The organism is Arthrobacter sp. MDB1-55 (assembly GCF_059092925.1).
Genome location: NZ_JBNHID010000001.1, coordinates 450,077 through 506,498, shown reverse-complemented (window position 1 = coordinate 506,498; position 56,422 = coordinate 450,077). Strand labels below are relative to the sequence as shown.

General features: G+C 64.9%; 52 protein-coding genes and 1 pseudogene (2 of these 53 cut by a window edge). 19 read left to right on the top strand and 34 right to left on the bottom strand.

Translation table 11 applies throughout. The annotated features are described in order from the left end of the window. A protein-coding gene (locus AC5RU3_RS02495) for a pirin family protein (protein WP_493964790.1) crosses the window boundary here: on the top strand, positions 1 to 611 show its 3' portion. Its footprint begins 358 nt before the window's first position; only the last 611 of its 969 coding nucleotides appear in the window; its start codon lies off the left edge, out of view; its stop codon occupies positions 609 to 611. Between the two features lie 15 nt (positions 612 to 626). Here the strand turns inward: AC5RU3_RS02495 and AC5RU3_RS02490 are convergent, their stop codons facing one another. Beyond that, a complete protein-coding gene (locus AC5RU3_RS02490) occupies positions 627 to 1,583 on the bottom strand; it encodes an N-acetylglucosamine kinase (protein WP_493964789.1) in 957 nt (318 codons plus the stop codon). 78 nt (positions 1,584 to 1,661) lie between these two features. On the opposite strand from AC5RU3_RS02490, the gene AC5RU3_RS02485 reads away from it, so the two are divergent. Further along, positions 1,662 to 2,150 carry an Lrp/AsnC family transcriptional regulator gene (locus AC5RU3_RS02485; protein WP_309071481.1) on the top strand — a complete coding sequence of 163 codons (489 nt, stop codon included), beginning with the start codon at positions 1,662 to 1,664 and terminating at the stop codon, positions 2,148 to 2,150. On the opposite strand, the gene AC5RU3_RS02480 is transcribed toward AC5RU3_RS02485, so the two are convergent. The 3 genes from AC5RU3_RS02480 to AC5RU3_RS02470 form a co-directional block, all read right to left on the bottom strand. Beyond that, the gene (locus AC5RU3_RS02480; protein WP_309071482.1) at positions 2,147 to 2,341 is read right to left on the bottom strand and encodes a hypothetical protein; all 195 of its coding nucleotides are present in this window, start codon (positions 2,339 to 2,341) and stop codon (positions 2,147 to 2,149) included. The genes AC5RU3_RS02485 and AC5RU3_RS02480 overlap by 4 nt on opposite strands. Further along, positions 2,338 to 2,964: an ArsR/SmtB family transcription factor gene (locus tag AC5RU3_RS02475; RefSeq protein WP_493964788.1), complete on the bottom strand. Its 627-nt coding sequence runs from the start codon at positions 2,962 to 2,964 to the stop codon at positions 2,338 to 2,340. The genes AC5RU3_RS02480 and AC5RU3_RS02475 overlap by 4 nt, the downstream gene beginning before the upstream one ends. 63 nt (positions 2,965 to 3,027) lie before the next feature. Further along, the gene (locus tag AC5RU3_RS02470; RefSeq protein ID WP_493964787.1) at positions 3,028 to 4,278 is read right to left on the bottom strand and encodes an MFS transporter; all 1,251 of its coding nucleotides are present in this window, start codon (positions 4,276 to 4,278) and stop codon (positions 3,028 to 3,030) included. 148 nt (positions 4,279 to 4,426) lie between these two features. On the opposite strand from AC5RU3_RS02470, the gene AC5RU3_RS02465 reads away from it, so the two are divergent. The 4 genes from AC5RU3_RS02465 (at position 4,427) to AC5RU3_RS02450 (ending at position 7,799) form a co-directional block, all read left to right on the top strand. Next, positions 4,427 to 4,909: an Lrp/AsnC family transcriptional regulator gene (locus tag AC5RU3_RS02465; protein WP_309071485.1), complete on the top strand. Its 483-nt coding sequence runs from the start codon at positions 4,427 to 4,429 to the stop codon at positions 4,907 to 4,909. Between the two features lie 79 nt (positions 4,910 to 4,988). Then, the gene (locus AC5RU3_RS02460) at positions 4,989 to 5,438 is read left to right on the top strand and encodes a hypothetical protein (protein ID WP_458115406.1); all 450 of its coding nucleotides are present in this window, start codon (positions 4,989 to 4,991) and stop codon (positions 5,436 to 5,438) included. Continuing rightward, a complete protein-coding gene (locus AC5RU3_RS02455) occupies positions 5,431 to 7,131 on the top strand; it encodes a sensor histidine kinase (RefSeq protein WP_493964786.1) in 1,701 nt (566 codons plus the stop codon). Before AC5RU3_RS02460 ends, AC5RU3_RS02455 begins: the two co-directional genes overlap by 8 nt. Further along, positions 7,128 to 7,799, top strand: a complete 672-nt coding sequence (locus AC5RU3_RS02450) for a response regulator transcription factor (protein ID WP_309071488.1) — start codon at positions 7,128 to 7,130, stop codon at positions 7,797 to 7,799. The genes AC5RU3_RS02455 and AC5RU3_RS02450 overlap by 4 nt, the downstream gene beginning before the upstream one ends. 202 nt (positions 7,800 to 8,001) lie before the next feature. Here the strand turns inward: AC5RU3_RS02450 and AC5RU3_RS02445 are convergent, their stop codons facing one another. From AC5RU3_RS02445 to galU, 4 genes are all read right to left on the bottom strand, one after another. Then, positions 8,002 to 9,210, bottom strand: a complete 1,209-nt coding sequence (locus AC5RU3_RS02445; protein ID WP_493964785.1) for a phosphotransferase — start codon at positions 9,208 to 9,210, stop codon at positions 8,002 to 8,004. A 19-nt stretch (positions 9,211 to 9,229) separates the two neighbouring features. Further along, the gene (locus tag AC5RU3_RS02440; protein WP_493964784.1) at positions 9,230 to 9,967 is read right to left on the bottom strand and encodes a hypothetical protein; all 738 of its coding nucleotides are present in this window, start codon (positions 9,965 to 9,967) and stop codon (positions 9,230 to 9,232) included. Positions 9,968 to 10,216: 249 nt separating this feature from the next. Next, complete coding sequence (locus AC5RU3_RS02435) at positions 10,217 to 10,840, bottom strand: GNAT family N-acetyltransferase (protein WP_309124356.1); 624 nt, start codon at positions 10,838 to 10,840, stop codon at positions 10,217 to 10,219. 8 nt (positions 10,841 to 10,848) lie between these two features. Then, on the bottom strand, positions 10,849 to 11,751 hold the full coding sequence (galU, locus tag AC5RU3_RS02430) for a UTP--glucose-1-phosphate uridylyltransferase GalU (protein WP_309071492.1): 903 nt from the start codon (positions 11,749 to 11,751) through the stop codon (positions 10,849 to 10,851). Between the two features lie 72 nt (positions 11,752 to 11,823). Here galU and AC5RU3_RS02425 point away from each other — a divergent pair, with 72 nt between their 5' ends. From AC5RU3_RS02425 to cpaB, 3 genes are all read left to right on the top strand, one after another. Further along, on the top strand, positions 11,824 to 12,492 hold the full coding sequence (locus AC5RU3_RS02425) for a 5-formyltetrahydrofolate cyclo-ligase (protein ID WP_493964783.1): 669 nt from the start codon (positions 11,824 to 11,826) through the stop codon (positions 12,490 to 12,492). A gap of 117 nt (positions 12,493 to 12,609) precedes the next feature. Beyond that, positions 12,610 to 12,915 carry an FmdB family zinc ribbon protein gene (locus tag AC5RU3_RS02420; RefSeq protein WP_309071494.1) on the top strand — a complete coding sequence of 102 codons (306 nt, stop codon included), beginning with the start codon at positions 12,610 to 12,612 and terminating at the stop codon, positions 12,913 to 12,915. Positions 12,916 to 13,049: 134 nt separating this feature from the next. Next, complete coding sequence (gene cpaB / locus AC5RU3_RS02415; RefSeq protein ID WP_493964782.1) at positions 13,050 to 13,730, top strand: Flp pilus assembly protein CpaB; 681 nt, start codon at positions 13,050 to 13,052, stop codon at positions 13,728 to 13,730. Here cpaB and AC5RU3_RS02410 read toward each other — a convergent pair. From AC5RU3_RS02410 to AC5RU3_RS02395, 4 genes are all read right to left on the bottom strand, one after another. Beyond that, positions 13,727 to 17,815, bottom strand: coding sequence for a DUF4011 domain-containing protein (locus AC5RU3_RS02410; RefSeq protein ID WP_493964781.1), 4,089 nt, complete (start codon positions 17,813 to 17,815; stop codon positions 13,727 to 13,729). The two genes, cpaB and AC5RU3_RS02410, sit on opposite strands and share 4 nt — an antisense overlap. Positions 17,816 to 17,925: 110 nt before the next feature. Then, on the bottom strand, positions 17,926 to 19,512 hold the full coding sequence (guaA, locus tag AC5RU3_RS02405; RefSeq protein WP_309071538.1) for a glutamine-hydrolyzing GMP synthase: 1,587 nt from the start codon (positions 19,510 to 19,512) through the stop codon (positions 17,926 to 17,928). Between the two features lie 45 nt (positions 19,513 to 19,557). Beyond that, positions 19,558 to 20,022 (bottom strand): DUF3817 domain-containing protein, encoded by a 465-nt coding sequence (locus tag AC5RU3_RS02400; RefSeq protein ID WP_309071539.1) that lies wholly within the window; start codon positions 20,020 to 20,022, stop codon positions 19,558 to 19,560. Next, complete coding sequence (locus AC5RU3_RS02395) at positions 20,019 to 20,852, bottom strand: SURF1 family protein (protein ID WP_309071540.1); 834 nt, start codon at positions 20,850 to 20,852, stop codon at positions 20,019 to 20,021. The genes AC5RU3_RS02400 and AC5RU3_RS02395 overlap by 4 nt, the downstream gene beginning before the upstream one ends. 129 nt (positions 20,853 to 20,981) lie before the next feature. Here AC5RU3_RS02395 and AC5RU3_RS02390 point away from each other — a divergent pair, with 129 nt between their 5' ends. Both AC5RU3_RS02390 and AC5RU3_RS02385 read left to right on the top strand, forming a co-directional pair. Beyond that, positions 20,982 to 22,700 (top strand): ABC transporter transmembrane domain-containing protein, encoded by a 1,719-nt coding sequence (locus AC5RU3_RS02390; protein WP_493964780.1) that lies wholly within the window; start codon positions 20,982 to 20,984, stop codon positions 22,698 to 22,700. A gap of 19 nt (positions 22,701 to 22,719) precedes the next feature. After that, the gene (locus tag AC5RU3_RS02385) at positions 22,720 to 24,480 is read left to right on the top strand and encodes an ABC transporter ATP-binding protein (RefSeq protein WP_493965141.1); all 1,761 of its coding nucleotides are present in this window, start codon (positions 22,720 to 22,722) and stop codon (positions 24,478 to 24,480) included. Positions 24,481 to 24,499: 19 nt separating this feature from the next. On the opposite strand, the gene AC5RU3_RS02380 is transcribed toward AC5RU3_RS02385, so the two are convergent. The 3 genes from AC5RU3_RS02380 to AC5RU3_RS02370 form a co-directional block, all read right to left on the bottom strand. After that, positions 24,500 to 24,985, bottom strand: a complete 486-nt coding sequence (locus AC5RU3_RS02380) for a PTS sugar transporter subunit IIA (RefSeq protein ID WP_309071542.1) — start codon at positions 24,983 to 24,985, stop codon at positions 24,500 to 24,502. An 87-nt stretch (positions 24,986 to 25,072) separates the two neighbouring features. Beyond that, a complete protein-coding gene (locus AC5RU3_RS02375) occupies positions 25,073 to 26,797 on the bottom strand; it encodes a glycerol-3-phosphate dehydrogenase/oxidase (protein ID WP_309071543.1) in 1,725 nt (574 codons plus the stop codon). A 50-nt stretch (positions 26,798 to 26,847) separates the two neighbouring features. Continuing rightward, on the bottom strand, positions 26,848 to 27,987 hold the full coding sequence (locus AC5RU3_RS02370; RefSeq protein ID WP_493964779.1) for a GuaB3 family IMP dehydrogenase-related protein: 1,140 nt from the start codon (positions 27,985 to 27,987) through the stop codon (positions 26,848 to 26,850). A 70-nt stretch (positions 27,988 to 28,057) separates the two neighbouring features. Between AC5RU3_RS02370 and AC5RU3_RS02365 the strand changes: the two genes are divergently transcribed. The 3 genes from AC5RU3_RS02365 to AC5RU3_RS02355 all read left to right on the top strand — a co-directional run bounded on the left by AC5RU3_RS02365 (position 28,058) and on the right by AC5RU3_RS02355 (position 30,273). Continuing rightward, positions 28,058 to 28,933, top strand: coding sequence for a WXG100 family type VII secretion target (locus AC5RU3_RS02365; protein WP_309071545.1), 876 nt, complete (start codon positions 28,058 to 28,060; stop codon positions 28,931 to 28,933). A 51-nt stretch (positions 28,934 to 28,984) separates the two neighbouring features. Next, positions 28,985 to 29,656 carry a hypothetical protein gene (locus AC5RU3_RS02360; RefSeq protein WP_493964778.1) on the top strand — a complete coding sequence of 224 codons (672 nt, stop codon included), beginning with the start codon at positions 28,985 to 28,987 and terminating at the stop codon, positions 29,654 to 29,656. 83 nt (positions 29,657 to 29,739) lie between these two features. After that, positions 29,740 to 30,273: a hypothetical protein gene (locus AC5RU3_RS02355; RefSeq protein WP_493964777.1), complete on the top strand. Its 534-nt coding sequence runs from the start codon at positions 29,740 to 29,742 to the stop codon at positions 30,271 to 30,273. A 106-nt stretch (positions 30,274 to 30,379) separates the two neighbouring features. Here the strand turns inward: AC5RU3_RS02355 and guaB are convergent, their stop codons facing one another. The 5 genes and pseudogenes from guaB to AC5RU3_RS02330 form a co-directional block, all read right to left on the bottom strand. Then, the gene (gene guaB, locus AC5RU3_RS02350; protein ID WP_309124278.1) at positions 30,380 to 31,897 is read right to left on the bottom strand and encodes an IMP dehydrogenase; all 1,518 of its coding nucleotides are present in this window, start codon (positions 31,895 to 31,897) and stop codon (positions 30,380 to 30,382) included. Positions 31,898 to 32,194: 297 nt separating this feature from the next. Further along, positions 32,195 to 33,808, bottom strand: a complete 1,614-nt coding sequence (gene groL / locus AC5RU3_RS02345; RefSeq protein ID WP_309071549.1) for a chaperonin GroEL — start codon at positions 33,806 to 33,808, stop codon at positions 32,195 to 32,197. An 89-nt stretch (positions 33,809 to 33,897) separates the two neighbouring features. After that, positions 33,898 to 34,194: a co-chaperone GroES gene (groES, locus tag AC5RU3_RS02340; RefSeq protein WP_309071550.1), complete on the bottom strand. Its 297-nt coding sequence runs from the start codon at positions 34,192 to 34,194 to the stop codon at positions 33,898 to 33,900. A gap of 341 nt (positions 34,195 to 34,535) precedes the next feature. Next, the gene (locus AC5RU3_RS02335) at positions 34,536 to 35,942 is read right to left on the bottom strand and encodes an HNH endonuclease signature motif containing protein (protein ID WP_309071551.1); all 1,407 of its coding nucleotides are present in this window, start codon (positions 35,940 to 35,942) and stop codon (positions 34,536 to 34,538) included. 130 nt (positions 35,943 to 36,072) lie between these two features. Continuing rightward, positions 36,073 to 36,272 (bottom strand): annotated as a pseudogene (locus AC5RU3_RS02330) (hypothetical protein); the annotation flags it as partial. A gap of 79 nt (positions 36,273 to 36,351) precedes the next feature. Here AC5RU3_RS02330 and AC5RU3_RS02325 point away from each other — a divergent pair. Further along, on the top strand, positions 36,352 to 37,563 hold the full coding sequence (locus AC5RU3_RS02325; protein ID WP_309072536.1) for a class I SAM-dependent methyltransferase: 1,212 nt from the start codon (positions 36,352 to 36,354) through the stop codon (positions 37,561 to 37,563). Between the two features lie 3 nt (positions 37,564 to 37,566). Here the strand turns inward: AC5RU3_RS02325 and AC5RU3_RS02320 are convergent, their stop codons facing one another. Together AC5RU3_RS02320 and AC5RU3_RS02315 are read right to left on the bottom strand one after the other, a co-directional pair. Beyond that, positions 37,567 to 38,388 carry a shikimate 5-dehydrogenase gene (locus tag AC5RU3_RS02320; RefSeq protein WP_309072535.1) on the bottom strand — a complete coding sequence of 274 codons (822 nt, stop codon included), beginning with the start codon at positions 38,386 to 38,388 and terminating at the stop codon, positions 37,567 to 37,569. A gap of 4 nt (positions 38,389 to 38,392) precedes the next feature. Beyond that, entirely contained in the window at positions 38,393 to 38,911 is a 519-nt protein-coding gene (locus tag AC5RU3_RS02315) for a DUF421 domain-containing protein (protein WP_493964776.1), read from the bottom strand. 222 nt (positions 38,912 to 39,133) lie between these two features. Here AC5RU3_RS02315 and AC5RU3_RS02310 point away from each other — a divergent pair, with 222 nt between their 5' ends. Further along, complete coding sequence (locus AC5RU3_RS02310; RefSeq protein ID WP_493964775.1) at positions 39,134 to 40,288, top strand: glutamate--cysteine ligase; 1,155 nt, start codon at positions 39,134 to 39,136, stop codon at positions 40,286 to 40,288. Positions 40,289 to 40,353: 65 nt separating this feature from the next. Here AC5RU3_RS02310 and AC5RU3_RS02305 read toward each other — a convergent pair whose 3' ends face one another. Beyond that, complete coding sequence (locus tag AC5RU3_RS02305; RefSeq protein WP_493964774.1) at positions 40,354 to 40,920, bottom strand: maleylpyruvate isomerase family mycothiol-dependent enzyme; 567 nt, start codon at positions 40,918 to 40,920, stop codon at positions 40,354 to 40,356. A 51-nt stretch (positions 40,921 to 40,971) separates the two neighbouring features. Here AC5RU3_RS02305 and AC5RU3_RS02300 point away from each other — a divergent pair, with 51 nt between their 5' ends. Continuing rightward, positions 40,972 to 41,793, top strand: a complete 822-nt coding sequence (locus tag AC5RU3_RS02300) for a helix-turn-helix domain-containing protein (RefSeq protein WP_493964773.1) — start codon at positions 40,972 to 40,974, stop codon at positions 41,791 to 41,793. Here AC5RU3_RS02300 and tsaD read toward each other — a convergent pair. Genes tsaD through alr form a run of 5 tightly spaced genes read right to left on the bottom strand, consistent with a single transcriptional unit; the run spans position 41,790 to position 45,667 of the window. Then, positions 41,790 to 42,869, bottom strand: coding sequence for a tRNA (adenosine(37)-N6)-threonylcarbamoyltransferase complex transferase subunit TsaD (gene tsaD / locus AC5RU3_RS02295; RefSeq protein WP_493964772.1), 1,080 nt, complete (start codon positions 42,867 to 42,869; stop codon positions 41,790 to 41,792). The two genes, AC5RU3_RS02300 and tsaD, sit on opposite strands and share 4 nt — an antisense overlap. After that, positions 42,856 to 43,338 carry a ribosomal protein S18-alanine N-acetyltransferase gene (gene rimI / locus AC5RU3_RS02290; protein ID WP_493964771.1) on the bottom strand — a complete coding sequence of 161 codons (483 nt, stop codon included), beginning with the start codon at positions 43,336 to 43,338 and terminating at the stop codon, positions 42,856 to 42,858. Before rimI ends, tsaD begins: the two co-directional genes overlap by 14 nt. Then, positions 43,335 to 43,988: a tRNA (adenosine(37)-N6)-threonylcarbamoyltransferase complex dimerization subunit type 1 TsaB gene (tsaB, locus tag AC5RU3_RS02285; RefSeq protein ID WP_493964770.1), complete on the bottom strand. Its 654-nt coding sequence runs from the start codon at positions 43,986 to 43,988 to the stop codon at positions 43,335 to 43,337. The genes rimI and tsaB overlap by 4 nt, the downstream gene beginning before the upstream one ends. Then, positions 43,989 to 44,507, bottom strand: a complete 519-nt coding sequence (gene tsaE / locus AC5RU3_RS02280) for a tRNA (adenosine(37)-N6)-threonylcarbamoyltransferase complex ATPase subunit type 1 TsaE (RefSeq protein WP_493964769.1) — start codon at positions 44,505 to 44,507, stop codon at positions 43,989 to 43,991. Next, entirely contained in the window at positions 44,504 to 45,667 is a 1,164-nt protein-coding gene (alr, locus tag AC5RU3_RS02275; RefSeq protein WP_493964768.1) for an alanine racemase, read from the bottom strand. Before alr ends, tsaE begins: the two co-directional genes overlap by 4 nt. 100 nt (positions 45,668 to 45,767) lie before the next feature. Between alr and AC5RU3_RS02270 the strand changes: the two genes are divergently transcribed. Beyond that, the gene (locus tag AC5RU3_RS02270; RefSeq protein ID WP_493964767.1) at positions 45,768 to 46,565 is read left to right on the top strand and encodes an SDR family oxidoreductase; all 798 of its coding nucleotides are present in this window, start codon (positions 45,768 to 45,770) and stop codon (positions 46,563 to 46,565) included. A gap of 19 nt (positions 46,566 to 46,584) precedes the next feature. Here AC5RU3_RS02270 and AC5RU3_RS02265 read toward each other — a convergent pair whose 3' ends face one another. Continuing rightward, positions 46,585 to 47,670, bottom strand: coding sequence for a carbohydrate kinase family protein (locus tag AC5RU3_RS02265; protein WP_493964766.1), 1,086 nt, complete (start codon positions 47,668 to 47,670; stop codon positions 46,585 to 46,587). Between the two features lie 74 nt (positions 47,671 to 47,744). Between AC5RU3_RS02265 and AC5RU3_RS02260 the strand changes: the two genes are divergently transcribed. Continuing rightward, entirely contained in the window at positions 47,745 to 49,091 is a 1,347-nt protein-coding gene (locus tag AC5RU3_RS02260; protein WP_493964765.1) for a family 4 glycosyl hydrolase, read from the top strand. A gap of 51 nt (positions 49,092 to 49,142) precedes the next feature. Here the strand turns inward: AC5RU3_RS02260 and mgrA are convergent, their stop codons facing one another. The 5 genes in view from mgrA to glgX are tightly spaced (at most 44 nt apart) and all read right to left on the bottom strand, a layout consistent with a single transcriptional unit that may run on beyond the window. Then, positions 49,143 to 50,189, bottom strand: a complete 1,047-nt coding sequence (gene mgrA, locus AC5RU3_RS02255; RefSeq protein WP_309072539.1) for an L-glyceraldehyde 3-phosphate reductase — start codon at positions 50,187 to 50,189, stop codon at positions 49,143 to 49,145. 9 nt (positions 50,190 to 50,198) lie between these two features. Then, a complete protein-coding gene (locus tag AC5RU3_RS02250) occupies positions 50,199 to 51,749 on the bottom strand; it encodes an FAD-dependent monooxygenase (protein ID WP_493964764.1) in 1,551 nt (516 codons plus the stop codon). Positions 51,750 to 51,764: 15 nt separating this feature from the next. Then, entirely contained in the window at positions 51,765 to 53,519 is a 1,755-nt protein-coding gene (gene treZ, locus AC5RU3_RS02245) for a malto-oligosyltrehalose trehalohydrolase (RefSeq protein ID WP_493964763.1), read from the bottom strand. Further along, entirely contained in the window at positions 53,516 to 55,846 is a 2,331-nt protein-coding gene (gene treY / locus AC5RU3_RS02240; protein ID WP_493964762.1) for a malto-oligosyltrehalose synthase, read from the bottom strand. The genes treZ and treY overlap by 4 nt, the downstream gene beginning before the upstream one ends. A gap of 44 nt (positions 55,847 to 55,890) precedes the next feature. Beyond that, on the bottom strand, positions 55,891 to 56,422 hold the end of the coding sequence (gene glgX, locus AC5RU3_RS02235) for a glycogen debranching protein GlgX (protein ID WP_493964761.1). 1,655 nt of this gene lie beyond the right edge of the window; only the last 532 of its 2,187 coding nucleotides appear in the window; the start codon falls outside the window, past its right edge; its stop codon occupies positions 55,891 to 55,893.

The following is a 56,422-nucleotide window of genomic DNA, read 5'->3' as shown; positions in this document are numbered from 1 at the left end:
AGTTCAGCCCGGAGGGCGGAACCCTGTCCGGACTCCAGCTCTGGGTAGCGCTGCCGGCGTCTGCGGCCTCCGCTCCGCCGTCGTTCGAGCGGCACACCGACCTGCCGGTCATCTCAGGCCCGGGCTTCCGCGGCGTTGTCCTCGTGGGTTCCCTTGCCGGGGTCTCGAGCCCGGCTACGGTTTACTCCCCCCTCGTGGGGGCGGAGCTGACGTCACACGACGGCGGCGGGATTGAACTGCCGCTCCAGGAGACCTTCGAGCACGCCATCCTTGTCCTGGAAGGCACCCTCACCGTTGACGGGGAGCCTGTGGGTCCCGGACCGCTGGCGTACCTGGGAACCGGCCGGTCGGTCCTGCGCGCGGACGCCTCGAGCGGTGCGCGGTGGGTGCTGCTTGGAGGCGAGCCCTTCACGGAGGAGCTGCTGATGTGGTGGAACTTCGTGGGCCGGAGCCACGAGGAGATCGCCCAGGCACGCGAGGACTGGGAGAACGGGCACCCGCGCTTCGGCACCGTACACGGGCACGGCCGGGAGCGCATACCCGCCCCCGCCCTTCCCGGCGTCAGACTGACACCACGACGACGGCGCCCGCAGGCTCCAGGTCACACCTGAGCGGGTGCCGAGCAGCTAGACAGCACCGCTGCGCAACAGGAAGTCAACGCCGTACACCGGATCCCTGTCGAGGAAGCGCACCTCGTCAAAACCCTCCGCTGCGAGCGCTGCTGTGAGGAGATTCTGCAGCGCCTGCTGGTGCACGGCGAGGCCGCCCCCGATGACAACCGGACCACGGATCGCAAGCACGGAGCCGACGTCGGTGATGAGACCGCAGAGGTGGCGTACGCCGTCGTCGACAATGCCCTGGGCGACGCGGTCTCCTGCCGTGGCAGCGTCAAACACGAGATGCGCCTGCCCTGCCCAATGCCGCCGGCCGGATTCCCTGTGGAACAGGGCGATGAGCTCCTCGGGACTCTGGACCCCATTGGCTTGAAGTACGGCCTCGCCCAGGACGCCGAGCGGTTCGACCCTGTTGTAGCGCCGGAGGGTGGCGCGCACCGCTTCCCTGCCGACCCAGTAACCGCTTCCCTCGTCGCCGAGCAAGTAGCCCCAGCCACCGGATCGTGCCTGCCTTCCCTCAGCATCCAGACCCCACGCTACGGATCCCGTGCCTGCGATCACCGCAATGCCGGTGGCGGCGTTGCCGGCGGCGAGGATCAGGCGGGTGTCGTGAACCACGTCAATGTGTGCGTCCGGCACCTGCTCGGCGATCAGTGCGCGCAGTGCAGCGGCGTCTGACTCGGTGTCCACACCTCCGGACCCTGCAACCACACGCCGGACGTTACAGCCGAGCGCTGCGAAGATCTCAGCGAGGCTGCCGGCTGCTTCCGCCTGGGTGACGTTCTGGACATTGGCGCTGCCGCTCTTCGCCTCAGCGGAAACCTTCCCTCCGCTCCATCGGACCCCGTGAGTCTTCGTGCCTCCGATGTCCAAACCAACGACGTCGTTCACGCCGATTCCAACGGCACCGCCGCCCTGTCCGGCGGCGGGGCCAGTGAACAATGTTTCTGGGAACGGTTTGTCCGGCATGGGCACAAGGTTACGCACCCGCCGGTAGGCTGGAGGAATTCCCGCAGGTACCACCACAGGCGAGTCAGGAGCACCCGCATGGCGAAGAGTGGCAGACCGGACGGCTTGGATCCGGTGGACCGTCGCATCGTTCAGGAACTGCTGGCGGACGCTCGGATCACCAACGCCCAGCTCGCCGAGAAGGTGGGAGTTGCACCCTCCACTGCGTTGCTGAGGACCCGCCAGCTCACCGAACGCGGTGTCATCTCCGGGTACCACGCCGAGCTGAATCTGGCGGCGATCGGACGTTCAGTGCAGGCCCTGATCTCCGTGCAGCTGAAGGGGCACAACCGCGAGGAAATCGACAGGTTCACGTCCCGTGTGCCGGCCTTGCCGGAAGTGGTTGCAACCTTCCACGTGTCCGGTTCGGTTGACTACCTGATCCATCTCGCTGTTCCCGATACGGAGTCGCTCCGGGACTGGGTGCTGGACTACCTCACCACTGACCCGGTGGTAGGGCACACCGAAACCACTCTGGTTTTCAATCGTATGGACGGCAACGCGGGCCTGCTTCCGGTTCCGGACTAGATCCACAGCCCAGAGTGACGGATGGCCATTCCATCCCGAACCCGATCCTCATATTCGGAGTGGTCCGCGACTGTGTTTTCCCGGGAGGCGAGATGCTCACCCGTGCTGACCAGCCAGCGGCCGACACGTATGAGCATGGCATCAAAGCCGGAGGGTTGAACGGTTGGGCAGAGTCCGGTGAGCGTAGTCATGGCGTGTGCTCTTTTCGCGAGGATGCTTCAGGGAACTGGCCCTGGATAATCGGAAAGGTGTTGAGGTGAATTTGTACCGCTTTGGCATCCGGCGAAGGATTGCTGTCCGGGCGGTATTTCTCGAAGAGGTTGCGAGCAAGGCTCATCAGCTCTTCGGACAACTCGGCGAGCTGCGCCGCAGTGAGGCGTGCGTTCATCGTTGAGATGACTGAAGCGTCCAGCCACTCCTCGGGCAGCACCATCGGCCCGCGTTCCATATAGTCCCCGAGGAGAGCAGCCCGGTTGTGGCTGAACTCGCGATTGACGATGGCTGCGATGTCCCGGGCGCCGGGATCCTTTGCCAGCTCACTCGAGAAAAGGTTGAGAGCGCCAGGGGGCCGCTCCCACCAGCGTTCACGCGCTGATCCCCGGCCCTCCACTTCACGGACGAGCTCATGTTTGGCCAACTGCCGCAGGTGGTAGCTGGTCGAACCGCTCGACTCCCCAAGGCGGGAGGCGAGTGCGCTGGCCGTCTGCGGACCGAACTGGGACAACGCCTCGAGGAGCTGCATCCTGAGCGGGTGCGAGAGAGCTTTGAGGGCGTTGACGTCGACCGTGCGGTCGTTCGGCTTTGCTGACTCCATAGAAGGAGCGTACTCGTGCAAAGATTTATTTGCAACACTTTGTTTGCAAAGGAATATTTGCGGTTACGGGCGGCTCCGGCGGGCGCTGCTCCAGAGGAAGACGGCGACACAAAGACAGGCTGCAGCAACGCCCGCTGCAAAGAACGCAACCGCGCCGGATAAGCCCATGGCGTCTGCTGCCAGGCCAAGGCCCAACACCGGCACAGCGCTCCCCAGGTAGGTGATGACGTAGACGGTGCTGATGATCTGCGCGTGCTGGGAACCTTCGACCTGCTGTGCCACCGCATTGAAGACGGTCCGGAAGGCCACTCCTTGCCCCACACCGGCGAGGACCATCGCGGAGATCAGGAGCGGGACACTGGCCAGACTGCCGGCGATGGGAATGAGCGCAACTCCTGCGGCCATCACCAACAACCCCAGCACGCCCGCCTTCGCCGCGTCTGACGTGCCCTGCCGGAACAACTGGCTGGCTGCTGATGCCGCCAATACCAGGCCGGCGACCACGCCCAGCGAAGGCCTGCCAAGGTTCCCAGCGATACCGGCGAGGTAGGTGGGCATCAGGCTCAGCGAGAAGCCGAAAACGGCGAAACTGAGGAACCCGACGCATGCGGCCGACCAGAACGCGCTGCGTGCGGTCCGGGAAACCACTGGAAGACGTGGCTTCAGGGCGGACAGAGGCCTTTCCGGCAGTGCCGCCTTGATGGGCGGCCGGGCTTCGAGGAGTACGAGGGGAATCAGGAGCGACCCAAGGAAGAGCGCATAGATGCCGAACGGCAGGCGCGTGGGTTCAGGCAGCAGAGACAGTAATCCGCCGATCATCGGTCCAGCTGCCACTCCCCCTGCCGACGCGACTAGCGTGAACCGAGACGCCCATTCAGGGCGATGCGGCAACAGATCGCGCAGCGCGGCTGAACTTGCTCCGGTAGCGCAGGCCACCGCTGCTCCCTGAAGGCAACGGCCGAGGACAAGCATCGGAAGAGTGGTCGCACTGCCGAAGACGGCGGCTCCGAGTACTCCGGTGAGTACGGCGAGGACCAACGCCGCGCGCCGTCCGATGTGATCTGACCAGTGGCCGACCAACAATAGGCCCGCGACCAGGACAAGCACATACGCAGCGAATGCCGCCGTCATGTCGAAGGCACTGAGGCCAAGGTTGGCCCGAATGAGCGGATAGAGCGGCGTCGCGAGGTTTGCACCTACCAGCAGGGTGGCCATCACGACGACGGCGAGCGCCAGCCGCGTGCGGGTGGAGGCATTCCAGCGCGGGGACTGGGCCAGCGCAGGGCGCATCCGCAATTCACTGATGACGCTCATGCTCACCTTCCGTCTTTCCTACCATTACTACTCTTGATGGTGACGGTTGGAGGTTGGGCTGGAAGCTCGATCGGGCATACTCTGATCATCGTGCTCAAAAGTTGCGGGAGAACCGGCTCCCTGATGGGCTGAACGAGGAGTTGGCCGCATGTTGGACAAGACAGACATCCGGCTCCTGCGTGAACTGGTTCGCGACCCGCGCTCGCAGGTCAGCCAGCTCAGCGAGACGCTCGGTATGGCACGCAACACGGCGCAGGCACGCATGCAGAGGCTCTTCAGGTCCGGCATCCTGCGGCGGAGCGGGCGGGAACTGGACCTGGCGCGCCTGGAATACGACGTCGTCGCCTTCGTGACGATTGAGGTTAACCACCGGGAACTGGACGGTGTCATCTCAGCGTTGCGAACCTTGGAACAAGTGCTGGAAGTCCACGAGATTTCCGGCCGCGGTGATGTATGGTGCAGGGTTGCTGCCCGGGATACGCATCAATTGCAGTCCGCCCTCCGGTCGATACTGCGCATCAAGGGCGTGATCCGCACAGAAACCGTACTGGCGCTGCACGAACACATCCCGTATCGCGTCGAACCGTTGCTGGATCGCTTGTTGGCGGAGAAATCGCAGGAGAAGCAGTAGTCGGGGCGCATGGAAGGCCTCATAAGAAGTGTCAACCGGTTCTCATCCGCATCTCATGATGTGTGGGGATACTTGTTGCATGAAACGGTCGCAACTGCACACCTGGCTCATCACGGCGGCCAGTGCGGGCGCCGTCGTTGCGGTGGGTGTGGCGATGGTGGGCGCGCTTCGCAGTCCCGCGCCGCAAATTCTCGGCCCGGTCGTGGGGGTAAGCGTCACCCAGTCTCCGGCGCCGCCCGGCACCCTCTCTCCCACCCCCTCACCGACCGCGTCCAGCTCGCCGACCCCTTCCCCTTCGCCGTCCCGCGTGCCTTCATCGCCGGCACCTGAGCCCACTCCTGAGCCCACTCCTGATGCCACGATCAGTGCGACCGCGCCGCCGGCAGCTGAACCGCCCCCCGCCGTTGTTCCGGCGCCGCCGCCCGTGATTTTGGAGGACGACCGCGGCCGCGGCCGCGGGGGCGATGACGAGGCAGGCGACGACGTTGAATTCGAGGACGAGGACGAAGGGGACTTCGACGATGACTAAGCCCGATGCCCCTGCGACTCAGGCCGAACCAACGCCGACGGACGGCCCGGAGGCCTCGCCCTCGCGCGAAGGCACGCCGCCTACCCAGCCCATCCAGAGGGACCGCTTGATGTCCGCGGAGCCGACCATCCTGGTCAAGGTCCCGCAGGGTGCGAAAGAGTCATCCGAGGTTGACACGGAAGCCGGCGGGCGGCCGAGCGTGTGGGCGCAACTTCGAAAGTCGGTTCGCGGGTACTCGTCGGTGCGAGCCCGCGTTCTCATGGCCATGCTGGTGCTGAGCGCCCTTGGTCTTCTGCTCGCGGGAGCAACGGCCTTCGCCCTTCAGCGGAACGATCTTAACCGGGATATGGATGATTCGCTGGAGCGCAGTTTCCAGGAGTTTCAGACCCTGCTCGCTACCGGCATCGACCCGGACACACTGCAGCCGTTCGTGGAGGCGAACCAGTTGGTCTACCTCGTCATGGAGCGGACCCTCACCCAACCGAACGAGGGAATGATGGCAGTCCGGAACGGGCAGGTGATCTTCTACGCGAACGCGGAAGTTGAAGTCCGGCTCGAAGATGACCCTGAGCTGGTCGACTACGTCACCAATGAGGCGCCTCAGGATTCCGTGACCATACAGTCCAAGCGCACCGCCTTCACAAACTATCGGGTCTTGGTGGCACCGGTGATGCTCGCCAATGACACCGATCCCACCTTCTTCGTCCTGGGGTTCGATGCCGAGGCGGAGCACCAGCAACTGAATGGAACATTCGGCACCTACGCGTTGATCAGCTTCGCCACGCTGGTGCTGATTGGAGTGGTCGGCTTCCTCCTGGTGGGGAAGCTGCTCGATCCAATCAGAAGAGTCAGGACGACGGCGAAACGCATCACGGAAACGGACCTCTCCCAGCGGATCGAGGTGACAGGCAACGACGACCTCTCCGACCTCACGCGCACCGTGAATGCAATGCTCGACCGTTTGGAGGGGTCCTTCACATCCCAGCGCCGGCTGCTCGACGACGTCGGACACGAGCTGCGTACACCGATCACCATCGTGCAGGGGCACCTGGAGTTGCAGGATTCGCAGGATCCACGCGACGTCGAGGCTGCTCGCGACATTGCCCTGGATGAGCTCGACAGGATGCGCCTACTGGTGGATGACCTGGTGACCCTGGCAGGAATTGCGGGCCCCGATTTCGTGCGTCCGGAACCGGTGAATCTCGGCAGGCTGACCGACGACGTGATGGACAAGGCCCGCACCCTCGGGGCCCGACGATGGATCATCGATGCACGTGCGGAAGCTATTGCCGTGCTGGACGCCCGCCGCATCACGCAGGCCTGGCTGCAGTTGGCCGCCAATTCAGTGAAGTTCACCGAGGCGGGAACAACCATTGCGCTCGGCTCCCGGAAGGACCACGACTGTATCCGCCTCTGGGTACGCGACGAAGGCTCAGGAATCGCCAGGGAGGACCAGAAGCGGATTTTTGAACGCTTCGAGCGCGGACGCAGCGGTAAACGCACCGAAGGAGCAGGACTCGGCCTGACGATAGTCAGCGCGATCACCGAGGCTCACAGCGGCGAGGTGGAACTCAGATCAGCCCCTGGGAAGGGCGCCACGTTCACCATGGTCATCCCTCTCCTGCCCGTACCCTCCCCCACCACACCTTCCGCTGTGCCTTCCCTTCCGACCGAACGAGGAGAACGGCCATGAGCCAGATCCTGATTGTCGAAGACGAAGACCGCATCAGCTCCTTCATTGCGAAAGGGCTGCGCTCCGCCGGGTATGTTCCGACAGTCGCGGACAACGGACGGGACGGGTATCAGCTCGCCCAAACCGGAGACTTCGAGCTGATTGTGCTGGATCTCGGGCTGCCCGACCAGGACGGCTTCACCGTCCTTCGGCGGTTACGGGAGTCAAAAAATACGACACCGGTCATCATCCTGTCTGCACGCAGCTCGGTGGACGACACAGTAGCGGGCCTGGAGGGCGGAGCGGACGACTACATGTCCAAGCCCTTCAGATTCGAGGAGCTGCTCGCGAGGGTGAGGCTGCGGCTCCGCCAGGAAGCTCCATCCGCTGACACCTCCGTGCTCTCCTACAAGGACCTCCAACTGGATCTCCGGTCCCGCAGGGCTCTTGTCAACGGGAAAGAAGTGGATCTCTCCGCGCGGGAATTCGCGCTCGCCGAGGCCTTCCTGCGTAATCCCGGCCAGGTCCTCAGCAGGGAACAACTGCTCTCACGCGTATGGGGCTACGACTTCGACCCGGGCTCCAACGTGGTCGACGTTTATGTGCGCTACCTGCGGAACAAGCTGGGTGCCGAGCGATTCGCCACGGTGAGGGGTATGGGGTACCGCCTGGTTGCGGACGATTCCTGATACCGCCACCCCATAGGTTCGTCGGGTTCGTCCGGTTCGTTGGGTTTGGACGTGGTCGGACCCGGGTGCGGTTGGGGGAACGCACCCGGGTCCTTGGGAGGTGGCCTGCAGAACAACCTGTTGTCTGCGAGGGCCACGGGTCTGGTACTCCAAGCATGGCGCCCCACTGTGAGAACTTGAGGAGAGCCCGATGAGAAAACTCTCACGAAGCCGGAGAAGTCCCATCCGGCTTCAGAAAGTCCTCGGCCACGCGCAGTCTGCCCAACGCGTCGGCCCTCCACGTGCCGCTGACGGCGTCCTGCCCTGGCCTTCGCGCACCAGCGATCAGGGTTAGTGCCACTCCTGCCGCCCGTGCCCGAAGCGCGAACGGGTTCGTTACCTCTTCAAAGGCCTGCTGGAACCGAACCAACGCCGCAGGCACTTCGGTGTAGCGCGCGTCCACGCACGGCAGAACGGCAAGATGCGCCAGGAAACACGCCAGATCGTCCACAAGGTGGCCAGGGCCTACGCTGTCGAGATCGAGTACGCCCGTGACAGAGCCGTCCCGCACCAGGAGGTTTCCCTCGTAGAAATCCCCGTGGGTGGGTACCACAGGACCTGATGGAGCGGCACGGATCATCTCCTCCACCCGGGAGGCAAGGACGAGGATCCGCTCGTTTTCTGCGGGAAGCACTACTGCTGCAGCGCGCGCGTAATCCTGGACGCGGGCAGACCAGGGCGGCCGCTCGGGAAGGTTTCTCGCCGTAGGCGGGAGCTGTGCGAGCAGGCCGACCAGCGCCCGGGGATCAAGCTCCGATGCGCCGTTCACCATGAGGCGTTGAGCCAGCGGAACACCCGGCACCGGCAGGGTCACGACAACATCGTGTGCAGGCGAGTCGACGGGCGGAGGAACAGGGATGCCCGCGTTGTGAAGCAGCTCGTGGCGGTGGCGAAGTAGGGCGGCACGGCCGTGTTGCACGACTTTGAGGAAACGGAGCTCCCCCGCAGCCTCGGCGCGCAGGACGGCCCGCCTCATGGGTCGGTACCCAAGAGTCGTGAGAGCGGCGGCGGGAACCCCGAAGAGATCACGGCCGACGGAAGGCGCATCACACGCCCACGGCAGATCCGGCAGAAGCGGATCATTGGGATGACTCCACACCAGGAGCGGGATGGAGCCTGGCCCCTCCAGCCGGACTGAACGACGGAAGTCACCCTCGATGTTCCGCGTGCTGACGCACAGAAACCCGTCGAAGGGCCCGTCCGCGCCATCGCATCGGACAGCATAGATACCCGTAATACCCGCGGCCGGCCGGTGATGCAGCCCCCTCAGCGACCACGCCTCCAAGGTACCCAGCAGGGCACCTGCCGCTGCAGAAAGGGCCGGCTCGATGGCCGGCCCTTCCAACAATTCACGTTCGTCGGTCTCGGACACTGAACGCCGAGTCCGGCAGTTACGCCCGACGACGCTGGAGGACTTCGTCCAGGTTCATCCGGGGAGCTGGGGACACAGAAGTTTCCACCTTTGGAGCCACGGCAGCGTTCTTGATCGGGGTCTTTGCCTGCGGCTTCGGTGCCTCCGGCAGATCCAGCGGTGCCGGATCTTCCCGATCAGCCTTCGGAGCCTCGACATAGGTGGGCTTCGGAACTTCGACCGGCTGCCAGGGCATGCCCGTGCCGGCCGGCTTCTCGCCCGCTTCAGCTGCCACTGCCAGGGCCGCGGCCCGCAACTCGGCTGCCGTGAACTGAACGGGCGCAGGAGCCGACGCCTGAACGTCGTCGTTCTTGTCCTCAGCTTCCGCGGATTCCTCCGCATTGAACAGCGTGGTGGGCCGGTGAACTACCGGTGCATCGGATTCCTCCTGGCGCACGATGCGTTCCGGAGCGCCAGCGTCCGGCTGCGGCGTACGACGGCGGCCCCTCACCGCCAGCGTGCGAAGCGTCACAACGCTCGCGATGGCGAGCACGAGAGCGAACACGGGAACCACCGAAGCGACCAGCTCCACGACGGCAAGCACAGAGGTGACCAAAGCAATTACCAGCGCCGTCGCTCCAACCAGTGCAATGGCGACTCGATCCCAGCGGATCCTGAAATTGGCGGCCGATCCTCCGACCCGGGATGACCCGCCTGCCTTCCCTGCGGTCGATGGCCCTGTCACGGACTCTGAATCGTCGGCGGCGGACCTGGTCATGACGCTCCTTTGCAACACGGCGTCCCCGGTTGTCGTGGCTGAGAATGCGGAATGTACGGGGCCGGCCACGGGGAAAGGCTGCCGGCTTCGCAGCAAATATGGAGCAACCCAAATGAGCCAGAGCCCGACGATCGCCGCCAGTACAACTGAGCTGTTCAGAGAGAAGTCCACCTACAAAACGTTAGGAGCAGATGTCTCGTGGGTCCCTCATTGACCGCGGTGTGTCCGACGGTAAATCGAATAGTTTGGCTACAGCCGCGGCGCGGTTTCCTGCCACCGACGCAACAGGCCGCCGGGGGTCTCCTCCGCAGTCAACGCGAAAGAGCGATGGTCCGCCCACGAGCCGGCGATATGGAGGTACGACTTCCGGATTCCCTCGTCTCGGAAGCCGAGCTTTTGTACTACCCGCAGGCTCGCGGCATTCTCCGGCCGGATGTTGATTTCCATGCGGTGCAAGCCCAGTTGCCAGAAACAGTAGTCCGTCACCAGGGCGACCGCGGTGGGAGCAATTCCCCTGCCCGCCCGGTCCTTGTCCACCCAGTAGCCAAGAGTGGCGGTCAGCGCCGAACCCCATACCATTCCTGAAACGGTGAGCTGGCCGACCATCTCCGGCCGGCCGCCGCCCTCGGGCCTCTCCGCTATGACAAACGGCATGGCCGAGGCGGCCCGCACCTGGGCATTCAGTGCACGGACCATCTCATGGTACGTGGGCAGATAACCGCCCGGAGCGGGGTTGGAGGCTTCCCACGGCGAAAGCCACTCGAGGTTACGCTGGCGAACCCTCGTCCACTCGCTCTTGTCGCGATGACGGAGCGGACGAAGAACAATGTTGCCGGCTTCCAGGGTGACCGGCCAGGCGAACCGACCCCACATTTCCGTGCTTAGCCGTCCATGGAGTCAGTGAACTCCTGCAGCCACTTCCTCAGGTCCGGGCCGAGGTCTTCGCGCTCGGAAGCGAGAGTTACTACTGCCTTGAGGTAGCTCAGCTTGTCTCCCGTGTCATACCGACGTCCGCGGAAGACGACGCCGAAGACGCCCGAGCCTTCCCCGTCGGCGGCCGCAAGGGTCTGCAGCGCGTCGGTCAGCTGGATTTCGCCGCCGCGGCCCGGCCCCGTCTCTTCGAGTACTTCGAAGACCCGGGGATGCAGGACGTAACGCCCAATGACTGCAAGGTTGGACGGCGCCTCAGCAACCGACGGCTTCTCGACGAGCTTGTTGACCCTGACGTAGCCCTCCCCTTCCAGTGAGGAGACGTCCGCGCAGCCGTAGGCGCTGATCTGATCCGGATCGACCTCGATAAGAGCGATGACAGAGCCGCCGGTTTTGGCCTGGACGTCGATCATCGTTTCGAGGAGTTCATCCCGTTCGTCGATGAGGTCATCACCGAGGAGAACCGCAAACGGTTCGGCTCCAACATGAAGCCTGGCGCGAAGGACCGCGTGGCCGAGACCCTTGGGATCGCCCTGGCGAAGGTAATGGATATCGCCCAGTTCGGAAGCCCGGCGAACCGACGCAAGCTTTTCGAGATCGCCCTTGTCCTCGAGAGTCTGCTCAATGAAGGGCACGCGGTCGAAGTGGTCTTCAAGTGCCCTCTTGTTGCGTCCGGTGATCATCAGAATGTCATTGATGCCGGCGTCGACAGCTTCTTCTACTACGTATTGGATAGCCGGCCGGTCCACGACCGGAAGCATTTCTTTCGGCATGGCCTTGGTTGCAGGCAGGAATCTGGTCCCCAGGCCAGCAGCAGGAATGACGGCCTTGTTCACTCTTGGTCGCTCAGTCATGCATCAACACTACATAATCGACCGCTCAATGGATGCACGTGCGACGCAGCGGAGTCCCTGTACAGTGCCAGCATGGATCCGTCTGCGCCATCGTCAATACCCCAAGCGAGTTCTTCGGCCCTCAAGGAGGAATTACGGCGCGCGCTGCGGGAGCGGCGTCGTCGTCTGCGGGGTGAGGAGCAGCAGGCCGCGGCAGCGGCGCTGGCTGGTCAGGTGCTCGACTGGCTGCGCACCGGACCGTCTGCGGTGAATTCCACAGAAAGTTCCGCAGAAAGCAGTGTCATTGCCGCCTACCTGTCAACACCGCCGGAACCCGGCACCGAGGTGCTGCTTCCTGCCCTGGTCGAGGCAGGTTACGACGTCGTGGTGCCCGTGTGTGAACCCCGGTACCAGTTGAGCTGGGTGCGGTGGAGGCCCGGAGTCCAGCTAGCCAAGAGCCCCCGGGCGCCGCTCTGGGAACCTGTCGGAGAACGCTCCCATTTCGAGGCCCTGTTGCCGTTCCGGCTGGTGCTTGTTCCTGGCCTTGCCATGGACGAAGGAGGAAACAGGATCGGTCAGGGGGGTGGGTATTACGACCGTTTCCTGGCGCAACTCATGCTTGAACAGCCTGAGGTGCAACAACTCGGGTACTTGTACGACGAGGAGATCCTGCCCGCCGGAAGCGTTGAAGCCACTCCGCTCGACATGCCGCTGCCGGGTGCCTTCACTCCCGCTCGCCTGTACCACTCTTCCCCGCGCTGATAGGCATCATGACACTGGGCAGTGTAGAATTGGCACTCGGACGGGTTGAGTGCCAAGTTCTGATCGGCTACGGCACCGGCACGGCCCACAAACAGCTTTCCCACAGGAGGATTGTCCATGCCTACATACGCTTACGCTTGCAGGGACTGCGGCCACGCCTTCGATGTCCAACAGTCATTCTCGGATGATTCGCTGACGGTCTGCCCCGAGTGCGAGGGCCGGTTGCGCAAGAAGTTCAACAGCGTCGGCGTCGTCTTCAAGGGCTCGGGTTTCTACCGCACCGACTCGCGATCGACCTCCTCGTCGGTTGAAACCGGAGCGTCACCGAAGCCGTCCTCGACGCAGTCCACTGCGGACAGCTCGTCTGCTTCCTCCGGGACCAAGACTGGAACGAGTACGCCCGCAGCAGCGGCTCCAGCCTAAGCCGCCCGGATCCGAAAAACTCCTCCGCCTCGGGAAGACCGGTTGTCCTGCACAGCCTGTTCTCCCGGGGCGGTTTTTCCACATGAGGCCGGTATGTGCGGCGCCGGATCCAGGGCATTCCTAGCGTTGGATTCATGAATAAGCCAGCTCCCGCCATCAAACCTCTGCAAAGCCGATTTCGCGCCTTCATCTTTCGGAAACGGCGTCTTCTTGCTGCCGCCGCACTGTGTGCGGCGGCAGGAGTGGCCGTGGAAGCGCTGCTGCCCCACGAACCGGCAACGATGGAGGTAGTCGCTGCGTCAACGGACCTGCCGGTGGGCACGGTGCTTACCGAGGACCAGCTCGCTCTTGTCAGGGTGCCCGAAGCGGCCGTCCCGGAGCACTCCTTCACAGCACGTGAGCTCGTTGCCGGCCAGCAACTGGCAACCCCGGTCTACGCCGGCGACGTGCTGGCCCAGAATTTCCTTGTGGGCGCAGGCCTCCTTGCCGGGAGCCCGAAAGGTACCGTTGCTGTCCCTCTCCGACCCGCTGATGCCTCCACGGTGCAGTTGCTCTCGCCGGGCCAGCGAGTGGATGTGGTCCACAGTACCGGTAACGGGTTCGAGACATCCGCAAAGAACACTGTGCTGGCGCGCGGGCTTCCTGTGCTCTGGACATCGGATGAGCCCGGCGCCGGTCCGTTCGCACCGCCCTCGGGGTCTGAGGACGGCCTTGTGGTTGTCGCGGCGAATCCAGACGAGGCAGCAGCACTGGCCGGTGCATCAAGCACCGGCCAGGTTCACCTTGTTCTCACTGCGGAGGGCGACGCGAGCTAGCTCCAGTGCGGAGGCTTCTGCTCCTTCAACCACTCCTCGTGGTTGCCGTCATCGTCATTCCACGATCGGGGGTCATCCTCAGCCGCGCGCTGTGGCAGAACGTCACCGTGCGGGGCAGTGCTGGTGGTGGCTTCGGAACTCGGTTGCGCTACTGCGGCAGGAGCCTTCGCGGCGTCCGAAGCATCCTCCGACGTGTCGTTCGGTTCACGGTCGGCAGTTTTGTCTTCCCCGATGGCCTGATCAGCAGTCCGATCTTCCCCGGCGGCCTGCTCCTGCTCGGCTCCGTTGTCCATGGCGTCTCCGTTTCCTGCCGGCGTCTCCTGAACTGCCCGGAGTGGATTCTGACGGACAGGCCCTTCCAGACCAAGATATCCCGAGATTCGTTCAGCACACCCTTCCGGATCAGTGAAGACTTCAATGGTCCACAACGGCATGTAGCGCCAGCCCATCCGTTCCAGAAGCTGCGGACGGATCCGGCTTCGCTCCCGTACCGTCATGCCACGATAGCGGTCCGAGCCGTCCGACTCGATGGCGACGGGTTGAACGAACACGTCCTCGCCGTTGCCCGCGCCACCCGTTGATGCGGCAACGATGTCGAGCACGCCGTCGTAATTGCTGTGCACAGCTGCCCCACGGTGACGGAGTCGCTCCACGAGATCCGCCACCAACGGATCCTCGTTGGCCGATTCCTGCTGGCCGCTGGCGGCAGAAGGAGCATCCGTGGACAGTTCCCGGCGCAGGAGCTCGTAGAAGTCGAGGGCGCCATGGCCCAAGCGCTCAGGATCGAGGTCCTCGGGGCGGAAGCAGGTAAGCACGTGCAACCGGTGCCGGGCACGAGTCATCGCCGCCACGAACTTCCCCCGGCCATCCGGAGCAGAAAGCGGTCCGAAATTATGCAGCGCGCGCCCGTGCGGCGTCCGCCCAAACCCCAACGAGAAGATGACGGCGTCCCTGGTGAGGCCGGCGGCGCGGTCGATCGGGACGACCCGGAAGGACTCGTTGCCGGGTTTGAAGAAATCAGCAGCCCACGGCGCATCTGCCATCGACAGCCGCACAGCCTCACCGACGCGCTGCGCATGGCGTGCGCTGGCTGTGACCACTGCAAGCGAGAAGCTCGGCCGGCGGCGGATGTGTTCGAATACCAGGTCCACAACCCGGGTGACCTCGGCAGCGACGCTCTCAACGCCGTCCTGGTCCGAGCTTGGCATACCCGTTCCATCGGGCAGGTACTCGACCGTCAAAGCCCGCTCGACGCCCGTGATCTCCGACCCGGAGGGCAGGCGTGAGAGCTCGTTCCCGTAGAACCGCTCGCTGAGGAATCGGATAAGCTCCTTGTCGACCCCGCGATAGACGTCCCGAAGCGCGAGCGAGGGCAGCACCGCAGCAAGCGCCCGGTAGGCGCTCGGAAGGTGCTCCGGCGTGTTACGGCGCCCGTCTTCGACCGAGACGGTGAAGCTGCGGGGTCCGCCGAGGCGGTCGTCGCCGAAAGCGATGACCTGCCGCGACCTGGCCAGAGCGGGCACCACCGACTGCAGGGAGATCGATTCGGCATCGAGCACGATGACGGCGTCGAATGTCTTGTCCTGCGGAAGGACCAGGGGCAACACCAGCGGGCTGGCGGCCCAGACGGGCATCAGTGCAGTAACCAGCTCGTCTGCCTGCACACACAGCGCGTCCAACCCGGGCTCGCCTTCGCGCAGCAATTCACGCAACTGGTCAGCTTCCGCCGGCATGGTTTCCAGCGCTGCTCGCCAGCGTTCAGCCAGCGCCCAACGAATCCTGCCTGCGCCGGACGCGACATGGGCGTTATCAGCGAGCCGGTACTCAGCTTCGAGGGTGCGCAGGCTGGCGCCGTCGGACATGGCGAGGTAATCATCACCACTGATCATTGCCTCGAGTGCGGACTGCCACCATGCCAGCTCAAGTTCTCCCCCAACCTGGCGGGCACCCACTTCGCGGGCCGCGAGGTCGTCGAGGAGCTCCCCGAGGCCGCTTTCCCGCATCTCATCAAGGAGCAGCGTGCGCTCGGGCAGCGTTGCAAGGCTCTGCTTGTCCCGGGCGAGTTCAGCGAGGCGGGACTCCAGCTCATCGAGCGGCATGGCGGGAAGCTTCGGCTCCCCCGGGGTGTCCGCAACAACGGACGCGAGTTCGTTCAGCCGGGCGTCCACCGAGCGATAGAAGCTGTTGATCTCCGCCAACCCTGTGGGCACTGAAGGGTGGCGCTCGGTCGTCGCATACTTGGTCCACAGCGTGCGCTGCTCCTGCACCTGCACCAGGGACTGGTGCAGGTCAGAAATATGAACCCCGGGTCGGATGTACTCCTTCGCGACCCTGCGGAGACGCGATCGAGTCATCGAGCTCATCTCGATGGTGCGCTCCCGCCGCCAGGCTGAGGGCGCGGTCGCTGAGATGAGGTCTGTGACCGGCCGGTCGAAAATGTCCGGGGTGAACTTGTCGAGGCTGGCGCGCACCGCGACCAGCAAATCCAGCTGGCCGCCCCACTCCTCGAAAGTGGTCCCCAGCTCGATGTGCGAGTGTTCAGCTACTGCCCGGACTTTCTCCCGCAGCAGCGGTATGTCCCGGGCCAGGTCAACCGCCAGACTGTGTGCGTGCTCGGTTTCCTTGCGGTTGCGCAGCTTTGCCCCGTACCAGGGACTCTGCGTAGCTTCCCGGCTGAACCCGCCCAGTTCGGCCGCCCGGCGGAGCCGACCGGTGAGCTCCGCGCGATTGGGAATGCTGTCCATGACGCTGCGCTTGAGACGCACGGTGGTAGCCGGGGCAGGGTTCAGCGACGTGAGTTCAGCGAGGGACTGCATGGCCTGGTACGGCGAACACCCCCACCGTGAGCGCACGTTGTGCAGCGATCGGACGTGATCAAGGAGCTTGTGCCGATGCGATACGAGGGTCTCGTGCAGCGTCGCCAGTTTGGGCTGTACGGCTTTCTCATTGCGCACAATTGCCCGGAGGAGCTGATCCTTCAACTGGGCGGGATTGCTGTTCGCATTGAGCTGGAGCACCAGCGACCCCAGATTCAACGCATCGAGTTCCTGAACGAACTGGTTCAGGGTTCCCCGCCGCTCTGCGACGACGAGCACGCTCTTGCCCTGCTCCGCCAATGCCGCAGCTGTGTTCAGGGCTGTCTGGGTCTGCCCCGTCCCGGGAGGAGCGGAGACGACCACGGAACCCCCTGCGGCGACAGCGTCGAGGACGCGCTGCTGTCCGGGATCTGCGTCAAGGATCAGGAATTCGGTGGATGGGTGCCGCTCATCGAGCGGGGTATCCCGGGACGGCGCCTCAGCACCGGACGGAGTGTCGATACCCTCACGGGCCGCATCCATGAGTGCGGCGAGGAGTGGATGGTCCGGACGGACTGCGGTATCAGCTCCGACGTCGGCGAGGTCCGCAAAGGTCGACACGAGGATGTGGTGCTCGACGGTCATGCCGCGGACGTTGTCGGTCAGTGCGCGGAGCCGATCCAGCACCGGATGGGGATCGAAACGCGCGGTGCTGTAGGCGAGCTGAGCAACGGCGTCGGGATCGAAGTCGATGCCGTGATCCTTGTGCAGCGTACGCACCAGCGCCGGGTTGAGCCGGGCCTTTTCCGTGAGCTGAAGCTCGTAGTCGTCCTGGGAGCTGTGCACCGTCAGCGCAACGGAGGTCAGGAGGACCGGCGCGGTCAGCGAGTCTGTGCGGCCGTCGTCGTCCACCGTGCGCCAGGAGGCAGTACCGGCGGCCAGGTAACCGACGTCGATACCGCGCTCAGTGGCAAGTTCATACACTTTGGCGCGCAGCAGCCGCGCAGCCTTCATGGCGGCGGCGTACTGGTCTGAATCACGAAGGAGCGTTGACAACCGCGTACGCCGGCCGGCCAGGAGCTGCGCCAGACCGGACGGATGGGCATGGGTGAGGTCGATGCTGTTGGAGCGCGACGGCGTGAAGTGCAGCAGCGTGTCCGTCCCTGCGTGGGGACCTAGCCTGCGCAGCCACGGAATGAGGAAGTCCTCAGCGGAGTCCCCGGCATCCAGCTCCGGCACGGTTGTCCTCTTCCCTACGGCCTCACGGCCTGATCTTGACCAGATAGGCATGTCTTACAAGCTATCCGACGCTGCCTCGCAGACCCTGCAAGCAACGCGGACCGGCGGGAATTTACCTGCCGGTCCATGTGCCTCACCGACGCCCGTTGCGGGCGCCGGCCTTACTCCCACTCGATGGTGCCCGGCGGCTTGCTCGTCACGTCGAGGACAACGCGGTTGACGCCGTCGACCTCGTTGGTGATCCGGTTGGAGATCCGGGCAAGCAGCTCATACGGCAGCCGCGACCAGTCCGCGGTCATCGCATCCTCGCTGGACACCGGACGGAGCACAATCGGGTGCCCATAGGTCCGGCCGTCGCCCTGGACACCGACGCTTCGTACGTCGGCGAGGAGAACGACCGGCATCTGCCAGACTTCGTTATCGAGGCCCGCGGCAGTGAGCTCGGCACGCGCGATGGCGTCAGCCTTTCGGAGCAGCTCAAGGCGCTCCTGGTTGACGGACCCCACGATGCGAATTCCAAGGCCCGGGCCCGGGAACGGCTGGCGTCCCACAATCTCCGCCGGGAGGCCGAGCTGCGCGCCGACGGCACGGACCTCGTCCTTGAAAAGAGTGCGCAGCGGCTCCACGAGCTCGAACTGCAGGTCTTCCGGGAGCCCGCCGACGTTGTGATGGCTCTTGATGTTGGCCGCTCCCTCACCGCCGCCGGATTCGACGACATCCGGATACAGCGTGCCCTGAACGAGGAATCGGATCTTCTCCCCGTGCGCCTCAGCGTCGGCGATGATGGCGCGCTCAGCCTCTTCGAATGCGCGAATGAATTCGCGTCCGATGATTTTGCGCTTGGTTTCCGGATCCTCCACACCCTCAAGGGCGTCGAGGAAGCGCTTCTGCTCGTTCGCAACGTAGAGGTTGACACCGGTGGCGGCGACGAAGTCGCGCTCCACCTGCTCTGCTTCACCTTCACGGAGCAGCCCGTGGTCAACGAAAACACAGGTCAGCTGGTCACCGACCGCGCGCTGAACCAGAGCCGCCGCAACAGCCGAGTCCACGCCACCGGAGAGTCCGCAGATCACCCGGGCATCGCCCACTTGCTGGCGGATTCGCTCGACCTGTTCCTCGACGATGTCGCCTGTGGTCCAGTTGGGATGAAGGCGCGCTCCTTTGAACAGGAAGTTTTCGAGCACCTGTTGACCGTGGGCGGAGTGCTTGACCTCAGGGTGCCACTGCACGCCGTACAGCTGCTTGCCTTCATGTGCGAATGCCGCGACCGGCGCTCCTGCCGTGCTGGCCAGAACCTCGAAGCCCGCGGGCGCTTCATGCACCGAATCACCGTGGCTCATCCAGGCGTTCTGGTGGTCAGGAGTCCCCTCGAGGATGGACCGCGCACCATTGGCGACTGTGACGTCGGTGGAACCGTATTCGCGCAGGCCGGTCTTCGCGACCGTACCGCCGAGCGCAGACGCCATGGCCTGGAAGCCGTAGCAAATACCGAGGACAGGCACACCGGCGTCAAACAGTTCAGGGTCCACGCGGGGAGCATCTTCTGCGTACACGCTGGACGGGCCCCCGGAGAGAATGATGGCCACAGGATTGCGTGCCAGCATCTCCTCAGTGCTGAGAGTGTGCGGGACGATCTCCGAGTAGACATCCGCTTCCCGAACGCGGCGCGCAATCAACTGGGCGTACTGCGCGCCGTAATCGACAACGAGTACGGGCGGATGTTCAGGAGCGGAAGCGGGGGTAGTCACGCGTCAACAATAGTGGTAGTGGGCGTAAGGCTGCACATCATCTTGTCAGTACCTCGTCTTTGCTTCGGGGTGGGCGGCGAGTTCTTCTTCGACACGGCGGTGGACGCGCTTCTCGACGATGAACGACAGCAGCGGGACCACGCCGCCGAGGGCAATGATGACGAACTGGGAGAACGGCCAGCGCATGAACTGCCAGAGCCTAAAATCGGCGATGAGGTACACCACGTACAGCCAGCCGTGGACGATGAGGACCGCCGTCGACAGGTTGAAGCCGCCCGCGCCGTCAACCTGGGCTTCCTCGACGAGTCCAAGGGCTCCGGCTGATCCTCCGGCGATGATCTCTGCCCCAAACCCGTACTTGGCCACCATCTCCACGACGACCAGCAGCAGCATGACGCCGGTGGCGTAGGCGAGTACTTTATAGAAGCTGAGCGCTGAGAGGATTTGCGCGTGGGTTCCTCCGAAACGGCGCTTGCCGGCCGGACTCTTCGCGGGTGCAGATTCGGTCACGTTCTTACCTCGTCGGTGGTGGGTTCGTTCTGGCTGGATTCGTTGGGAAAGGCGTCGTCGATGCCGCTGTGCCGGTCGAGTTCCTCTTCCAGCGTGCGCCGGTGATCGTCAGCGACAAGCCGCCACCACAGGAAGAAGGCGAAGCCTGCGAAGACGAACCACTCCACGGCGTAAAAGATGTTCAGCCAGTTGATCGGCGTCTCCTGCGGCTGCGGTCCGACACGGACGGCCTCTAGAGGCGCCTCCGGCTGGGCGGTGCTGCCGTTCAGGGCGGTTTCGAAAGACACCACGAAGCCGGAATACATGACGGGTACGTCCCACACATTGATGAGTTGCGCGACAGACAGTGTAGGAACCTGACCGGGAACAGGACGCTGGACCACCGGTGCCTCTGAAGGAAGTAACCGTCCCTCGACAATGCCCGCGCCGACGCTTTCCGGAACCTGGGAGGACGAGTCCGGATCGGGGATCCAGCCATGGACCACCGGAATCACGGCGGCCGGCTCTCCGGAACCGTCTACTTCGAACGCAGAGACCACCCACAAACCGTCGCGGTCTCCCTGCAACCTGGTCTGCACCAGCACCCGGGTGTCCGGCAGGAAAGTGCCTTCCATGCGGACCATCTGGTCTGCGATGCCGGCAGTCATGGGCACGCCGGGCTGGAAAACCTCGGTAAGGGGCCGGACGACCTCGGTGGTGCTCGGGGGCGGCGGAGCGGAGTCCTGCGACCGCGAAAACTGCCACTGGCTCAGCAGTACGAAAAGCGCGGCGATAGCCATGGCGAGGACCAGGGAGAGGATCCATCGCGGCTTGAGCGCGGTTTTCAACACTTCTTAACGGTACTCGCTGCCGTCCAAACGGAACGAATTGCGGCCCGCTAAGCGAGATGGGTATCACTTCCCAGAAGTGATTGGGAATTATCTATCACTTCGGAGGATTAGTCGCTACGATGGACTGTCGTGCGCTCATATCCCTACCCAGACCCGGGTCCCCCCAATCTCCGGTCACCCTCCCGCTATCTGGTGTGGCTTGCGTCCAGGCAGAAGGGCACGCTGGCCGGCGCCGTCGTACTGGAAACGCTCCTGATGGTGGCGCAGGCGGTGGTCCCCTTCGCATTGGGCCGCGCCATCGATCAGGGCATCATCGGGCGGAACTGGGACGCGTTGTTCCTGTGGGCGAGCATCCTGGTAGCGCTGACGATCGGCCAGGCCTTCGCCGGCATGCTCGCGCACCGCGCTGCAATCAGCAATTGGATGCAGGCCGCCTTCAAGTCGATCCGTCTCGTGGGGTACAAGATCACCCGCACCGGGGATGCGCTTCCGCAGCGGCTTTCCACCGGGGAGGTGGTGTCGACGGCGGCATCGGATGCGATGCGGCTCGGCGAAATCTTCTATGTAGCCGCCCGGCTCGCAGGAGCGCTCGTGTCCTGGCTTGTGGTTTGTGCGCTGATCGCTTTGAGCTCGGTGACGCTGGCCGTTGTTGTGCTCATCGGAGTTCCGGTGTGCTGCGCGCTGCTGCTCTTCGTGGTGCGGCCGCTGCAGGCACGGCAGCGCGAACAGCGCGAGGCCTCAGGAAAAATGACCGCCGTTGGTGCGGATACGGTTGCCGGTCTCCGCGTACTGCGAGGGATCGGAGGCGAACACATTTTTGTCGGCAGATACCGGACGCGGTCCGCAGAAACCCGCGACGCCGGCATCCGGGTTGCCGGCTCGCTGGCCACCCTCGAAGCCTCGCAGGTATTCATCGCCGGCGCCTTCAGTGTGGTGTTCACCTGGGTAGGTGCCACCCTGGTCCTGAACGGTGCGATTGAGCCGGGACAGTTGGTCGCATTGTTCGGCTACTCGATATTCCTGATGACGCCCATCAGGAGCGCAGCTGACGGGGTTTCGCACTCCATCCGCGCGCTTGTGGGCGCCCGGAAGATCATCACCGTGCTTTCGGTGGACGCGAACGTCACTGACGACGCCGCAGCCCCCGCTCCCTCCGGGCCCGCTCCCCTTGTAGACACCTCGAGCGATGTTGTGCTCACTCCGGGAAGGCTGACCGCGCTGGTTTCAGCCGACCCCGCGGCTTCGGCTGACCTTGCAGTGCGGCTGGGCCGTTTCGACGACGCCGTGTTGAGGGAAGCACTGGTCCGTTGGGGTGATGCAGGGCTGCACGAGATCCCCCTCGATGAGGTACGTCGCCGGATCGTCGTGAGCGAAGCGAACCCGCAACTGTTCACCGGAACCTTGCGCAGCCAACTCGATCCCCATGGGCGGCACAGCGAGGCGGAAATCCTCGCGGCCCTGGAGGCGGCAAGTGCGCTGGACATCCTTGACGGACTGGATGCAGGCCTGGACTCCATGGTCACGGAACGCGGTCGAGGCTTCTCCGGCGGACAGCGACAGCGCCTGGTCCTCGCTAGGGCGCTACTGACCGATGCCGAGACGCTCGTGCTGATCGAACCGACGAGCGCGGTCGATGCACACACCGAATCGCGGATCGCTGAGCGGCTGGGAGGGGCGCGCGGCGCCGGTGGCGCAACCACCGTCGTCGTCACTGCCAGCCCGTTGATGCTCGGAGCCATGGACCACGTTGTCTTCCTTGAGGATGGCCGCCGCCGAGCTGAAGGAACACATCAGGAGCTGATGTCCTCGAACCCCGCCTACCGGAATGTGGTGATCCGCAGTGAGTGACACCCAGGTATTGGAACCCATGGCCGATCAGGGCAGTGAGGCGTCCGACAAACTGCCGGTCGCCGACGCCCGTGAGGTGAAAGCTGAGTCCCTGCGCCTCATCCGTCAGCACCGCGGCGGGCTCGCCAAGGTTGTCCTCCTGTATGTCGGTTCGGCAGCCGCGGGACTGGTTGGGCCGTTCATCCTCGGCGAAGTGGTGGATGCCGTGGTTGCCGGAACCACCTCGGGATTCATCGCATCGATGTCGTTGCTGATGCTGGGTTTCCTGGTGATTCAGGCGCTCCTGCGCATGCTCGCAGTCCGTGCCGGCATGATTTTCGGAGAGAGGGTCTTCGCAGAACTGCGGGAGGACTTCATGGCGCAGGTCACCTCGCTGCCGCTGTCCACCGTGGAGAAGGCCGGCACCGGTGACCTTGTCTCGCGAACCACCAACGACGTCGACTCGGTCTCCCACACCGTCCGTTTCGGCGTTCCGCAGGTCGTGGTTTCGGTGGTGACCATCTTCATCACGCTGGCCGCCGCGATCCTGACTTCTCCCCTGCTGTCGCTCGCACTGTTGGTCGGCGTTCCACTGCTCTACCCGGCGACGAGGTGGTACCTCAAGCGCAGTTCCGCCGGCTACAAGGCCGAGCGGGAGAGCTATGCCGTTGTCAACGGGTCGATCACGGAAACGATCGAGGGCGCCCGGACGGTCGATGCGCTCGGTCTCGGAGCCCTGCGCCGGGACAGGATGAACGAGGCGCTTTCGGGCAGTTTCGCAGCGGAGCGATACACCCTGTGGCTGCGGTCGGTGCTCTTCCCTGCTGCGGACACGGCCTTCTGGCTTCCGGTGGCAGGTGTCCTTCTGTGGGGCAGCTGGCTGGCTACGAATGATGTGGTGAGTCCGGGTGCCGTGGCAACCGTGGCGCTGTTTGCGGTTCGCCTCATCGACCCGGTGGATCTGTTGATCATGTGGACGGATGAAATCCAGGTGGGTGCAGCGTCATTGGCGCGGATCATCGGCATCAAGAACGTGCCAGCAGACCGGACGGCCACCGGCGAGCAACCGGAATCAGAGGACATCACGGTCTCAGGCGCACGCTACGCCTACCGGCCCGGACACGACGTTCTGCACGGTGTTGACCTCACACTGCGGCGCGGCGAACGCCTCGCAATGGTGGGTCCGTCAGGAGCCGGTAAATCGACGCTGGGGCGGCTGATCGCCGGTATCCATCCGCCCACGGCAGGGTCCGTGACAGTGGGTGGAGTGCCGTTGGTGGATCGACCCCTGGATGCACTGCGCCGCGAGGTTGCGCTGGTCACCCAGGAGCACCACGTGTTCGTCGGCTCGCTGGCCGACAACATCCGGCTCGGGAAGGCCGACGCCTCAACACCCGAGATTGAAAAGGCCCTCGACGACGTCGGTGCCCTGTCCTGGGCGCGCGCCTTGCCCGAAGGGCTGGAGACGGAGGTGGGATCCGGTGCCTACGAGCTGACGCCGGCGCAGGCGCAGGAAGTTGCACTGGCACGGTTGGTCCTGGCGGACCCGCACACACTGGTACTTGATGAGGCAACGTCCTTGATTGACCCGCAGGCTGCCCGCGACCTCGAGCGATCGCTCAGCGCGGTGCTGGAAGGACGTACCGTCGTCGCCATTGCCCACCGTCTCCACACCGCTCACGACGCCGACCGCGTGGCTGTGGTGGAAAACGGCAACATTACGGAACTCGGTTCCCATGACGAGCTGTTGGCGCTCGGGGGATCGTATGCCGCTTTGTGGCGTTCCTGGCGAACTGAATAGCGCCATAGTTCCGGATTGATCAGTGGTCGAAGAACACCAGAGAGGAGTTGATGAGCTCACTGATCACTTCGGCGTCGTGCGCCCTGCGGAGCGATTCGCGGAAGTTCTCCTTGAACAGGGACCGCGCCAGCGTGGCGAGCACCTCCAGATGCTCCGAGAAGGACCCTGCCGGTGTGGCGATCAGGAGGATCAGGGTTGCCGGTCCGTCGATCGCTCCGAAATCAAGGCTGTGTCCGTAGCGGGTGACACCCACTGCGATCGAGGTCTGGTTCACGTAATCGCTTCTGGCGTGCGGCATGCCGATGCCGCCGGGCAGCCCCGTGGCCATCTGGTGCTCGCGCGAGTTGACCTGCGCGAGGAAGGCCTCAAGGTCTGAAATCCGCCCGCACGCATGCAAGCGGGCAGCCAACTGGGCAGCGGCGTCGGCCTTATCCTCCGCCACCATGTCGAGGATCACCATCTCCGGTGTGGTCAATTCGGCGTCATGCAGGTCGAGGGGTGTCACAACCGGCCTCTCACGGGAAATTCGGGAACTTTACGTCAGGACGGATGCGCCCGACGCCAGTGCCTGACCGGCGCGCCGATCCGGGTACTAGCTTAGCGGCACGATGTCCTCGACTCCCATGCGTGCGCTGTCGGCTGAGACGTCGTCGGGCTGCTGCTGGCTCAGCCTCTCGGCTTCGACCCGTGCGAGGTAGTGCTTAACCTCGCGGTCGATTTGCGCTTCACTCCAGTTCAGGTGGGGCGCCATGAGGTCGGCGACAACGGGGGCCGCTGATACGCCGCGGTCCCAGGATTCGATCGAGATGCGGGTTCGGCGGGTCAGAACATCGTCGACGTGGCGGGCGTCCTCATAGGTGGTCGCGAAGACCACCTCGGCGCCGAGATAGTCATCGGCTCCAGGCAGCGGCTCGGCGAGTGTCGGGTTCTCCCTGATGAGTGAGAGCACATGGTGAGCGTCAGTTCCGTACCGCTGCAGTAGATGCTCGACGCGCGCTACGTGGACACCGGCTTCTTCGGCCATCCGTGCCCGCTTGTTCCAGGCTGCCTTGTACCCCTCAGCCCCCAGCAGGGGAACTGTCTCGGTGCAACTGTCAGGGACCCGCTCGTCGAGGGCGCGCGATGCTTCATCCACTGCGTCCTTCGCCATGACCCGGTACGTGGTCCACTTGCCGCCGGCTACCACCACCAGGCCCGGCACCGGGTGCGCGACCACGTGTTCGCGGGAAAGCTTGGCAGTGGAGTCGTTCTCCCCTGCGAGGAGCGGACGCAGGCCGGCATAGACGCCTTCGACGTCCTCCCGCGTCAGCGGCCGCTTGAGCACCCGGTTGACATGTTCGAGGATGTAGTCGATGTCCGACGACGATGCTGCCGGATGCGCCTTGTCCAGGTCCCAGTCGGTGTCAGTGGTGCCGATGATCCAGTGCCGTCCCCAGGGGATGACGAACAGGACCGATTTCTCGGTGCGGAGGATGAGTCCGACGGTCGACTGAAAGCGATCCCGCGGCACCACGAGGTGGATGCCCTTGGACGCCCGGACCTTCAGTTGACCGCGGTCGGTGACCATGGCCTGTGTCTCGTCGGTCCAGACGCCCGTCGCATTGACTATCTGCTTGGCGCGGATGTCGAATTCCTCGCCGGTCTCCTGGTCCTTGACGCGTGCTCCGACCACGCGCTCGCCTTCCCGAAGGAAGTTTTCGACCGAGACCCGGTTCGCGGCCTTCGCTCCGTACGACGCGGCGGTGCGCATCATGTTGACCACGTAGCGTGCGTCGTCGACCTGAGCATCGTAGTAGCGGATGGAGCCGACCATAGCGTCATCCTTGAGGCTTGGCGCGGCCCGAAGCGTTCCCCTGCGGGTGAGGTGCTTGTGCATGGGGACACCGCGCGAGTTGCCGGACGTCATGCCCATGGTGTCGTAGAGGATGATGCCCGCCCCGACGTACGGACGCTCGATGAAACGCTTGGTCAACGGGTACAGGAAAGGCACGGGGCGGACCAGGTGCGGTGCGATTCGCTGGATCAGCAGCCCGCGTTCCTTCAGCGCCTCCTGAACCAGGGCGAAATCGAGCATTTCGAGGTAGCGTAACCCGCCATGGATCAGCTTTGAAGACCGAGAGGATGTGCCTGCTGCCCAGTCCCGGGCCTCGACAATCCCTACATCGAGGCCCCGCGTCACTGCATCGAGGGCGGAGCCGACGCCGACGACGCCGCCTCCCACGATCAGGATGTCCAGTTCCTTGCCGGGTTGGGTCGTGGACTTCAGCGCGGCGAGAGATTCTTCGCGCTGCTGCGGGCTGAGTGCACCTCTGGTCATGGCCGTTATCCACCTTCGTTGTTGCGGATTGGTTCCCCAACTTTAGGCAATTAGCCGTTCGAAAGGTAGGGCGACAGCACGACCTCCACCCGCTGGAACTCCTTGAGGTCTGAATACCCGGTGGTGGCCATTGCGCGGCGCAGCGCACCGATCATGTTCGACGAGCCGTCAGTGTGATGCGAGGGCCCCCACAGCACTTCCTTGAGCGGCCCGACGGTGCCGACGTTGACCCGATCGCCCCGGGGAAGTTCGCTGTGATGCGCTTCCTGCCCCCAATGCCAACCTTTTCCGGGGGCTTCCTCGGCCCGCGCCAATGCAGAGCCGAGCATGACGGCGTCCGCGCCAACTGCGATGGCCTTGATGATGTCGCCGCTTGCTCCCATTCCACCGTCTGCGATGACGTGGACGTACCGGCCGCCTGATTCGTCAAGGTAGTCGCGGCGGGCGGCTGCGACGTCGGAGATGGCCGAGGCAAGGGGCGAGTGGATGCCCAGGGCGCGCCGCGTCGTCGTCGTCGCTCCTCCGCCGAAGCCGACCAGCACGCCTGCTGCACCGGTGCGCATGAGGTGCAGCGCCGGTGTGTAACCGGCGGCCCCGCCGACGATCACCGGGACATCGAGTTCGTAGATGAACTGCTTGAGGTTGAGCGGTTCATCATTCTTGGAGACGTGTTCGGCGGACACTGTGGTGCCGCGGATGACGAAGATGTCGACCCCGGCAGCCAGGACCGTCTTGTAGAACTCCTGCGTACGCTGCGGGGTCAGGGACCCTGCGACCGTGACGCCGGCTTCGCGGATCTCGGCCAGGCGACTGGTGATCAGTTCGGCCTGGATGGGCGCCTCATACAATTCCTGCATGCGGCGGGTTGCAGAGGGACTGAAGCTTTCCGTGGAGAGCGAGGCGATCTCTTCCAGCACGGGCTCCGGATCCTCATAGCGGGTCCAGAGGCCCTCGAGGTTGAGTACGCCAAGGCCGCCGAGCTCGCCCATGGTGATGGCGGTGGACGGCGACATCACGGAGTCCATCGGAGCCGCGATGACCGGCATCTCGAACTGATAGGCATCGATCTGCCACTGCACCGTGACGTCCAGCGGGTCGCGGGTCCGGCGGGACGGGACCACTGCAATGTCATCGAGGGAATACGCCCTGCGTCCGCGCTTGCTTCGGCCGATCTCAATCTCGTAAGTCACCGGTCTAGGTTATCCCAGCGGGGAGACCTGCCCATCGCCGCGGATTGGCATTGGTGCTTACAGTCAGAACATGACAAGTGAGACGCTCGGCGCGAACCCGGAACAGTTGCGCAGCCTCGCCCAGTCCATGGGGAATTTCGGCCACACGATCACCTCCGCCGACCAAACCATCACGGCGGCACTGAACGGTGTCCCGTGGCAGGGCGGCGACGCGGATCGCTTCCGTTCGCAGTGGCATTCCAGCTTCCGGGTGCAACTGCATCAGGCTGCGGCGATGCTCGAAACGCAGTCCCGTGCACTGATGGGCCAGGCGGACGATCAGGAAGCGGCGAGTGACGAGGGCGGCGGTGCCGGCGGCTTTGACGGGACACGCGCGAGCGCGGACGGCGGCAGTACCGAAGGCTCCGGGAATGAGAATCTTCTCGACCTGTTCGGGAACGCGGTGGGCGATCTGGGCGCATGGCCGCCGTTCCAGATCGCGAACTGGGTCACCTCTGCCGGCGGCTTCTCCTCGGAGCGCCTCCTGAACGCGATGTACCGTGCCGGTCTGCTGACGGACGACTTCGGCACCGCGGCCGGCGTGGGATACCTGCGCGGAACCCAGACTCTCAACGCCTTGAACCTCGCGGGCAAGTTCGCCGGCGGACTGAGTATCCTGACCGGTCTGGGACAGGCCTATCAGGGCATCCAGTCGGGAGACGGCCATGTAGTCGCGGATGGCGCCATCACCACCATCCTCGCTGCGGGCAGCCTCACACCCACCCCCGCGGCTCCCTTCTTCGCAGCGGCCTCGCTTGTGTGGGCCGGTGCGCAGTTCCTGTCCGGGGACGTGCCGGTCACCGAAAGAATTACCGACTTTGCATCCGATGCGGGCGACGTCATCTCCGATGGCGCGGACGCCCTCGCGGAGGGAGCCGAAGATGCATGGAACTGGGCCTTCGGATAGTAGCGTCGTGAAGAGAACCCTGCCCAAACCCCATCGATCCCGGAGAGAGCATTGACCACCACGGATTCACTGCAGCTGACGGAACACGAGATCCTCGCCCTCCTGGCCTTCAATGAGGGCGAGTCGATCACGCTGAGTCGCGACATCTTCCGACTCACTCCCCAGGCGGACAACGAGCAGCTGACCAAAGCCGGCATGACGACGCTCCTGGTGCGGGGTTTGGCCCAGATGAACGGTGATGACCTCGTCGTTTCGGGACCAGCGGAATTCATTGCGGCCGTCATGGCTACCGCCGGCGAGTGGCTCGAGATCGCCCTGCTGACCCCCAACGGCAATCACGTGATGTTCGTCGTCGCCTCCGCGGGAGGTGTCTTCGTGGCGAACGTGAACGGAAACGGCACGCACGGATTCACCCCGCTGAAGAACGATCATCCTGTCCTGAAGTTCGGGGTCGACGCAGCAGCGCACTACCTGCGCAACTCAGGCCCTGGTTCGGAGGCGAACGGTCGCCCTCAACCCCGTCCGGTGGCCGCACAGATCAAGCACCATGGCCTGGGTGTCGAACCCAGGACAGCGAACCTGCTGGTCGATGAATCGGGCGCATGGCATCTGGCTACAGGTGAAGGTGACGAAGCCACCCAGCGCGAAGTCAGCAAGTCCGATGCGCTGAAACTGTTCGAGGAAGCACTGGATCTGGACCGCCCTACGGAAGGCTCGGCGTGAACCAGTATTCGCGTCCCCTTGAGTATTGGATGTCACCCCAACTCAGTTCCTCCGGGCAGGGCACCACAAGCATCCTGAGGCGCATGGCGCTCAATGATGCACAGAGCCGGGCAACCTGCCTCATGATGTACTTCTGGTGCGCATGGCTGGCTCTGATTGCAGTGATATCTGCCTTCGCCGCACCGTACGCTGTTCCCTACGCCGTTGCGGGTGCCCTGATCACCGGCGCCATTGCAGCGGTACTTAAGGCCCGTCGGCGGAGCAGGAAGGTCCCTTCGTCCGGCCACCCGGCGTCGTCGAGGGCTCCGCGTAGGATGAGTGGTGCCTGGACGGGAGTTGCTCTGGTGGCCCTCGGCTCGTGCGGGATCATGGTGGCGCTCGGACTCTCCGGGGAAGCGAGCCTCAGTCCGGGTTCCGTTGCCGGCGCCGTTATCGGCGTATTCTTCGTCATCGCATTCTTTGCCGGGACCCTCCTCATTCCCGCATGGCACATCGAGAATGCAACGCGTCTCTTCCGCACCCGGATCGAAAGTGAACCCGAGCTGAGGCAGTCGTTGGAGGAATTGGCCCTGACGCACGAAGGCCAGGGCGGCAGCCTGCAGTTCGGACCGCTGTAGGAGCACGTCAAGCGCTCCAGGGAAGACAAAAGCGCCGGTTCCGTGCAGGTTCGTGGAACTAATTCCACGATCCTGCACGGCACCGGCGCTTTTGCGTGCTCGGGGGCTACTTGGAGCCGTAGTTAGGTGCTTCCACCGTCATCTGGATGTCGTGCGGGTGTGACTCCTTCAGACCAGCCGAAGTGATCCGCACGAACTTGCCCTTGGCCTTCAGCTCAGGAATGGTGCGTGCGCCCGTGTAGAACATGGTCTGACGGAGGCCGCCAACCAACTGGTGCGCAACCGACGACAGCGGCCCGCGGTAGGCCACGCGGCCTTCGACGCCTTCGGGAATGAGCTTGTCATCGCCGATCACATCGCCCTGCGAGTAGCGGTCCTTGGAGTACGAGGTGTTCTTGCCGCGGGTCTGCATTGCACCCAGGGAGCCCATGCCGCGGTAGGTCTTGTACTGCTTGCCGTTGACGAAGATCAGCTCACCCGGTGCCTCGGCCGAACCCGCGAGGAGGGAGCCGAGCATCACGGTGTCAGCACCGGCGACCAGTGCCTTCCCGATGTCGCCCGAGTATTGGAGACCGCCGTCGGCGATCAGGGGTACACCGGCAGGAATGGCGGCCTTCGCCGACTCGTAAATGGCCGTGACCTGAGGAACGCCGACACCCGCCACAACACGGGTGGTGCAGATGGATCCGGGACCAACGCCCACCTTGATGCCGTCGGCACCGGCGTCGATCAGTGCCTGGGCGCCTTCGCGGGTGGCAGCCTGGCCGCCGATGATGTCGACATGCGCGGCGGACTTCTCTGCCTTCAGCCGGGCGATCATCTCCAGCACGCCGGCGCTGTGACCGTTGGCGGTGTCCACGAAGAGCGCATCCACACCGGCGTCGACCAGTGTCATGGCGCGCTCCCAACCGTCACCGAAGAAGCCGATGGCTGCTCCGACGCGGAGGCGGCCTTCGTCGTCCTTGGTTGACAGCGGATACTGCTCCGCCTTGGTGAAGTCCTTGACGGTGATGAGGCCCCGGAGGACGCCGTCGTCGTCGACCAGCGGCAGTTTCTCGATCTTGTTCTTGCCAAGGAGGCCGATAGCGTCCTCGCCACTGATGCCGACGTGGCCGGTAACCAGCGGCATCGGGGTCATCACTTCACGGACCAGACGGTGGGGGAATTCCGATTCGGACACGAAGCGGGTGTCGCGGTTGGTGACGATGCCGAGAAGCTTGCCCTGGCCGTCGACCACTGGGAGTCCGGACACGCGGTAGTGACCGCACAGGTCATCGAGCTCGCGGAGGGTTGCGTCGGGGCCGATGGTGACCGGGTTGGTGATCATGCCGGACTCGCTGCGCTTCACGCGGTCAACCTGCTCGGCCTGGTCGGCGATCGAAAGGTTGCGGTGGATGACACCGAGGCCACCCTGACGCGCCATTGCCACGGCCATGCGGGCTTCGGTCACCGTGTCCATGGCGGAGGACAGCAGCGGGGTCTGAACGATGATGCGCTTGGACACCCGAGAGCTGGTGTCGGCTTCCGACGGGATGACGTCGGTGTGGCCGGGCAGCAGAAGGACGTCGTCGTAGGTCAGGCCGACGAAGCCAAAGGGATCATGGGGAGTCGACTGTTCGCTCAACGCGGCGCCTCTTTCAGGGGGATGTGGAGGACGGGACCACCGGCTTCGATCCGCCGGTTGTGCGGGTTCTATCGTAACGAACGGACGGCGCTCCCTATTCCGGGCGATTCGACCACCGCGCTTTCATCAAGCCTGTGCCCGCCGGGCACAGCACGCAAAGTTGGTGATCCCGGGTGTCACCGGCTTTTCGGCGCCCTATCGAGTGATCAAATTCACTGACGCTGGCGTCGGTGATGAAGACAACGACGCCCCGGTCCGAGGGACCGGGGCGTCGCAGGGGCACAGTTGCAGTTGCAGCTAGTGGCTGTGGCCGTGACCGTGCTCTTCGTCGTCGGCCGGCTTCTCGACCACCAGTGTTTCGGTGGTGAGGACCAGCGCGGCGATTGACGCTGCGTTGCGCAGTGCGGAGCGGGTGACCTTGACCGGGTCAATGATGCCGGCGTCGACCAGGTTCTCGTACTCTCCGGAGACGGCATTGAAGCCGTGGCCGACCTCGAGCTGGCTGACCTTGTCGATGACAACGTAACCTTCGAAGCCCGCGTTCTCGGCGATCCAGCGCAGCGGCTGGACGAGAGCGCGGCGGACGAGACCGACGGCGGTTGCCGCATCGCCCTCAAGCTTGAGGACGTTCGGGTCCTCGTCGAGGACCTTCGACGCGTGGATCAGGGCAGAACCGCCGCCTGCCACGATGCCCTCTTCAAGGGCGGCGCGGGTTGAGGACACTGCGTCCTCGATGCGGTGCTTCTTTTCCTTGAGCTCAACCTCGGTGGCTGCTCCGACCTTGATGACGCCGACGCCGCCGGCCAGCTTCGCGAGACGCTCCTGGAGCTTCTCACGGTCCCAGTCAGAATCGGTGCGCTCAACCTCGGCGCGGATCTGCGAAACACGATCGGCAACATCCTGCTCGCTGCCGGCACCGTCAACGATGGTGGTGTTGTCCTTGGTAACGGTGATACGGCGTGCCGATCCCATCACCTCGAGGCCGACCTGGTCCAGCTTCAGCCCGAGATCCGGGGAAACAACCTGCGCACCGGTGAGGGTGGCGATGTCCTGGAGCATGGCCTTGCGGCGGTCACCGAAACCGGGAGCCTTGACCGCAACCACGTTCAGAGTGCCGCGGATCTTGTTGACCACGAGGGTGGACAGTGCTTCGCCTTCGATGTCTTCGGCGATGATGAACAGCGGCTTACCGGCCTGCAGCGCCTTCTCCAGCAACGGCAGGAATTCCTGCAGAGCGGAGATTTTGCCGGAGTTGATCAGGATCAGTGCGTCTTCGAGGACGGCTTCCTGACGCTCGGCGTCGGTGACGAAGTAGGGGCTCAGGAAGCCCTTGTCGAACTGCATACCTTCGGTGAGGACCAGCTCGGTCTGCGTGGTCGAGGATTCCTCGATCGTGATGACGCCGTCCTTGCCGACCTTCTCGAACGCTTCGGCGAGCAGGTCGCCGACTTCCTGGCTCTGGGCCGAGATGGCGGCAACGTTTGCGGTCTGCTTCCCGACGACCTCGCGGGCGTTCTCCAGCAGGCGCTCCGCAACAGCTTCGATGGAAACTTCAATGCCGCGCTTCAGCGCACCTGGTGCTGCACCGGCTGCAACGTTGCGCAGGCCTTCCTTGACCAGTGCCTGTGCGAGGACAGTGGCCGTCGTCGTACCGTCACCGGCGACGTCGTTGGTCTTGGTGGCAACTTCCTTGGCGAGCTGAGCGCCGAGGTTTTCGTACGGGTCGTCCAGCTCAACCTCACGGGCGATGGTCACGCCGTCGTTCGTGATGGTGGGGGCGCCCCACTTCTTGTCGAGGACGACGTTGCGTCCGCGGGGGCCGAGCGTCACCTTGACGGTGTCGGCCAGCTTGTCGACGCCGGCTTCCAGCGAGCGGCGAGCGGCGTCGTTAAACTCCAACTGCTTTGCCATTGTTTGTTACGTTCCTTTCAGGCGTGTGCAGGGATGTGTACTTACAGGAAAGAACCCCGGCCTGATTCGACCGGGGTTCTTCTGCACAACTACTTGACGACGATCGCCAGAACGTCGCGAGCGGAGAGAACCAGGAACTCCTGGCCGCCGTGCTTGACCTCGGTTCCGCCGTACTTGGAGTAGATGACGACGTCGCCTTCAGCAACGTCGACCGGAACGCGGTTGCCGTTGTCGTCAACGCGGCCGGGGCCTACTGCGACGACCTCGCCCTCCTGGGGCTTTTCCTTGGCGGTGTCCGGGATGACCAGACCGGAAGCGGTGGTCTGCTCGCCTTCCAGCGGGCGGACAACAATACGATCTTCAAGAGGCTTGATAGAGACCGACACTCGGACCTCTCCTTCACTTGGTTTGAATGAATCGGGGTATCGAGCAGGCGCTGACCGTCGTCGCGGTGCCGGTTGGCGCATCCTCGAAGGATTAGCACCCTCATAGCGAGAGTGCCAAGTCTGACTTTATGCAAACGGTTAGCACTCGGTCAAGGCGAGTGCCAGAGGGGTGTAAATCCGGGCACGACGACGCGACGCCCCGCGCACTCGACAGGCCGCGCCATTCGCACTGAAGCCGTTCGTTCTGAAGTTGGGAAACCGGCCCCTGTACAAGCACCCCAGGCGCCTAAGCACCCGAGGCCGTCCGGAAACAGGTCGGCACCGCCGGCACCGCTCTCGGCTCAGAAGGGTGGCGGTTGGGTGGTGTAGGTTTTGCCGGCTGGCGAGGAGGTGATGATGGTTCCGGGTTCGGGTTGCCTGTAATGCCAGTGTTCGTTGGTTTTGAGCGTGTGGTGTTTGCTGCACAGACAGGCAAGGTTGGTGTGGGTGGTTGACCCTCCCTGGTGCCAGGGGATGGTGTGGTCGATCTCGGTGGCGGTTGCTGCCCGGTTGCAGCCGGGGTGTCGGCAGGTTTTGTCGCGGACACGGACCCAGTCCTGAAGGTGTTTGGGTGGCCGGTACGCGGTCCGGCCGATGGATAGCGCCGCTCCTGTTTCCGGGTGGGTCAGGATGCGGGTGAAGGACGGCGCGTGGGCGGCGAGACGGGCTGCGGTGTCAGTGTCGATCGGACCGTAGCCTTCCAGGACCGCGTACAGGCGCTGGTCAGCGGAGGCCGATTCGCCACCACTCCCAGTATGGTCAGCCCCGTAGGCGGTCTCGGAGCCGGGCCCTTCGCTACCGGCACCGGGTAATTGGTTCAGGACGGCCAGGGCCGGGACAGTGATGTGGACCGTGGCACCCACGCCACGGAAGCCCGCCCCGGTGCTGGGGTCGCTGGCGCAGGTATGCGTGAGCAGGTCGGTAAACACATCGGCACGTAGTTGTGTGAGGGTGCGGTCCTCGTCCGGGTCCTGGAGGAAGCGGGCTCCGGCGTCGATCCGGTTGTAGATCCCGCAGGCCTGCTCGGCGGGCAGGTAAGCGCTCAACCAGGCCATCCCATCAGCGGCAGGTTCCAGCACCACACGCCGCTCGGCTTCCGCACGTGATTTACGTTCCGGGGCCGCTTCCCGGTGCAAGATCTGCCGCAGTCCGCGCGCCTGCCGGGTCAGCTTCGCCACCGTGGAGTGCTCGGCCGTATCGATCAGCTCCTCCTCGAACCGGGCAACGGCATCGGACGGGACGCCGACGCATTCCTCCACGATCGTCGCGGCGTGGCGCCATGAGAGCTTCCCGGACTCCAACCCGATGAACGTGCGCTGATACGCGTGGACTAGACGCTCGCTGGACTCGACCAGGGCCCTCGCGGTTCGGGTGGGAAGGCGCAGCGCCGCACCCACCTCCTCAGCGGCGTGAAACGAAGCCTCTTCCTCGGCGGCACCACTCACCTCGTACTGCAGCAAGGCCTTCACCCGGTAATGCTCCCGGATCCGGTTCACCAGCTTCACCTTCTGCGCTTCAGCCCAGGACTGTAACTCATTGACCAGAACCAACGCATCCACCGCCCCCGACAGGTCGAAGGAATCCACCGGCGGGAGATGCACGTGTCCACGCGGACCGGCAGGAGCCGGCACCGAGGAACCCTCCCACACCGATGTCAGCCCAATCCGCGCACCATCAGCATCCGGAGGGAACTGCTCCTTCATAGTCATGAAACAAGTTGATCACCCACCACCGACATTTTCGCTCGAAGGTGTAAACGAGTGAAAAACCGGACATCACCAGCAACATGACCGGGCAGCGGCACCCCCGTGTCACCGCCCTGCCTGGCAGCAGAAACTGTTACCGCCGGGCCGACTCCGGTTCTGCCGTATGTCGACCGTGATGGCGGCCGAGCGGCAACATAAGTGGCGCGCCGGAGGTGGGATCAATGATCACCCGGCTGTCGAGCCCGAACACTGCACGGATGGTGTCCTCCGTCAGAGCAGTACGTCTGTCTGCTGTGCAAGAGCCATCGCAATCCACACGCGCTGCCGCTTGCCGTCAACAGACGCCCTAAACTGAAGGACCCGGCGTAGGCCGTTCCAAACTTCAGCCGAAAGCCCAGCGGAAAGCGATACCTTGACCCAGAACCTTCTTGAGCCCGTCCTGACTCCCGAGGGCTGGGAACTGCTCAACTCGCTTGGCCCCTACTCCGAAGCGGACAGTCTCCGCCTCAATGAGCAGCTCCGCGCGGCAGGTCATGCCCCTGATGTGGTCAATGCCGCCCTCACGCAGTCCCGCCTTCGTGCCAAGGCACAGAGCAAGTTCGGCCCGTTCGCGGCGCGGATGCTGTTCACGCCCGCTGGCCTTGAGCAGGCGACCCGACTCAACGTCGCTGCCCGGCACGCCCAGCGCTACGTGACCGCCGGGCTGCAGAAGGTTGCCGACCTGGGCTGCGGGATCGGTGCCGACTCGATGGCGCTCGCCACCCTTGAGCGGGACGTCACCGCCGTCGAGCTCGATGAAACCACCGCAGCTGCCGCCACGATGAACCTCCTGCCCTGGTCCAATGCGACGGTCCTGAATGCCGATGCGTCAGCTGTAGACCTCGCGGGGTACGACGGCGTCTGGCTGGATCCCGCCCGGCGGACCACTTCCAGCTCCGGCACCAGGCGCCTGTTCGATCCCGAAGCGTTCTCCCCGCCGCTGTCCTTCGTCGAAGCGCTCGCTGACACAGGTATGCCCGTCGGGGTGAAGCTCGGCCCGGGTATCCCCCACGAGGCAATTCCTGCCGGCTGCGAAGCGCAGTGGGTCTCGGTGGACGGCGATGTCGCGGAAGTGGTCCTGTGGTTCAACGCCCTCCGCCGCGACAACGTGCGCCGGAGCGCCCTGCTCATCCGTACCGACGGCGCGACTGAACTCACGAGTGAGAGTGACTTCGGAGCGGACGACGACGCCCCGATCGGCCCCGCTGAGGGGTACCTCTACGAGCCCGACGGCGCAATCATCCGCACCGGGCTGGTCGCCGACGTCGCCCGCCAGATCGGTGGACACCTTGTCGACCCCAACATCGCCTACATCTGCGCGCCCAACCTCGTGGAGACGCCGTTTGCCCGGCCCTATCGTGTCCTGGACGTCATGCCCTACAACGTGAAGGCCCTGAAAGCCTGGGTCAAGGCCAACGACATCGGCGTCCTGGACATCAAGAAGCGCGGCACTTCCGTCACCCCGGAGGAGCTGCGCAAACAGCTGCTCACCGGCTCCAGGAAGTCCGTGCGTAAGGCCACGCTGGTGCTGACGAGGATCGGCGAGGAGAGGGTCGCCGTCGTCGTCGAACCAGTTCTGGGCTGACTTCTAGGCGGGCTGGCGCGAGAACTCGCCCGCCAGGCGGATCTGCTCAGCCGTCGGCCGGACCCCGGTGTAGAGCACAAACTGCTCGGCTGCCTGCAGCGCAATGACCTCCGCACCGGTTATCACCGGCTTGTTTGCCCGGCGGGCTGCGCGGATGAGGGGTGTTTCGGACGGCAGCGCAACGACGTCGAACACCAGCGACGCCGCCGTCACCGCTTCATCGCTGAACGACTGGACGTCCTCGTCCTGACCGGTCATCCCGAGCGGCGTCACGTTGATGAGCAGGTCTGCCGTGGTATTGCCGGGCTCTGCCTGCCACTCGAAGCCGTACAGCTCCGCCAGTCTCCGCCCGGCGTCCTCGTTCCGCGCCACGACGGTGACCCTGGTGAAGCCGGCATCCCGCACGGCTGCCGCAACGGCCTTCGCCATGCCGCCGGATCCGCGCAACAAAACAGACGACGACGGCGTCACCTCCCGTCGCTGTCCGATCAGTTCCGCGACGGCCAGGTAGTCGGTGTTGTAGGCGGTGAGGACGCCGTCATCGTTCACGATGGTGTTCACAGAATCAATCGCGGTTGCTGAAGGGTCCATCCGGTCGACGAGCGGAATAACGTCCTCCTTGAACGGCATCGATACGGCGCAGCCGCGGATACCCAGCGAACGCACTCCGCCGATGGCTGCCGGCAGGTCAGTGGTGGTGAACGCTTTGTAGATGTAGTTCAGCCCCAGTTCGTCATACAGCCAGTTGTGGAACCGGGTTCCGATGTTGCTCGGCCTCGCTGCGAGGGAGATACACAGGACCATGTCTTTGTTCAGGATCGGCACCCGCTCAATTATGCTCCGGCCCCAGTACGTTCTCCAACGCGGAACCATCCCCATACTTCTGGGTGGAGATGATGCTGACTTTGCCGTTCGTCTCAAGCACGATTGCCGCTATCTGTGAGAGGTCACCGTTGCCCTGCATGCGCGCTGCCTGTAGCAGTTCCGACTTGGTCAGACGGTTCCTGCGCAGTTCTGCCTCGAGTATCTCGCCGTCTTTGAACAGGAGAGCCGGACGCGAAGTGATTGATTCCCTGAAGCCCGGGCGGCGGGACGAAGTGAAAGCCACCATGAACTGCAGCCCCGCCAGCAGGGCGAGTGCGAACGCACCCTCCGTCCACGAGACATCCGAATTGAGCAGGATGGTCGCCAGGGTCGACCCGAAGGCAACAGTGACGATGAAGTCGAAGATATTGAGCTGGCCGAGGGTTCTCTTGCCCGACACCCGAAGAACCACGACGAGAAGCGCGTAGGCAGCCGATCCTATAAGGAGTATCCGCCCGATATCAGCCCAGCTATCGAACCACATACCGATTCCTTCCCTGTTCCTGAACGCTCACGCGGCCGCCCTGTCCGTGGCGGTTTTCCCCACCAGCTCGCGAAGACATGTTCTTCACACTAGGTGGCGCGGAAGACTTCAGCGAGGGTTCGACAGGCCGCCTGCACTACTATTGGGCTCAGTTCTCACCCGCGATGGCGCGATACCGAGGCAGCAATCACCCACCGTCCGGTACCGGTCAGGAGCACAGCATTGAAGTTAGAGTTCGCGAAGTCCGAGCAGTCGACCCTCGGGGTTGAGTGGGAACTCGCACTCGTCGACCGGTACAACGGCGACCTCGTTTCAGTAGCGAAGGAAGTCCTCCGGGGCGTCAACGAGCGGCACCCTGAACTGCAGGCCGACGACGAACACCCGCACATCAAACAGGAGCTGCTCCTCAACACCGTTGAGATCGTGACCGGAATCTGCCATACCGTCGCGGAAGCGAAAGAAGACCTGAGCCGCTCGCTCGCCGCTGTCCGCGAAGTAACGGATCCGATGGGTGTCGAACTGTTCTCCGCCGGATCTCATCCCTTCAGTGCGCCCCGTTCCCAGCCGGTGACGGACAAGGAACGCTACGCCAAACTCATTGATCGTACCCAGTGGTGGGGTCAGCAGATGGTGATTTACGGCGTCCACGTCCATGTTGGCCTGGATCATCGCGACAAGGTCCTGCCGGTGCTCGATGGCCTGGTGAACTACTTCCCGCACTTTCAGGCCATTTCCGCTTCGTCCCCTTTCTGGGGCGGCGAGGACACCGGGTACGCCTCCCAGCGTGCCCTCATGTTCCAGCAGCTTCCCACCGCCGGGCTGCCGTTCCAGTTCCCCACCTGGAGCGAGTACGAGGCCTATGTGCAGGACATGTTCACCACGGGAGTGATCGACACGGTGAGCGAAATCCGGTGGGACATCCGCCCGGTCGGCAACCTGGGCACCATTGAGATGCGTGTGTGTGACGGACTGTCCACGCTCGAGGAGGTCGGCGCCGTCGCCGCTTTGACCCAGTGCCTCGTTGACGACTTCTCCACCACCCTCAACAACGGCGGATCCATCCCCACCATGCCTCCGTGGCATGTGCAGGAGAACAAGTGGCGCGCAGCGCGGTACGGACTAGAGGCCATCATCATCCTCGACGCTGCCGGCACTGAACTGCTGGTCACCGAACACCTGATGGACGAGCTCAACCGGCTCGAGCCCGTTGCGGCGAAGCTGGGCTGCTCGGAGGAGCTGGCCGACGTCGAGAAGATCCTGAAGCGCGGTGCCGGGTACCAGCGCCAGCGCCGCGTGGCCGCTGAGAACAACGGCGACCTGAGCGCCGTCGTACTGGATCTGGTGCGCCAGCTGCGCGAGGGACCGACCCCGTCATGAGTTGACAGGACATACCCCTGACGGATGCCTTTCAGGGGTGTGTCCTGCTCACTCAACGCAGCTGGTCAGGCGTTGACGGACGGTCGCCACTGCGCGTCGCGTCCCATCCTCGCGAGGAGTCGGGTCTCCCGGCTCGCGTCGGCGGGTGTAGGAAGCGCCGGCCGGCAGATGCCCTCCATATAGAGGTGCTCGCCGAAGCCCTCAAGGGACTGCTCGATGAGGTCGAGCTCCGAATCGGTGAACCTGCTGTCAACCCCCGCACCGCGTGCAATGTCCCAGCGGTGCACCACCAGGTCAAATCCGTAGAACCTCGCGAGTGTCGCTCCCACCGTTGTCGGGCCGAAGAAGCCGTCGAACCGGGTCTCAGCAAGTTCAGGAGTATCGAGGATTGCCTGGACGCGTGACGAGTGGGTCCGCCACCCGTCGGCAGGTTCCTGGGCGGTATCAGGCCGCGGGCCAGCGTCGAGCTCATGCTGTCCGAGGAAGTCGCGTTCCGTGTCGATCAGGTGGTCGAGGACGTCGCGGACCGTCCAGCCCGTGCACGGTGAAGATGCCGTCCAGTCCTCCACACCTTCGACTATCTCCGTCAATCGAGCGTTCGCTGTCCCAAACAGTTCCGAATTGGTAGTCATGGCCCAACCGTAAACCGTTCAGCGCAAGGACGTATTGATAAAATCCGACACGTGGCATCCTCGACCGACCCCATCAGCCGGGGGCAACTGCAGGATCCGGGCACGCCGGCACCGCAGCTTTTCCGGTATGCACCGACGACCGAATACCTGCACATCATCCGCCACTTCTGGATCCCCGTCTGGGACTTTCCTGAGGGTGTGGTCTCCCACCAGAAGGTCCTGCAGTATCCCAGCACCCTGCTCGTCATCGCCCCCGACTACGCCATCGCCAAAGGGCCTGAACCGGCACTCTCGCACAAGCATCTCAGCGGCACGTCATGGGCTTTCGGGGTCCTGTTCCAGGCCGCCGCCGGGTACCGGCTGCATGGCTCCGGTCTACCCGGGCTGGTCGGACGTGAACTGCCGCTTGCTGAGGTCTCGCCATCCTTCGCTGAGGTGATCGAGGCGGTACGGACGGAGATGTCCGTGGCGCCGTCGTCGTCGGCTGTCCATGCACGCTGCATCGACCTCGTGACCGCAGCACTGCGGCCCTGGTGCTCACCGCTCGACTCGGACGAACGGCTCATCAACTCCATCACCGACCAGGTAGAGACGACGCCGTCCCTGACACGTGTGGACAAGCTCGCCGCCCATACCGGACTTGACGAGAGGGCGCTGCAACGCTTCACGCGCAAACGCCTGGGCCTGAGTCCGAAGTGGCTGATTCAGCGCCGTCGGCTGCAGGAAGCCGGTGCACGGCTGGCCGCAGGAGACTGCACGGTCAGCGACCTGGCCGCCGAGCTGGGTTACGCAGACCAGGCCCACTTCATCCGGGACTTCTCGCGGGTGATCGGAATGACGCCGGGAGCGTACCTGAGGAAGAACAATCCCTAGCCGGTCGCTGAGAGGTGGACGGTACTGACCGGCATCGAGGAGTCGGTTCCGAAGCCGATCCCGCTGGGCTCGCCCCCGTCCATGATGATGCGCGCGGCGAGCGCCGCCACCATGGCTCCGTTGTCAGTACACAACGACGACGGCGGGATAGTCAGCGTGATTCCCGCCGCTTCACAGCGTTCCCGGGTGAGCTGGCGGAGCCGCGAGTTGGAAGCCACTCCCCCTCCCAGGAGCAGCGAGGCGATGCCGTTCTCGGTGCACGCCAGCACGGCTTTCGCGGTGATCACGTCGACCACCGCCTCCTGGAACGATGCCGCGACATCGGCAACCGGCACCTCCACGCCGCGCGCCTCGCAGTCCTCGACGTACCGGGCCACAGCGGTTTTCAAGCCGCTGAAGGACCAGTCGTATCGGTGCGGGCCGTGTAGCTCGGCCGTGCCCATGTACTTGGGCTGGCTCAGCCCGCGCGGGAACCTGATCGCCTGAGGATCACCCTGCGCCGCCATTCGATCGATTGCCGGGCCGCCGGGATAGCCGAGCCCGAGGATGCGCGCCACCTTGTCGTACGCTTCGCCGGCGGCGTCGTCGATAGTGGACCCGAGCAGCTCGACGTCGGAAGCAAGATTGCGCACCCGAAGGATCTCGGTGTGCCCACCGGATACCAGCAGCGCTCCGAGATTCTGGGGCAACGTACCGGCGTCGAGCAGGCCAACCCCGACGTGCGCGACCAGGTGGTTCACAGCGAACAGGGGCTTGCCCGTAGCCACCGCCAGTGCCTTCGCCGCTGCGACCCCGACCATGAGGGCGCCCGAGAGACCGGGCCCGGAGGTGACGGCGAGCGCGTCGACGTCGGGCAGGGAAACCCCTGCCTCGTCCAGCGCCTGCTGGAGCGTGGGCACCATGGCGTCAAGGTGCGCGCGCGACGCAATCTCCGGGATGACCCCTCCGAAGCGGACGTGCTCGTCCATCGAGGAGGACACCGCGTTGGTCAGCAGGGTAGTTCCCCTGACGATGCCGACGCCGGTCTCGTCGCAGGAGGATTCGATTCCCAGAACGAGGGGCTCAGACCGGTTCATGGTCACCTTTCGCTGTGTCAGCTGTGTTGAAGATGAGTCGCATGACGTGCGCGCTGACGCCATCTCGGTAGTACCCGCGCCGGGTGTGGATGTGTTCGAACCCGAACCGTTCATACAGCCGCCGCGCCCGGGGGTTGTCCTCGCGCACCTCAAGGAGGGTTTCGGCGGCGCCCCGGCGCCGGGCCTCATCGAGCATGCTGGTCAGCATTGCCGTTCCGATTCCCCGCCCCTCATACTGCGGCAGGACGCCGATGGTCTGGATATCAGCGGTGGATCCGACCACCATGACGCCGCAGTATCCGATCAGTTCTCCGTCCACCTCGGCCACGAGGTACTGCCGGGTCTCGGTCAGCGCGAACTCGTCGAAGAACAGCTCGAGCGGCCAGGCATCGACCGGAAAGAGCTGCTGCTCAAGGCTGCCGACCAACGGAATATCCTGCAGGCGCATCGGTCGAAGGGTGAAGGTCATAGCAGTGCCTTCTTCCGCGGACCGGGTACCTTGGCGTCGGACTCCCTCAGGTACAGCGGCGTGGTCGGGCGGAGGGTACCGCCGGCGGCCAGGGTACGGTCCGCCACCAGGGCAAGAGCGGCCGCGTCGGGGGTGAGCTCGGTAGCCGCCGCCCGCCCCGCCAACCGGTCGGCGTAGATACCCGCACCCCGACCATAAACGGTCAGCTCGGGAACGGTCTCCGCGGGACCGACATGCGGTCCGTCCAGAAGCTCCGGCAGCGGCGATGCCGCCCGATACCGCGCCCAGTACACTTCCTTGCGCCGTGCGTCGGTGGCAACGGCAAACTCACCCTCGGGGTGACCGGCGTCGAGCGCTACCGCATCAAGACTCATGACGCCGTGCAGCGGCACGTCCCACACAAAGGCAAGCATGCGGGCGGTCGCGATTCCCGCACGCAACCCCGTGAAGGGACCCGGCCCGACACCCACGACAATGGCACCCAACGCCGTCCCGGCCACGCCGGCGTCAGCGAGCAAACGCTCTACTGCGGGGGCCAACACTTCCGCATGCGAGCGCGTGTCGGTCGAAGCGAACCGCTGGAGTACGACGCCGTCACGCACCACCGCTGCGCTGGCCGCCGCTGAGGTATCAAGAGACAGAATCAGCATCTAGACCAGCGCTCCCAGCTGCAGTGCGGCCCAGCGTGGGCCGAAGGCGTCAATCCGCACGGAGCGCGGTTCGTCGTCGTCGGTTTCTGTTCCCGGCGTGGCCGGTAAGGCGACGACGGGGCGAACGAGGGTGACGTGGAGCCAGCTGTCGGCGAGGTGCTCCACCCGGTCGGCGCCCCATTCGACAACCGTGACCGATGTGTCCAGCGTCGATTCGAGGTCGAGGTCGTCAATCTCGGCGTCCGATTCCAGTCGGTAGGCGTCAACGTGGACGAGCGCCGGGCCGTCGGCAAGGGACGGATGATTCCGGACCAGCACAAACGTTGGTGAGATGATGCCCTCCCGCACGTTGAGTCCCCTGCCCAGCCCCTGCGTGAACGTGGTCTTGCCGGCTCCCAGCTCACCGGTCAGGATGAGCAAGTCACCGGCAGCGAGTTGGGCGCCGAGACCGGCTGCCGCGCGCTGCAGCTCGTCGACGGAGGCGACTGTGAACTCCTGTGACCAGACGGGAGCGGTCACTGGTCGGCGTCCGAATCGATATACCGGCGCGCCACGCGCCGGCTGATGCGGGTGACGATCTCGTAGTTGATCGAGCCGCTTGCGCGGGCCCAGTCATCTGCCGTGGGCGTCCCGTCCCCGGCGCCGAAGATGACTACTTCCTGACCAAGCGGGCTGTCCTCAGACTCGGCGATTCCCGTTTCCTCGAAGTCGATCACGAACTGGTCCATGGCGATGCGGCCGACCACCGGGTAGATCCGGCCACCGATCGAAACAGGTGCACCCGTGGCGACACGCGGGACGCCGTCGCCGTAGCCGACCGGGACAAGCCCGAGGGTGGTCCGCTTGTCCGTACGGTAGGACAGGCCATAGGACACTCCGTGACCAGCGGGTACTTCCTTGCAGTTCGCGATGGTGGTTCGGAAGCTCATTGCCGGACGCAGGCCGAGCTCGGCCGACGACTGTCCGTCGAAGGGAGAGAGCCCGTAGATACCGAGCCCTACCCGCACGAGGTCGAAGTGCGCATCCGGCCGGGAGAGGGTTCCGGGAGTATTGGCAAGATGACGGACCTCAAGGTCGACGCCGGCGTCCTCGGCCACGGCCACGGCCTCGCGGAAGCGTTCAATCTGCTCGTCGGTCTCTTCCCTGTCGGGCTCATCCGCCACGGCAAGATGGGAGAAGACGCCCACGACCCGCAGCAGCCCGTGTTCCTGATGTTCGAGCGCGCGGCCCAGCAGTGCCTCCCAGTGCTCCGGAGGGCACCCGTTGCGGCCGAGCCCGGTGTCAATCTTCAGGTGTACGCGGGCAGGGCGCTCCAGCCGCCTGGCCTCGGCTACCACGTGCGCCAGTTCCCAGCCGGAGATACCAAGGTCTACGTCCAGCTCGATGGCCGCGGCGAAGTCGCTCGTCTCGGTGTGCAGCCACGCGAGGATCGGTGCTTCGATACCGGCCCGGCGGAGTTCGACAGCTTCGGCGATATGCGCCACACCGAGCCAGGTCGCGCCCGCTTCCAGCGCCGCCTTCGCTATGGGGACAGCACCGTGCCCGTAAGCATCAGCCTTCACGACGGCCATGACCCGCGCCGGGCTGGCGATCTCGGCGATATGCCGAACGTTGTGCCGCACCGCGGCGAGGTCGATGTCCACTCGCCGTTCCGGCACGGGTCCCGCTGAAAAACTCACAGGCCCATTCTGTCAGCTATGAACGGTCGGTCAGGAATCGGGCCGCTCAGCAGTACTGGCCGCCCTTGCGCTCAGCTTCCCGACGACGACACGATGGAACATGACATTCTCACCGAAAACAGCAATAGTCACGGGCTCCGATTCGGGCATTGGACGCGCCACCGCGGTCGCGCTCGCAGAGGCAGGGTGCGACGTCGGCATCACTTGGCACTCGGATCAGGAAGGAGCCGAGGAAACCGCGCGACTGGTTCGGGAAGCTGGAACCAAAGCCGCCGTGGCGCAGCTCGACACCACCGACACACCCGCCTGCGGGGACGTCATCGACCGGCTGGCGGACGAGCTCGGCGGCGTGGACGTCTTCGTTAACAACGCGGGCACCGGCGACGGAACGCCCTTCCTCGACCTGGATTGGGACACCTGGCGCGGAACGGTTGCAGCTGACCTGGACGGCGCATTTGTCTGCATTCAGCGGGCCGCACAGCGCATGGCCAGCGCCGGGAACGGTGGACGCATCATTGCGGTGACGAGTGTCCACCAGGAGCAGCCCCGAGTAGGCGCTGCAGCCTATGACGCCTCCAAGCATGGACTGGGGGGCCTCATCCGGACCATTGCCCTGGAACTTGGAGACCGCGGCATCACTGCCAACGCCGTCCTGCCCGGGGAGATTGCAACCCCGATGACGGGTAACGAGGACGAGGATCCCCACCGGATCCGCCGACCTGGCGTATCGCTGGGACGGCCTGGCGATGCGCGTGAAGTCGCCGCCGTGATTGCGTTCCTCGCCTCCCCCGCGGCGAGTTACGTCACCGGAGCATCCTGGGTGGTCGACGGCGGCATGCTGCAGATGGGACCGCAGGCCGGTTCGCACATCACCAGTGATGATTGGCGGTCGGTCTGAGCGGGCCCTGCAGACGCACTCAGGCGTCCGACTGCGTGGCTATGGTGGCGGTCGCCCTCCGAACCGCTCCGGGCGGGACATTCGCCACAATGTCCTCGAGGAAAGCGTAGCGCCGGAGCCATTGCTTCCGGACGCCGTCGCGCTCTGCACTCATCCGCCGCCACCAGTCGGCGATGTCGCCCCAGCCGGGCGCGGCCAGGGATCCTCCCACCTCCTGAACCGAGAGTGAGGCGCAGAGGTTTGCGAACGCCAGCCGGTCCGCCAGCGGCCAGCCGGCAAGGTCGCCCGTGATGAAGGCAGCGCCGAAGCAATCTCCTGCGCCCGTGGGGTCATAGGCATTGACGGGCAGAGCCGGTACCCACTCTTCCTCCCCCGTCACGGAGTCGACGGCGATGGCACCGTGCTGACCGACAGTGACCACGGCGACCGGCACCCGGTCAGCGAGCGCGTACAGAGCAGCCCACGGGTCGCTGGTCTTGGTGTACGCCATGGCTTCTGCCTCGTTGGGCAGGAAGGCGTGGAAGTACTGCAGCGAGTCGAGGGCACTTGTGGACCAGGCGCCGCTCGGGTCCCAGCCCACATCGCCGAAGAGCCGCAAGCCCTTGGCATAGGCTGCGGGAACCCAGGGCTCCACCTCCACCCCTACCTCGGCCATGGCTGCCCGGCAGCGTGGGAGGTCGGCAATGAGCTCCGACGCTGACAATGGTGACGGGTGGCCGTGCGTCACCATCGACCGGTCGCGCTCGACGGACAGCGATACCGTGACCGGCGAATGCCACTGCTCGAAGGTCCGCGAACGGGACAGGTCAACGTATTCCTGCCCCTGCAGGATGCTCCGGTTGAAGGCGCCGTACCCGTCGTCGCCGAAGGCCGCCGCAAGGGTCGTGTGCAAGCCGAGCCTGCTGGCAGCGATCGCCTGGTTCGCCACTCCACCCGGACATGAGCCCATACCCTCGGCCCATACCTCGGTGCCGGGTGTGGGCAGCGTATCGAGCCCGGTGAAGATAATGTCGAAGAACACCGAGCCGGTCAGCAGCAGATCGAACTCAGGGTCGTCAGCGGTTCGCGCGGAGGCAAGCGGGTCGAATCGATGCGGCGTGGCCATGTACGGCACGATACCCCGGCAACCGGCAAGGCACAGCGCGCAGGGCAGGCTTACAGCGACCGAAGGAGCACATCATGAAGTTGGCTGTCATCGGCGGCGGCGGATTCCGGGTTCCGCTCATCTACCGTGCGCTCTGTTCGGGGGCGTTTGCGGGACTCGCCGATGAAGTGTGCCTGCACGACGCCGACCCCTCCCGCTCGGCAGCGATCGCACGCGTCGCGCTGGACATGCCGCTTCCCGACGGCGCTCAACCGCCCGTTCTCTCCGTCGAGGACCGGTTGGAAGATGCTCTGGCGGGAGCCGACGTCGTCTTCGTTGCCATCCGTCCCGGTGGCGCCGCAGGGAGGGTCCTGGACGAGCGAGTTGCCATCACCGAGGGCATGCTGGGACAGGAGACGGTAGGCGCCGGCGGCCTGTCCTATGCGCTGCGTTCCATCCCGGAGATGCTGAAACTGGCAGATGAGATCCTCCGCACGCGCCCGGACGCCTGGGTCATCAACTTCACCAATCCAGCGGGGATCATCACAGAGGCGTTGCAGCCCGTGCTTGGCCGCCGAGTCGTGGGCATTTGTGATTCGGCGTCGGGGCTGGTCCGCCGGGCGTCCGTCGCCGCCGGTGCGCCGCTCCCCTTGGGTGACCTCACCGGCGTCGACTACGTAGGACTCAACCACCTGGGCTGGCTGCGGAGCCTCAAGCACGACGGCGACGACCTCCTGCCCGCGCTGCTCGCCGATCCTGCCCTGCTGGGTTTGTTCGAGGAAGGGCGGGTTTTCGGTCCGCAGTTCCTGCACATGCTCGGCGCCCTGCCGAACGAGTACCTGTTCTACTACTACTTCCATGCAGAAGCCCGACGCTCCGTCTCCGCCGCTGCCGAAACCCGCGGAGAATCGCTGGTTCGCCAGCAGTCCGGTCTCTACCCCAGGCTCCTCTCCGCGCGCGATCCGTTCACCGAGTGGGAGGCGGCCCGCCGCTCCCGGGAAGAGGGCTATCTCGCCGAAGCCCGCACGGCCGAGGAGTCCCGCGATGAAGCCGATCTGGCCGGCGGCGGGTATGAACAGGTGGCCCTGACCGTCATGCGTTCGCTCACCCGGAACGAGCCGTCGGAACTGATCGTGAACGTCCGCAACGGTGACTCGATACCGCAGCTTCCGGCAGACGCCGTCGTCGAAATTCCTGCCCGCGTTACCCGTGCAGGGGTTGCGGCGCTGCCGGCGGGTGAGCCCACACCACACCAGCTCGGCCTGATGGCGCAGGTGAAGGCCTCCGAGCGGGACGTGATCGCCGCCGTCGTGCACGGAGACCGGACACTGGCAGTCCGGGCATTCGCCCTGCATCCGCTGATCGACTCCGGACACACCGCCCAGCGACTGCTGCGCGGGTATGAGAAGGCTTTCCCCCAACTGTCGAAACTCTGGCGCTAGGTTCCCGCTACCCCTGCCTGCTAACGAGGGGCAGCGGGAAGGAGCAGATCCCTAGGCCTCGAGCGCCCTTGCCCACAGGTTGATGTCGGACTCGACAGCAAACTCGTCGATCGCGTGCAGCTCCTCGCCGGTGAAATCGAGGTTGTTGATCGCACCCACGCTGTCCTCGAGCTGCTTCACGCTCGACGCGCCGATCAACGCCGACGTGATCGGGGTGCCTTTGCTCTGCGGACGGAGGATCCACGCGATCGCCATCTGCGCAAGAGTCTGCCCGCGTGATTCAGCGATGCTGTTCAGGCCGCGGACACGGCGCAGGTTGTCCTCGGACAGGTGGTCTTCGGACAACGACTTCTGCGCCGCCGCACGGGAATCCTCGGGCACGCCGTTCAGGTACTTGCTGGTCAACAGGCCCTGCGCCAGCGGCGAGAACGCAATGGACCCAGCACCGACCTGCTCCAGGACCTCCGGCAGGTTGGGTTCGCCGTTCTCCACCCAGCGGTTCAGCATGGAATAGGAGGGCTGGTGGATCAGCAGGGGCGTACCGAGGTCGCGCAGAATTGCCGCCGCCTCCGCCGTCCTCTCCGGAGAGTATGAGGAAATCCCGGCGTAAAGCGCCCGGCCGGAACGCACCGCAGTGTCCAGCGCACCCATGGTCTCCTCGAGCGGGGTCTCCGGGTCCGGGCGGTGGCTGTAGAAGATGTCGACGTAGTCCAGGCCCATGCGGTCCAGCGACTGGTCCAGGCTGGCCAGCAGGTACTTGCGCGATCCGAAATTGCCGTACGGGCCCGGCCACATGTCGTAGCCGGCCTTGCTGGAGATGATGAGCTCATCCCGGAAGGGCTTGAAATCGTCCTTGAGGTGTCTGCCGAAGTTGGTCTCGGCGCTTCCATAGGGAGGCCCGTAATTGTTGGCGAGGTCGAAGTGGGTGACGCCGAGATCGAACGCCCGACGCAGGATGGCACGCTGAACATCGAACGGCTTGTCATCACCGAAGTTGTGCCACAGTCCCAGGGAGACAGCCGGAAGGTGCAATCCGCTGCGTCCAACTCGTCGATAGGGCATGGTTTCATAGCGGTTTTCCGCCGGGTGATAGGTCATGCACTCATCCTAGGTTGAAGCTTGGTGTGACCCGAACCACCGATCCGGAAGCATCTCACGGAGTCGCGACACCGCCGTCCCCACCGGCGCGGCGCCCGCCGCAAACCCGTCCGGGCGCACCAGATAGCAGGTTCCCGCCTCGAGGCCCTTGTCCGCGGCGGCCGCGAAGCTGTGCACCGGCACCTGCAGCGCATGCCCGACGGCGGCGGCGACCTCACTGTCCATCTCACCGTAGGTGTGCACCTGCCACGTCGCGGAGCGGAGGGGCTCGAAGTTCGGTCCCGTCCACGGCAACCGCCGGCCGACCACCCGGCCCCGGCGCCTGCGCGCGCGGGTACTGCTCGCATCGGGCGAGGGGACGGCGTCGTTCATCCAGTAGTGAATACGGATCTGGGAGAGGTAGCCGAAGAGGCGCGGGGCGATAGGAAGCCTGGGCACCAGGCGAATCGCCACTGGGGCGAACAGCCGGGGAAGAACTCGCCGGACGGTACGGGCCAGCGGCCGGTCCGAGGTCACCAGGGCGAACACCCGATCTGTGCTGTTCACCAGTCGGAGCGCCACCGGGCGCCGCTCCGACTCGTAACGTTCAAGCAGGGACTCCGAGGCACGCCCCTGGATCACGTCCGCCAGTTTGAACGCCAGGTTGTGCGCGTCCTGGAGACCGGTATTCATCCCCTGCGCGCCGACGGGCGAATGGACATGCCCTGCGTCACCCGCAAGAAACACGGGGCCCTGCCGGAAGCGGGCGGCAACGCGGTGATGAATGCGGTAGGTCGAGAACCAGAGGCGCTCCCGGTAGGTCACCCCAAACACAGCATCGAGCCGCTGAAGCGCAACGGACTCCGACACGTCGGTACCGGGCGCTGTCCTCAGCACCCCGAGTAACCGGTGGTGGCCGTCCGCGCCCATTGGGAAGCCGAGCAGGAATTCCTCGGCGCCGAAACGCAGGTTCGCGCTGTCCTCGGCAATGCCCCTGACGCCCAGCACATCGGCCACGTAGAACGTGTGTTCGTTGGTCAGGCCCTCGAACGGAATGGCGGAAAGCTTCCGGACCGCCGACGACCCGCCGTCCGCCCCGACGCAGAACCGTGCCCGCACCCGCAGCGGGCCCGAGGGTCCGCTGCACTCGGCGGTTACACCGTCGTCGTCTGTCGCGAGACTGGTCAAGGGGTGGTCCCACTCAACGGACCCACCGAGTTCTTCGAGCCGCTCCAGCAGGATGCGCTCGTTCCTGCTCTGCTCGAGGACATGGAGGCCGGGGTACGGGGTCAGCCCCTCGCCGAACCGGCCGATCGGCACCGCACCGAAGGACCGGTTCTCATATCCGGGACGGATGGTGACAGCTGAGTACCCCTCAGCGAGAACCCGGTCGACGACCCCCAGCTGGTCGTAGATCTCCATGCTGCGCGAATGCACGCCGAGGGCACGCGACTCCCGGGTGGGACCGCCCTTCCCGTCCACGAGCACGGCACTCACACCGAGTTTGGCCAGCCATGCGGCGAGCATCAGTCCCGTGGGACCCGCTCCGATGACCAACACATCGGTTCTGAGCTCGCGCATGGCCGGCTCCTCCTCCTAGACCCCCAGAATCGCCGCCCCGTGCGCCGGCAGCAAGACCTTCCCGTCGCCGATGGACTCTCCCGGCTCTGTACTGAGCAGAACCTTTTTCGCGGCCACCGGCACCTCCCGCTCGCTGTCCGCGAAGTTCACGACGACGGCGGTGCCGCCCCGGTGAAGCACCAGCCACCGCTGGTCCTCGTCGAAGTCGACCTTCACTGACGTGAAGTCGGGATTGTGCAGGTCCTTGTTCGTCCGACGCAGCGCGATGAGCTCGCGGTAGATGTTCTGCAGCCGTGCCTGTTCGGGCCGTTCCTGTTCGGCCCAGTCGAGCTTTGCGGATGCGAAGGTCTCAGGATCCTGCGGATTGGGCACAGTGTCGGGGTCCCAGCCCATCTTCTCGAACTCGCGCAGGCGCCCCTCGGCGGTGGCCTTCCCCAACTCGGGTTCCGGGTGGGAGGTGAAGAAGGGCCACGGCGTCTTGGCCCCGTACTCCTCCCCCATGAACAGCATCGGCGAGAACGGGCCGGCGATGTTCAGGACTGCTGCCTGGGCCAGCTGGGCGGTATTCAGCGTGGCGCTGATACGGTCGCCGGCGGCACGGTTGCCGATCTGGTCGTGGTTCTGCGTGCAGACCACCAGCTGGTGCAGGGTGTGCTTCGCCGGATCGATCGGACGGCCATGCGAACGCTCCCGGAACGACGACCAGGTGCCGTTGTGGAAGAAGCCTTCCTTATACACCTTCGCCAGCGCCCCAATGGAGTCGAAGTCCTCGTAGTAACCGACCGTTTCTCCGGTGACGTTGACGTGTGCGGCGTGGTGGAAGTCGTCGCTCCACTGGCCTGCCAGGCCGAAGCCGCCGGCACTGCGCGGTGCAATGAGCCGGGGATTGTTCAGGTCCGACTCCGCAACAAGGAACAGCGGCTTACCCAGCTCCGCGGCGCACCGGTCGGTCTCGACCGCGAACTCTTCGAGGATGTGGATGGCGCGCTCGTCGTGAAGGGCATGCACGGCATCGAGCCGGAGCCCGTCCACGTGATAGTCCCGGAACCACATCAGCAGGTTGTCGATCACGTACTTGCGCACCTCATCGGACAACGGGCCGTCCAGGTTGAGCGAGTCACCCCAGGTGTTGGACTTGCCCTCGGTCAGATACGGAGCGAACTGCGTGATGTAGTTCCCGCTGGGACCGAGGTGGTTGTAAACCACGTCCTGAATAACGCCGAGTCCGCGCTGGTGTGCCGCGTCGACGAAGCGCTGGTATGCCTCGGGCCCTCCGTAGGTTTCCTGCACCGCATACCAGAGAACGCCGTCATAACCCCAGTTGTGGGTGCCGTTGAACGCATTGACCGGCAGCAGTTCGACGTACTGGACGCCGAGTCCCACAAGGTAGTCGAGCTTCCCGATTGCCGCGTCGAGCGTCCCCTCGGGCGTAAAGGTACCGATGTGCATCTCGTAAATGACGTTTCCATCAAGCCCGGGTGAGACCCAGCGACTGTCACCCCAGGAGTACGCCCCGGCGTCGAACGTGCGGGACAGCTTGTGCACGCCCTCCGGTTGCCGGCGTGACCGGGGGTCCGGAACCGGACTCTCGGCACCGTCCAGGAGGTAGCCGTAATCAACCTCGCCCTCCGCGGGAGCCCCGGGGGCCTCCCACCAGCTGCCCTCCCGGCACACCATGGGATACTGCTCCCCGTTGGCCACCAGAGTCAGGGACTGCGCCTTGGGCGCCCAGACGGCAAATCGCGAATGCTCCTCGAACTTCGGGCTCACTCAGCTTCCTCCTTCATGAGAAGTGCAACGGGATATGTTTCGAACAGCCTCTTGGCCGGAACCGGTCCGCCCTCGAAGCCGGTACCGGTGATCGCACAGCTGTAGGTGCCCTCCGGAAGTACGACGGCGGTGTCCCGCCACCCGCCGGCACGCTCCAGCCCCAGCGGCAGACGTGTCACCGCAGTGACGGCGCCGCCGCGGTCGAAGGCGAAGATGTGCTCCGCCGCCGCACCGGTGGAGATCACCGAGCGGTACCCGGAGAACAGCTCCGGGCGGTCCCGCCGCAATCGCAAGGCACGTGAGACGACCAGCAGCTTGGCGAGTCCGGCGTCGTCGACCTCCGGCAGCGCCCCGAAGGCGAGGTCAACCAGGCCCTGCTTCCGGGCGGCGAAGTCCACCGGCCGGCGATTGTCGGGGTCCACAAGGGAGGTTTCCCACAGCTCGGACCCCTGGTAGACATCCGGCACGCCGGGCATGGTGAGCTGTACCAGCTTGGCTCCGAGCGAGTTCGACCAGCCCGGCGCAGCCGTCTTCCCAACGAGGGTGGTGATAAGGCTGTTCACTTCGGGACGGTCAAAAGCTGCGTCGACGGCGTCGTGCATCTTCTCTTCGAAGGCTGCATTGGGCGCCGTCCAATGGGTGCTGGCATCTGCTTCACGGGAGGCTTTCTCCACGTACGCGTGCGCCCGTTCCCGGCTGAGCGGCCAGGCGCCCAGGAGGGCCTGCCACATCAGGGACGCGAACGCCGGGTCTCCGATGGGTGCGAGCCGGTTCAACTGCTCAAGGGTGTCGGTCCACTCCCCTGCCATCTCGGACAACACGGAGATGCGAGCCCGCGTGTCTTCGCCGCGCTTGGTGTCGTGCGTGCTGAGCGAGTTCATGGTCAGCGGCGCAGATTCCTGGCGCTCGAGCAGCGCGCGATGCACCTCGTAGGTGTCCAGGGCAAAGATCGAAGGGTCCGCTCCGACCTCGTTGAGCGAGGTCAGCCGGTTGAACCGGTAGAACGCGGTGTCCTCGACGCCCTTCGCCATCACCATTCCAGAGGTCTGCTGGAAGCGTACCGCCAACTCTGAGAGCTCAGGAGTGGCTGAATCACCCTCGGAGCCCGCGAGGAACGGATTCAGCAGCGGGTGCAGTGCGTCGATCACCGGTGTCAGGTCCGGGCGGCGCACCTTGGCGTTGAGCACAGCTTCGGCCAGGTGGCCGGCGCCGTCGGGCAGGTAGCTCCGGTACACCGGGAAGCACGTCAGCAGCTCAGCGATGGCATCGGCGCTCTGCTCCGGTTCGAGGTTCGCGGACGCCGGGACGAGGCGGGCCAGGCGCAGCACCTCCGAGCGGAGGATTCCGTCGGTGATGCCGCGCTTGGTGCCGTGGATCATGTGCACGAACCGCACGGTGGGAACTGCCGCGTCCAGCGCGGGCTCGCCGGCAGGATCCACGAAGAGTCGGTCCACCACGGCAAGACCGTCGTAGCCGGTCGTTCCCTCGCAGGCCCACTGCCCGGGAAGCGCCTCTCCGGGTTCGAGGATCTTCTCGACCAGCGTGTAGGCGCCGCCCGTCAGCTCCCGTAGCCTTTCGAGGTAACCCGCAGGGTCAGCAAGACCGTCCGGATGGTCGATCCGGACACCGTCCACAAGTGACTCTTCGAACCAGCGGCGTACCTCAGAGTGCGCCTCGTCGAAGACCCACGGCACCTCCACGCGCACACCGGCCAGCGTGTTGACGCCGAAGAAGCGCCGGTAGTTGAGCTCGCTGTCCGCACGCCGCCAGTTCACCAATTCATAGTTCTGCCGCGCATGGACCTGCGCTCCGGTGTCTCCGGGCTGAGCGGTGCCTTCGGCGATCGGGTACCGGTTCTCGTAGTAGTGCAGTTCCCCGTCAACTACCTTGAGCTGCTCTTCCTCATTCTCACCGTCGCCCAGTACGGGCACCCGGATGCGGCCGTTGCCGGCGTCCCAGTCCACGTCGAAGGCTTCGGCGTAACGGGACTCGCGGCCCTTGCTCAGCAGGTCCCACCACCAGGCGTTCTGTGCCGGGGTGGCGACGCCCACATGATTGGGGACGATGTCCACCAGAACACCGAGCCCAGCCTCATGGGCGGCCCGGCACAGGGTATCGAACGCGTCGGGACCGCCCCGTTCAGGGTCGATCGACGTTGGATCGGTCACGTCGTATCCGTGATCGGATCCCTGCTCCGCGGTGAGGACTGGCGAAAGATACACCCAGTCCACACCGAGGTCCACGAGGTACGGCACGGTCTCAGCCGCAGCGGTCAGGTCAAAGCTCGAGCGGATCTGCAACCGGTAGGTCGAGCGGGGGGTTTGCACGTTATTCCTCCTGTAGTGGGTGGTTCTGCCTGCCGGTGAACGGATCAGGCCGAACCCGCGCGCGATGTGTGCTCGTTGGCGAGGATGGCCAACGATGCTGCGACGGAGTGATCCGGTTCCTCGACCTCCTCGTGTGCACGCAGCACGACCATGGACTTTGCCTCGACGGTGACCTGGTTCCCGGCAGCAATGGGATCGGAGTCCGCGTACACACCGGCGGTGTCGATGACCTCGTCCCACATGGGCCCGTACTCTTCGGACGGGACGGTAAAGGTCACGGGCTCGTCATTGGCGTTGAAGTACAGCAGGAAGTTCAGGTCGGTGATGCGCTGGCCGCGCTGATCGCGGCCGCGGATGCCCTGCCCGTTCAGGAAGACACCGATGGACCGGCCGAATCCGGCGTTCCAGTCCTCGGGCGCCATGAGCTCCCCGGCAGTGTCCAGCCAGACGATGTCCGGCAGTGCCTCGCCCTCACCGCGGCGGACCGGCCGCCCGTCGAAGAAGCGACGACGGCGGAAGGTCGGGTGCTCGGAGCGCAGCCTGTTCACGGCGGCAGTAAATTCCAGCAGTGGCTGG

Bases quoted from the DNA above. Each gene is read 5' to 3' on its own strand.
- AC5RU3_RS02490 (WP_493964789.1), bottom strand. From the start codon at position 1,583: ATGCCGGACAAACCGTTCCCAGAAACATTGTTCACTGGCCCCGCCGCC.
- AC5RU3_RS02485 (WP_309071481.1), top strand. From the start codon at position 1,662: ATGGCGAAGAGTGGCAGACCGGACGGCTTGGATCCGGTGGACCGTCGC.
- AC5RU3_RS02480 (WP_309071482.1), bottom strand. From the start codon at position 2,341: ATGACTACGCTCACCGGACTCTGCCCAACCGTTCAACCCTCCGGCTTT.
- AC5RU3_RS02475 (WP_493964788.1), bottom strand. From the start codon at position 2,964: ATGGAGTCAGCAAAGCCGAACGACCGCACGGTCGACGTCAACGCCCTC.
- AC5RU3_RS02470 (WP_493964787.1), bottom strand. From the start codon at position 4,278: ATGAGCGTCATCAGTGAATTGCGGATGCGCCCTGCGCTGGCCCAGTCC.
- AC5RU3_RS02465 (WP_309071485.1), top strand. From the start codon at position 4,427: ATGTTGGACAAGACAGACATCCGGCTCCTGCGTGAACTGGTTCGCGAC.
- AC5RU3_RS02460 (WP_458115406.1), top strand. From the start codon at position 4,989: ATGAAACGGTCGCAACTGCACACCTGGCTCATCACGGCGGCCAGTGCG.
- AC5RU3_RS02455 (WP_493964786.1), top strand. From the start codon at position 5,431: ATGACTAAGCCCGATGCCCCTGCGACTCAGGCCGAACCAACGCCGACG.
- AC5RU3_RS02450 (WP_309071488.1), top strand. From the start codon at position 7,128: ATGAGCCAGATCCTGATTGTCGAAGACGAAGACCGCATCAGCTCCTTC.
- AC5RU3_RS02440 (WP_493964784.1), bottom strand. From the start codon at position 9,967: ATGACCAGGTCCGCCGCCGACGATTCAGAGTCCGTGACAGGGCCATCG.
- AC5RU3_RS02435 (WP_309124356.1), bottom strand. From the start codon at position 10,840: ATGTGGGGTCGGTTCGCCTGGCCGGTCACCCTGGAAGCCGGCAACATT.
- galU (WP_309071492.1), bottom strand. From the start codon at position 11,751: ATGACTGAGCGACCAAGAGTGAACAAGGCCGTCATTCCTGCTGCTGGC.
- AC5RU3_RS02425 (WP_493964783.1), top strand. From the start codon at position 11,824: ATGGATCCGTCTGCGCCATCGTCAATACCCCAAGCGAGTTCTTCGGCC.
- AC5RU3_RS02420 (WP_309071494.1), top strand. From the start codon at position 12,610: ATGCCTACATACGCTTACGCTTGCAGGGACTGCGGCCACGCCTTCGAT.
- cpaB (WP_493964782.1), top strand. From the start codon at position 13,050: ATGAATAAGCCAGCTCCCGCCATCAAACCTCTGCAAAGCCGATTTCGC.
- AC5RU3_RS02410 (WP_493964781.1), bottom strand. From the start codon at position 17,815: ATGCCTATCTGGTCAAGATCAGGCCGTGAGGCCGTAGGGAAGAGGACA.
- AC5RU3_RS02385 (WP_493965141.1), top strand. From the start codon at position 22,720: ATGGCCGATCAGGGCAGTGAGGCGTCCGACAAACTGCCGGTCGCCGAC.
- AC5RU3_RS02375 (WP_309071543.1), bottom strand. From the start codon at position 26,797: ATGACCAGAGGTGCACTCAGCCCGCAGCAGCGCGAAGAATCTCTCGCC.
- AC5RU3_RS02365 (WP_309071545.1), top strand. From the start codon at position 28,058: ATGACAAGTGAGACGCTCGGCGCGAACCCGGAACAGTTGCGCAGCCTC.
- AC5RU3_RS02355 (WP_493964777.1), top strand. From the start codon at position 29,740: ATGGCGCTCAATGATGCACAGAGCCGGGCAACCTGCCTCATGATGTAC.
- groL (WP_309071549.1), bottom strand. From the start codon at position 33,808: ATGGCAAAGCAGTTGGAGTTTAACGACGCCGCTCGCCGCTCGCTGGAA.
- AC5RU3_RS02335 (WP_309071551.1), bottom strand. From the start codon at position 35,942: ATGACTATGAAGGAGCAGTTCCCTCCGGATGCTGATGGTGCGCGGATT.
- AC5RU3_RS02315 (WP_493964776.1), bottom strand. From the start codon at position 38,911: ATGTGGTTCGATAGCTGGGCTGATATCGGGCGGATACTCCTTATAGGA.
- AC5RU3_RS02305 (WP_493964774.1), bottom strand. From the start codon at position 40,920: ATGACTACCAATTCGGAACTGTTTGGGACAGCGAACGCTCGATTGACG.
- tsaD (WP_493964772.1), bottom strand. From the start codon at position 42,869: ATGAACCGGTCTGAGCCCCTCGTTCTGGGAATCGAATCCTCCTGCGAC.
- rimI (WP_493964771.1), bottom strand. From the start codon at position 43,338: ATGACCTTCACCCTTCGACCGATGCGCCTGCAGGATATTCCGTTGGTC.
- tsaB (WP_493964770.1), bottom strand. From the start codon at position 43,988: ATGCTGATTCTGTCTCTTGATACCTCAGCGGCGGCCAGCGCAGCGGTG.
- AC5RU3_RS02270 (WP_493964767.1), top strand. From the start codon at position 45,768: ATGACATTCTCACCGAAAACAGCAATAGTCACGGGCTCCGATTCGGGC.
- AC5RU3_RS02265 (WP_493964766.1), bottom strand. From the start codon at position 47,670: ATGGCCACGCCGCATCGATTCGACCCGCTTGCCTCCGCGCGAACCGCT.
- AC5RU3_RS02260 (WP_493964765.1), top strand. From the start codon at position 47,745: ATGAAGTTGGCTGTCATCGGCGGCGGCGGATTCCGGGTTCCGCTCATC.
- mgrA (WP_309072539.1), bottom strand. From the start codon at position 50,189: ATGACCTATCACCCGGCGGAAAACCGCTATGAAACCATGCCCTATCGA.
- AC5RU3_RS02250 (WP_493964764.1), bottom strand. From the start codon at position 51,749: ATGCGCGAGCTCAGAACCGATGTGTTGGTCATCGGAGCGGGTCCCACG.